Here is a 53,877-nt window from a genome sequence, read left to right as displayed (position 1 = left end):
TGTATGATTACATCTCGAAGCTGTGGTTCATGCCCGCGACCCCCGTTCTCTCGAACGGCGGCACCGGCCGCGGCCTGCCGATCAGCTGCTATCTGAACTCGGTCCCCGACAGCCTCGAAGGCATTGTCGAGACGTGGAACGAGAATGTCTGGCTCGCCAGCCGCGGCGGCGGCATCGGCACCTATTGGGGCAGCGTGCGCGGCATCGGCGAACCCGTCGGCCTCAACGGCAAGACCAGCGGCATCATTCCCTTCGTCCGCGTGATGGACAGCCTCACCCTCGCGATCTCGCAGGGCAGCCTGCGCCGCGGTTCGGCCGCCTGCTATCTCGACATCAGCCACCCGGAGATCGAGGAGTTCCTCGAAATCCGCAAACCGTCGGGCGACTTCAACCGCAAGGCGCTCAACCTCCACCACGGCGTGCTGATCACCGACGAGTTCATGGAAGCCGTCCGCGACGGCACCGAATTCAACCTGCGCAGCCCCAAGGACCAGAGCGTCCGCGGCAGCGTCGACGCGCGCTCGCTGTTCCAGAAGCTGGTCGAAACGCGCCTCGCGACGGGTGAGCCCTACATCATCTTCATCGACCAGGTGAACCGCATGATGCCCAAGCATCACCGCGATCTGGGGCTCAAGGTCACCACCTCGAACCTGTGCAGCGAAATCACCCTGCCCACCGGCCGCGACCATCTCGGCAACGATCGCACCGCGGTCTGCTGCCTCTCGTCGCTCAACCTCGAAACCTGGGACGAGTGGAACGGCGACAAAGGTTTCATCGAAGACGTGATGCGCATGCTCGACAACGTCCTGCAGGACTATATCGACCGCGCCCCGCCCGAAATGGCGCGCGCCAAATACTCGGCCAGCCGCGAACGCTCGGTCGGGCTCGGCGTGATGGGCTTTCACAGCTTTCTGCAGGCGCGCGGCCTGCCGTTCGAGGGCGCGATGGCGAAATCGTCGAACCTGCGCGTCTTCAAGCATATCCGCGCGCAGGTCGATCAGGCGTCGATGCTGCTCGCCAAGGAACGCGGCCCCTGCCCCGACGCTGCCGATCAGGGCGTGATGGAGCGTTTCAGCTGCAAGATGGCGATCGCGCCGACCGCGTCGATCTCGATCATCTGCGGCGGCACCAGCGCGTGCATCGAGCCGGTGCCCGCGAACATCTACACGCACAAGACGCTCTCGGGCAGCTTCTCGATCCGCAACCCGCACTTGGAAGCGCTGCTCGTCGACAAGGCGAAGAACAGCGACAATATCTGGAACTCGATCCTCGAAAAGGGCGGCAGCGTCCAGCACCTCGACTTCCTGACGCAGGACGAGAAGGACTGCTACAAGACCAGCTTCGAGATCGACCAGCGCTGGCTGCTCGAACTCTCGGCCGACCGCACGCCCTATATCGATCAGGCGCAGTCGCTGAACCTGTTCATCCCCGCCGACGTCGAAAAGTGGGACCTGCTCATGCTCCACTATCGTGCGTGGGAACTCGGCATCAAATCGCTCTATTACCTCCGCTCTAAATCGGTGCAGCGCGCCGGCTTCGCGGGCGGGGTCGAGGCCGACAACACCGCCGAAGCCCCGGTCTACGATCTGCAGACCACCGATTACGACGAGTGTCTGGCGTGCCAATAAATCCCTCTCCCGCGGGGAGAGGGAGGGAGGCGCAAAGCGCCGGAAGGGTGAGGGTGACGACCCCCATGCGGACCTATCGCAATCAACCCTCCGGCACCGTCTCCCGCGCCCGCACCTTGCGCAAGGACGCCACCGAAGCCGAAAAGCGGATGTGGCGCGCCCTGCGCGAAACCTTCCCCGCCGGTAAATGGCGGCGGCAGGTTCCGATCGGCCCCTATTTCGCGGATTTCTTCAGCTTCGCCGCGAAACTGGTGATCGAGATCGACGGCGGCCAGCATGCGGAGGCGGCATCCTACGACGCCCGCCGCACCGCATTTTTGGAAGCACAGGGCCTCACCGTCCTCCGCTTCTGGAACAACGACGTCCTGACGAACACCCAAGGCGTCATGGAACAAATCTCCCTCTCCCTCCGGGAGAGGGAAGGAGCGACGCAGTCGCGGAAGGGTGAGGGCGACCAGCTCCCAACCAACCGCCAACCACCCTCACCTTCCCAAGGCTGACGCCTTGGGCCCCTTCCTCTCCCGATGGGAGAGGAGTAAAGATACGCCAGTCCGGAGATCGTTCAGATGCCCCTTCTAGAATCCCGCAACACCTACAAGCCCTTCGAATATCCGTGGGCGTTCGATTTCTGGAAGCGCCAGCAGCAGATCCACTGGGTTCCCGAGGAAGTGCCGCTGGGCGAGGATTGCCGCGACTGGGCGCAGAAGATCAGCGATCACGAACGCAATTTGCTCACGCAGATTTTCCGCTTCTTCACGCAGGCCGATATCGAGGTGCAGGATTGCTACCACGACAAATATGGCCGCGTGTTCAAGCCGACCGAAATCAAGATGATGCTGACCGCGTTCAGCAACATGGAAACCGTGCATATCGCGGCCTATTCGCACCTGCTCGACACGATCGGCATGCCCGAAAGCGAATATGGCATGTTCCTCGAATATGACGAGATGCGCGCCAAGCACGACTATATGCAGCAGTTCGGCGTCGACAATGACGAGGATATCGCGCGCACCCTCGCGATGTTCGGCGGCTTTACCGAAGGCTTGCAGCTCTTCGCCAGCTTCGCGATGCTGATGAACTTCCCGCGCTTCAACAAGATGAAGGGCATGGGCCAGATCGTCAGCTGGTCGATCCGCGACGAAAGCCTCCATTGCGAAGGCATCATCAAGCTGTTCCACACCTTCACCAAGGAACGCGACTGCCTGACCAAGGCGGTGAAGGAAGACATCATCGACACCTGCCAGAAAACCGTGCGGCTCGAGGATGCGTTCATCGACCTCGCGTTCGAACAGGGCCCCGTCCCCGGCATGACGCCCAAGGAGATCAAGCGCTACATCCGCTACATCGCCGACTGGCGCCTCGGACAGCTCGGCTTTTCGCCGATCTACATGATCGAGGAGCACCCGCTCCCCTGGCTCGCCCCGCTGCTCAACGGCGTCGAGCACGCGAACTTCTTCGAAACGCGCGCGACCGAATATAGCAAGGGCGCGACCCGCGGCGAGTGGAACAATGTCTGGTCGAGCTTCGACAACCGCAAGAAAGCCAAGGCGAACGACGACGCGGCGCCGGTGATCACCGCCGAAACCGACGGCGACGACATGTTCAAACAAGCCGGCATCGCCGCCGAATAAGCTAAATCCCTTCCCGCGAGCGGGAGGGGCCTTATTAGTGATCCCCGGCGAAAGCCGGGGCCCACCGACCCGAAACTAAACGCCCGCGATCAAGCGCGGGCCAACAAGAAGCCAAAGGCAACCCAAATGACCGAAAAACAGAAACTCATCATCCTCAGCCAGCCGCAGCGCACGACGCTCGAAGGCCTGTCGAACCGCCGCCCCCAACTCCCCACCGACCCGATCCGCGACGAACTCGTCACGCTGGGGCTGGTCGTCAAGCAGGGCGCCAAATGGGCGCTGACCCCGCAGGGCAAGAAGGTGCTGGCGGCCAGCTCGAACCGGCGCAATGCGGGCGGGTTTTCGGTTTGAGGCGGCGCCACCGTCTCCAATCAACCATCTATATTGCTCTTTGACAATTTCACCACCAAGCTCCTAAATAAGAATGGGGTGAGGGATAATATGAACGGCAGAATAGCGGCAATTTTAGCTACATTTGTCGTATGCATTTGGCTTTCTTGGCTCCTATTCCTATTGCTTGGAGCCAACGCACCTGTGAGCACTAGCTCACTACCCTTTGAAAAGCTGGGTCAATTTGGAGACTCCTTTGGGGTATTGGCATCTTTGATGTCTACCTTGGCACTAGTGGGTGCACTATACTCGATACATCTTCAGAATAAGAACTATGACAGACAGCAATTTGAAAGCAATTTTTATACTATATTAAACAGCGTTAAAGAAAAACAAAAAGAAATTCATTTAACAATAATCGAACGCATACCCATAGCTGAAAATCTTTCTGAAAAAGCTGAATATAAAAAACTTATAAAGTCGCTAAGAAAAACAAAACATGAATTCAAAGGACCTCAAGCATTTCGGGTTATATTATACAGGATACGAAATGAAATCGGATTCGATGGATACGCCGACCCGAAAACTGTCGCTCTAAAATATAGAAAAATTATATCTGGCAATATCCTACTTAAGAACTATTTTAGAATATTATATCATTTATACGCCATGCTTGAAAACAGTTCGGTAGAAAATAAGGAAATATACTCTAGAATTATACGAGCCCACCTATCCGATCCAGAAGTCTGCCTAATAGCATATAATTGCTCAGTGGGAGATGGAAGATTCAAGTTTAAAAAGCTTGTTGAAATTTACTCAACCCTTCACAACATGAAAAATGATTATCTAGATCCTTACGAAAAAGCTGAATTGAGATTTTTTAGAAGAAAGATTTCCAACGATGCTTTTCGCTTCGACAATATAGTACCGGTTACGTATTAGATATAGACGAGAGAGCTTCGGTAACAGGCGCAACAACCGTCAATTGGGTTTAGCTACAATGACGGATCAATTCCGGCATGACCAGCGCGCGAAAGCATCCGGTTCGACCCCATCTTCGTCACCCGCGGACGAGACCCGTGGCTCGTCCGCCTTGATCCGGGGTCCATCGCCGCCCTAGCCTTCACCCCATGCACGCCGACTTTCAGCCCTGCGCCACTATCACGGCCAACGCGCGGCATGGCACGCTCTACACCGGCGTCACCTCGCACCTGATCCAGCGCATCTGCCAGTACCGCGACGGCAGTTTCGGCGGCTTCACCGACCGCTATGGCGTGAAGACGCTCTTCTGGTTCGAACGCGCCGGGACGATGCACGCCGCGATCACGCGCGAGACGCGACACAAGAACTGGCAGCGCAAGTGGAAGATCGAACTGATCGAAGCGGCGAACGCGGAGTGGCGTGATCTGGCGGAAGAATTGGGATTGCCGCCATTGGGTGGGTGACGGCCTACCTTCCGCACCTTCCCCTTCATCCGGCACCTCCCCCTCAATCGTCATGCCGGACTTGATCCGGCATCCATTCCAGCGCCGGCGTCTGGACCCCGGATCAAGTCGGACGAGTCACCTGCCTCGTCCGAGGGTGACGAAAGAGGGGTGGCGCTTCTTTTCTTCGCGCCTTCGCGGCTTCGCGTGAAACCGACTCTCCGCACCACCCCCCACACCCCCAAAAATCCTATTTCGCACACCCCGCCCAAAACCCCCTTTCCTACATTATTCGCCTATGCTCCAAACTGGCAGATGAGCCCCATCGCCCCCACCCCATCGCCCGATGCGCGCACCGCCGTGCCCCCGCCTCCGATGATCGGGCGCCGCTGCTCCGAAAGCATTCGCCGGACGACGGGTATCATTATACCGGGACGCAGCGTGACCTTCGTGAACTTTGGAATATCATTGCGCGGACGCGCCATGCGCCTTGCCGGGCCGGGCGCGCTTCCTCCGCGAGCCTTGGCGCGGCACCCTCTCGTCCTATGTCCGGCGTCAATGCACCGAAGCCATAACCCCCACGCCGCCCGCGCGCGCCACCGCGAACATCACCGCGTCGCGCACCACCTCGGGCCGGTCGCTCAGCAGATACAGCTTTACCAGCTCACGCGTCACTTCGCTGTCGTCGTCGACGACCAGCCGCAGCGCCTTCACGCCCAGTTCGCCGCGCACGATCGTCACGTCGCGGATCGCGATCAGCGGCCAGGCCGCGGCGCCGCCGCGATAGAGCGTCCTGCCGTCGTGGCGCACATAGGCTTTCCGCCGCCGCCACACGCCCAGCCAATAGGCCCAGACGGTCAGCACCGCGGCGATGCCCAGCACCACCAGCGGATGAACGAAGATCATGTTGCGCACGGCATCGACCGGATCGCCGCCCCACTCCAGCGCGCGCAGCAGCGCGACCAGCAGCACCAGGCATATCGCGTGCCACGCCATCAGCGGCGCGGCGCGCAGCCGTGCGATTACCACCATCGTCCGATCCCCGCTTTCCATCGCGGCCTAGATAGGCATCGGCGCGGCGTCATACCAGCCGCCCCCGCGACGCTTCTGCAAAAAACCGCCCGGTCGCCCGACGGCATTCGCCGCGCCGCGCGCTCATAACCACGCCCGGCCGCGCGGCCGCTGCGGCATTCCGATGCAACCTTCGCGCGCGGCGGCAGTAATAGAGCCGCCCCAATGAATTCAATCCCATAACACCTCAGGAGTCCGGACCATCGAAACGCGAACGCTTTTAGCCTATGGCATTATTCTGTTGATGGTGGCCGCCGCCATCGCCGGCATCGCCCTCGTCCGCTACAACAGCGCCGACCGCAAAATTGCGCGCCAGCGCGAGCGTGAGCATGCGCTGCGCGACGAGCAAAACGCCGGCGTCTGACGACGTGGCGCGGCGCCGACGCTGGCGCGCGCCTGCCGCCCGCCGCTTATCGCCCGGACGCGGCCATCCGCCGCATTCGGGCGGGCGGCGCGCAACAAGCGGACATCTCGTCCGTTTTCCGTTCAATGCATCGGCCGCGCCACCCCGTTCGGGCCCCGGCCCCGCCCGGTGCCATCAACGGAGACTGACATGCGCAAAACCCTCGCCCTTCTGACGCTCGCTCCCGCGCTTTTCGCCGCGCCCGCGCTTGCCCAGCCAGCCCAAGCCCCGGCCACCGCCGATGGCGGCGCCAGCATCAACCTCGTCGGCAAGGTGCGATCGGGCGGCGTCCTCGACGCCGGCGGCGCGGTCAACGGCCTCACCGATCCGGTCGGCGCGACCGTCGGGCATATCGACGGCACCGTCGGCAAGGCGGTCGATACCGCCAACCTCACCCTCGCTACCCGCGAACAGGTGCGCGCCGGCGCCGAAATCTATGACACCAATGGCAACAGCGTCGGCACGGTACAGAGCGTCGAGGCCGACACCGCGGTCGTGATCCGCGGCGGCAAGCTCTATAATGTGCCCATCGCCGACATCTATCACGGCGCGGTAGGCGCGACCCACGGCCTCGTCACCAGGTTGTCGCGCGCCGAAATCCAGGCACGCACCACCGCTGCGGTCGAATCGCGCTGACATAGGACAAGCCGCGGCGCCCCCTTTGCAAAAGGGACCTTGCCGCGCGGGGGGAGCCGGGTGCACCCGGCTCCCGTCTTTTTGGGCTCTCGCGATCCGCCGCCGCTTCCATATGAAACTGGCCCGCCCCAACGCGTGGGACGGGCCAGTTTCGGCGCCGAAGCGCTCGTATCGCGTAAAGCCTATTCGGACTCTTCGAACAGATCGACCGCGTTCGCGGCGTTCGCCGACAGGCGGACCGTGTCGCCCTCGACCGCGGCGACCAGCCCGGCAGGCAGATAATGATGCTTGCCATCGCCGCTGTCGGCCTTGGTCAGCTTGATGCGTTCGCCCTCGAGATGATCGACGGTTCCGATGTGGACGCCGTCGGCGCCGACCACATTCATGTCTTCCTTGATCGCGCTATGGTCATGCTCTGCCATGGTCATTCTCCTTGCCGCTCCGGGGAGGGGAGCTTGGCTATCATACGCACGGAAATCGAGTCGGCTCCATAGACATGGACGAGCCGGGCGAAAGCCGCGCCGCTTTCCATCGGGCCGCCGCGCCGCTACGTTCGGCGCATGCGCACGCCCCCCATGCTCGCTGCCGTCGCGCTTCTTGCCGCGCCGTTCCCCGCCCTCGCCTGTTCGGTGGTGCCGGGCTACCGCGTGCCGACCAATATGGAACTTGTCGAGCGCGCCGACCTCATCCTGCTCGGCACCGTCAACGACGGCGATTTCGAACCCGACAGCACGCCGGAGCAGATGATCACCGTGGAGCCGGTCGAAGCGCTGAAGGGTACCACCCCGTCCGGGCCGCTGGCCCTGTCCGCAATGATCGCGACGGGAGCCGAGATGCAGCTCAGCAATCCTTACGAACTGAAGGACGCGCATCCGCAGAGCCTCGCCGGCGCGTGCACCCGCTATGCCTTTCCGCGCGGGTCGCGCATACTCTTCTTCCTCGAACGGCAGGACGGCGTATGGCACCAGTCTGGCGGCGCCTTCAGCCGCTGGGCCGAGGATGTGCTGACCGACGACGCCCCGTGGCTACAGGCGGTGCGCTTTTATATCGCGGTGGCCAAGCTGCCCGCCCAGGATCGCATCGCCGCACTCACCGCGCGCCGCAACGAACTTGGCGCGCTCGGCGACGATCCGGTCGCGCAGTTGATCGCCGCCGACATCGACCGCCAGATCGCAGGCCCGAACGCGCCGCTGAAGAGCGGGCTTCCGCCCGTTCCCGACGAATCGGATGCGGAAAGCGCAGCCGAGGCGGTGGAGGCCGCGGCGGATGCAATCGCGGATGTTGACGCCGAGACCGAAGCCGACGCCGAGACCACCGAGCCTGACGGCGAAGCGGACGAACCGCGAGACTAGAATCAGGCTTGGCACCAGGGGCGACGCTGCCCCTCCCACGGTCGCGCCAATCCTTCGGCGATCAGAACCGAGCCGACGCTTGTTCCGCCGCGCGTGACAATGCGCAGCTTGCGCCCATAATGGTCGGTGTCGCGGTCGGCGCTTTCGAGGTTGAAGGATCCGGCATTCAGCCATTCGCGAAGCCGTCCCGTCGCTGCATCGCCGAGCGCGGCCTCCCGGGCGCAGCGCGCGGGGTGGGTTTCGGGCGTGTCGATATCGGCGATCCGATATTTATCGCCCGCGAACCAGAAGGTGTCGCCATCGACGACGCAATTCGCGCCGCCGCCGCTGTGACAAAGTGCGAAGCGGGCGGAGTGGGAATCGTGCGCGGCGCTTTCGGCGCCTGCGAACAAGGATGCCGCAGGCGCCGAAATGGTGTCGGATCCGCCCGGAAAGCGCTGAAACGACGCGAGCGCCGCCACGAAGGCAACAGCCATCATCGGCGCCAGCCAAAGGTTCGATCCAACCTGCCGCCGCGACCGCGCCGGCTTTTTGCGGCGGCGGCCGGTACGGCGTTGCGGATAGTGAAAATCGGGTCCGGACATGCCGTCCAGCCTAGCCGCGGATGTTTAGCAAAATCCGAACAGGCCGCTCCGCAATGGCAATCAAGCGCCGTCAATCAGGCCCGCGGCGGCACCATTTCCGAGCCAACGAAAATAGAAAGTCAGCCGGTCAGGGCGCTCCACGCGGCTCGTCGTCCTCGACCCCGCCCGGGCCGAGTTCGTCATCCTCGTCATCGTCACTGCGTTCGCCGCGATAAGCGTCCATGTCGATCACGCCCGATCGCTCCATCTGATTCATATGATCGACCAGATCCTGCACATCGTCGCTGTCGTCGCCGCTGTTCACCTTGTCGCTGTCTTCCAGCGGACGTTCATGGCGCGCCGCCTCGGCGACGCTCTGCGCCTGCGCTTCCTCATCATCCTGCTCGCGATTGCGTGCCTCGGGCGCTTCGTCGGCGAGCGCGTCTGCGTCGGGTTTGCGAGGATCGTCGGCCATGATCAGCTCCTTGAAAAGGGGATGATCGCAAACGCGCCGTCACCCGGCGCGGTTCCTCAGGCGGCCGCCGCCAGTATCTTCGTCTCGATCACACGGATGAACACCTCGGGGTCCTGCGCGCCCGGGATCAGCATCCGACCACCCAGAATGAACGCCGGGACGCCGGTGATATTCTGATCGGTCCAATAAGCTTCCTCGGTGCGCACCATCTCGCCAAACTCGCCCGACGCGAGGATTGCGGCGGCCCGGTCGCGGTCGAGCCCGACCGAAGCCGCCACATCGGCGAGCACGGCATGATCGCTCACGTCGCGATTGTCGGTAAAATGGGCGGCAAACAGTGCCAGCTTGAGCGCCGTCTGCACCCCGGTCGCACCGTCCTGCTCAGGCTCCTCGAGCGCGCCGGCCCAGGTCAGCAGGCGATGCGCGTCGAAACTGTTGCGCATCCGGAAATCCGGCCCGCGATTAAAGGCAAAACCCAGCTCGGATGCGACACCCGCCATCTTGCCGCTGTTCGCGCGGCTCTGTTCGGCGCTGATGCCATATTTGCGCATCACATGGCTTGCCGCATCTTCGCCTTCCGCGGGCATGTCGGGATTAAGCTCGAACGGATGCCACTGAACGCGAAAATCCAGCCGGCCTTCAAAATGGTCCATCACCTGCCGGAACTTCAGCCAGCCGATGATGCACCAGGGACACATCACGTCGGACACGATATCGACGCTCAGGCGCGGCACGCGCGGTTCGGTCAAAATTCTTCTCCTGTCGCCGCGCGCCGCCGCCCTTAGTCGGGCAACCGGCGATCCTTGCCAGTCCGCCGGTCGCCTTTGCGACGATCGGGTCCTTTAAAATCGGGATCTTCGGCGACGCGCCTGTCATTCGACCGTCTGTCCGAATTTGCCCTTTTGTCCTCATCGCTTGCCACACGCTTCCTCCCCACCACAAAGGAAAACAGAAGCGACCCGGCGCGCAATAGCTCACAAAATGGTTAAAAAGACAAGTTTGAGGACGGAAACGGCAGCTGTTGGCGTCGCCTACGCAGCGTCGGCAGGCGTTACCACGGTATCATTCGCCGGCACCGGCCGCGACAGCACCCACCAGCTTGCAACCATCAGCGCGACGGTCAGCGCCTCGATGATCATCGCCTGCACGATGCTGCCATTGACCAGATCGCCCATCGCCGCCCCGATCAGTCGGCCCGTCAGAGCGGTGCCATAAAGCGCCGCGGGCACGAGCAGCGCGCGTGTCCACCCCGGAACCAGCGCGCCAATTGCCGCGCCGCCGGCAGCGACCAGGAAAAAGGCCGACAGGTCCGCGCGCACCGTATTCGCGGCGGCACCGTCGATGCCGATGCCGAAGGTCTCGGTAAAGGTCGCGGGGTCCAGCACGCCCTGCACACCCAGAATCGTGAAAAACGCGGCCCACAGAAGCACCGCGCCGCGCCAGATCCAGTTAATCATCCTAATATCCCCTTTGTTGTCGTTCAGGCTGAACCAACAGGCGGGAATGTCAATGGTTGCGCTGGCTTATCCGGCGTCGGCCGCGAAAGTTTCTTCGATCCAGCCGCCGCCCAGCACACGCGAATTGTCCGACGCGTCGTAAAGCACCGCGGCCTGTCCCGGCGCGACGCCATATTCGGCCTCGGCAAAGATCAGGCGGTCGCCCGCGACGCGCGCCGGAACCGGCTTTGCCATGCTGCGCACCTTCGCCATCACATCGCGCCCGTCGACCGCGCCCAGCCAGTTCGCCTCGCCCAGCCGCGCGCCCGACACCGCGAGCGCGCGCCGCGGACCGACGACGACTTCTTTCTTCCCGGCATCGAGTCGCACGACATAGAGCGGCTCGGCCTGCCCGCCGATCTCGATCCCGCGGCGCTGGCCAACCGTATAATGGATGAGTCCCTTGTGCGCGCCGAGCACCGTCCCGTCGACATGGACGATCGCGCCCTGATCGTCGGCTTCGGGGCGCAGCTTGCGGACCAGCGTCGCATAGTCGCCATCGGGCACGAAACAGATATCCTGGCTGTCGGGCTTGCCCGCAACGCCGAGGCCAAGGTCGCGCGCGATTTCGCGCACGACGCTCTTTTCAAGTCCGCCCAGCGGGAAACGCAAAAAGTCGAGCTGGTCCTGCGTCGTCGCGAACAGGAAATAGCTCTGATCGCGCGCCGGATCGACCGCCCGGTGCAACTCGGCGCCGTTCGCCCCCATCACGCGGCGAACATAATGCCCCGTCGCGAGGCAGTCGGCGCCGAGTTCCTTGGCGAGCCGGAACAGGTCGGTGAACTTCACCCCCATATTACAGCGTACGCAGGGGATCGGCGTCCGGCCGTTCAGATACTCGTCGGCGAACTGGTCGATCACCGTGTCGCGAAAACGGCTTTCATGGTCATAGACATGATGCGCGAAGCCCAGCCGGTCGGCGACCGCGCGTGCGTCGCGGATATCCTGCCCGGCGCAGCAGGCGCCGACGCGCTTCGCCTTGGCGCCATGATCATAGAGCTGGAGCGTCACGCCGATCACTTCGGCTCCCGATCGGGCAGCGAGCGCGGCGACGACGCTCGAATCGACTCCGCCCGACATCGCGACGACGATTCGCCGGTCTTTCAGCGGCATGGGCAGCTGAAAGTCGGCCTGCGCAACGCCGGCGGGGGAAGAAATCGTCTCGATCATGGTTGGCGGCATCTAGGGATACATATCCAAAAAAGCCAGCTTTTCCGCGCAAACTGTCAAGATATTGACGCGGATTAAGCTTCGCTAACAAGCCGTGAAATAGGCATTTACTCGACCTTAGGCCGTCGTCGCTAGACGAGTCTCATGAACTTCGTCCCGTCAGAACTTCCGCGCATCGCCGGTGCGACTCGATTGTCGAAGCCCGGCTTCGACATCATCATGGCCGTGTCCAGCGCGCGTCAGGCGACGCTGCCGACCGTTCGGTTGGCGCGGACGCAGGTGAATCGCGAAGCGCACAGGGCAGCCCTTAACGCGCTTCGCCAGATTCTTTGCGGAACCGCTCGCACGGCGGAACAAAAAGCGCCCCGCGTCGTTCGTTTCTTCGATTTGTCGGAGGATGTGAACGGCTCGCCCGAAACTATGAACGGCCTGTTTACCAGAGGATTTCAGCCGATGTTGAGTCCCTCTGATTTAGAGCAAAACGCGTCGGAAAAATCCCCCCCCGACGTTGAAAATATGGAATGACTATGATCGAGAATCAGAAAATCCGGCCCGCACAGGTCATCGGCCCCCTCGGTGAACCGCTGACGTTGGACTCGCTGCCGCCGCCGTCGACGACCCGCTGGGTCGTCCGCCGCAAGGCAGAGGTCGTCGCGGCGGTCAACGGCGGGCTCTTGTCCGTCGATGAAGTGTGCGAACGTTATGGGCTGACCCTCGAGGAATTTGCCGGCTGGCAGCGGTCGATCGACCGCAGCGGCATGCCGGGGCTGCGCGTCACGCGTATCCAGCACTACCGCGACCTCTACGAGCGCCAACAGCGCTTCTGAGCCGCGGGACCGGACCAGGGATGAAAGAGGGCGCTTCGGGCGCCCTCTTTTTTGTCCGTGGCGGCTGGACAGAATCGGGGGGCGACCGCTACCGGCGCGCCATGGGTATCGCCGCAACGATCATGAACACCGCCACTGGCCAGCCGATCCAGAAAATGGCGTTCGGCCGCATGCCCAAACCCTGGGCCAGTTTCACGCTCGCAACCGGCGAACTCGTCACCGCCGAGCGGATCGACGTCACCCCGCCCGCCCCCGGCAAATTCGCCGCGACGGTACAAGTTTGGGTCAAGGTCAAGCCGCGCGACTGAACGCCGGTCGCCGGTTATAAAGAAAAAACGGCGTAATTTCTGCGCCGTGACGATTTTGTTGCAACCCTTGCGTTCACCCGGCGTTAAGCCCCCGAGTCAACTTTGGGAGTCACTCAATATGCGCAAGATGTTCATTACCCTCGCTGCTACCTCGGCCCTCGCGCTCGGCGCTTGCCAGAGCCCCGCCGCCGACAAGGTCGAAGATCAGGCTGAAGCGAAGGCCGACGTGATCGACGAACAGGCCGACGCGATGCCCGAAGGCGCGGCAAAGGAAGCGATGGAAAACAAAGCTGATGCCGTCGAAGCCGCTGGCGAAGAAAAAGCCAACGCGATGGACGACAATGGCGAAATCGCTCCGTCGGAAACCGGCGCGATGGCCCCGGCCGATCCCGCGAAGAAATAAGTATCGAGGGCTTGCCTCCCCTAAAGGGCAGGGTGAAGGGCGCCGGATCGAACTCCGGCGCCCTTTGTCGTGCGCCGGGTTTTCAGCCTGTGATGTCGATCACCGCGGCGCATCGCAATCGCGCTTATGACCCGAAACGGGACGCGAACTCGCTTTCAGCGAACCGCTTCACGGACCACCCTCCCGCCGCCACCAGCGACCCAGGGCGGCGGGAGGGACTAGTCCGCGCGCTTGCCCGCATCCCCGCCGGCAGATTCCAGCGTTTGCAGCACCGCGCGCACCCCCGGCGCATCGCCGTCGGCGCGCAGCGCTTCGATCCCCGCGGCGACATCGAGCCGATAGTCGGCGACCCCCGCCGACTCGCCCGCCCACGCCGCGCCCAGCGATTTCACCAGCCGCCGCGCCGCGGCATTTTCGGACAGCATATGCACGTCGAGCATGTCGAGCCCCTCGGCGCGGCATTGGACGAGCAGCGCCGCGGTCATCATCCGCGCCAGCCCCTGCCCCTGAAATTCGTCGAGCACCGCGATCGAAAACTCGCCCACCGGCCCGCCCTGCGGGTGCCGCACCGCATGCACCGCGCCGATCGGCGGCTGGCCCGGGCAGTCGCTGCAGATCGCCCCCCATGCGATATGGTCGTGCCCGTCGACATCGGCGAGCCGCTCGACCACTGCATCGGGCAACACCGGCGCCGGCGAGAAAAAGCGCAAGTAACGCGATTCCGCCGACAGTTTCGCGATCCCGTCGCGGATCAGCGGCGCATCGTCGGGGGTAATCGTGCGCAGGCACACCGCGGTGCCGTCGTTCAGCGCACAATGCACCGCGATGTCCTCGATCCGCCCGATCCGCCCTTTTGCCTGCTCATCCGTTCCGGTCATCGCGGTCTCCCAGCCGCGCCATGGTAGGACCGCCGCCTCGCGCTCGCAATCCACCCCCTGTTCGCCGGGCTGCGTATATTCACCGCCCGATATCGGTGAGATGTTGAAAGCCGCCCCCGCCTTAACTTGGTAAAAGTTGCAGATAGAAGTCTGAAAGATTGCAGGTCGATGATTCATGCCCCCCTTGATGCCGCACCCGATGGCGCCGACTTCGAAGGGCTCGGCGACCGGCTCGCACGCCTCCGCCGGGCCCGGGGGTTCAGCAAGACCGACCTCGCCGACCGGCTCGGCGTCACCGTGACCTCGATCTGCTATTGGGAGCAGGGCCGTTCGCGCCCGCGGCTCGCGCGGCTTCAGACGCTCGCGGAGCTCCTCGGCACGACCCCCGCCGAACTGCTCCGCCGCGACAGCGCGCCGGGCAGCGACCATCTCTCCGACCTCGTCACCCGCATGCGCGCCGAAATCGCCCACGCCGCAGGCACGACGCCGTCGAAAGTCCGCATCACGATCGAGATGTAGGCGCGCCCGCGCCGCCACTCCCTCCCCCTTCGTCGCCCCGACCCTGACACGGGGTGGCGTTGGGTGCGGCAAAGGTGCCGATTTTCCGCTTTCCTACATTATCCCCATATGGTTCGTTATGATAATCTGACGAACCAATGGAGCAATTCCGATGAAGCAGGAAATCCTTCCACCCCTCCCCGCACCGCTCGATTTCGTCGATGAAGGCGCCATCGACCCCGACGATCTGTCCGAAGACCTCGCCTTCACCCCGGTCGAGCAACGCACCAAACGCTGGACCGGCATCACCGCCCAGAAACAACGCATTTTCATCGCGCACCTCGCCGCGACCGGCGCGGTCAGCATGGCGGCAAAGGTCGCGGGCCACTCGACCTCGGCCTTCTACCAGCTCCGCAAGCGCGACGACGCGGGCAGCTTTGCCGCGGCATGGGACCGCGCGGTCGAGGCCGGGGCGCGCCGCGTTGCCGACCTGCTGATGGAATATGCGATCTATGGCGTGCCCGAAACGCTGTCGAAGGAAGGCCGCGTCATCCTCGAACGCCGCCGCCCGAACATTCGCGCGATGCAGCATATCGCCGCGAGCCGTTTTCCGGAGAATTTCGGCGCCGGCATCAACCCCGTCGACGGCCCCGCCACCGCGGTCCCGCACGCGATCCGCCGCCTGCGCGAGACATGGCAGGCCGAGTGGGAGGCCGAGCGGCAGGCCGCGATGCTCGAACATAACGCGCGCGCGAACCGGCAGGAAACCGACCTCGACGATCGCCTGCGCATCATCCGCACCGCCTTTCAGCGCAAGATTTCGCACGACCCGGTCAAGCGCGCCGCATGGGACCTGCTCACCGGCCCCGGCACCGACTGGGCCGCGGTGCGCCAGGCCGACGCCTACACCAACCCGCAAAAGCACGAATGGCACATGCACCACCCCGACATGATCGTCCCGCTGTCGGCCGGGTCGGGCAATGTCGATTGGGAGGCGGCCGAGGGCGGCGACCTGTCGAACCCCGCCCCGCCCCCCGCCGACCATGTCCCCTGGACCGAAGGCGGCGAAGAGGATGAGCTGTGGTTCGACCATTATGCCGAGCATATGATCGAGGGCGAGGTCGGCGAAAGCGACCTCGTCAGCAACCATATCACCCGCGGCGACATGCGCAGGGCGGCCCACACCCTGCGCGAGCGCGCCGAGGCTTGGCAACAGGCGCGCCAGCCCGTGATCCAGCATCCCCACGACTTCCTCGCCGACACCAGCCTCAGCGGCGGCGGCACCGGCCGCGAACGCGACACCGCGCGCCGCCGCATCGAACGCACGATCGCCGAACTCGAACGCGAATGGAACGCCGCCTATAGCGAGGAAAGCTGGGCGGCGTGGAAGGCAGGCGATCCTCCCTGCGGCGAAGCCGTGGGGAGGGGGACCGTCGCCGCAGGCGATGGTGGAGGGGCAGCGGCCTCGCACAATTCGCCCGTCCGCTCAGCGCACGAAGCGCAACAGGCCGGAGGCGAGCCATGAGCCTGCTCGACGACGCCCGAGCCAACCGCATCGCGGCCCGCTTCGGCCGCAGGGTCGAAATCGAATGGATCCAGCCGCGCGAACCCTATGGCGGCTGGGTCTCCTACGAAAGCTTCGAGCCCGAAAAGGTCCAGACCTGCCTCTCGATCGGCCGCCTGATCCACGACGATGATTGCATCAAAGTGCTCGCCGGATCGGCGGTGATCGTCGGCGACGAGGAGCGCGTGATGCTGAGCGGCGTGATCGAGATTCCGGCGCGGTGTGTGGTGCGGATTGTTCGGTTGGAGGAGATGAATTTTTGATTATTCTAACGGAAATCCAGTCGTCGCAACCGCATGCTACGGCAATCAGCTTCTGGACGAACTTGTCGCTGTTGCAACTTGGCCCCTTGCAAGGAGGGCTACATTGCATCACAGAATAGAACAAAATAAGAACTTCTTAACTTAGAGCCTTGCTTAAAGGGATGAAAAGCGACACTATGTCGCAAATTGTCCTAGGGAATGTATGCTCAACGAATTTGCAGCTCTTCGTATTCGCGCTGGTTTGTCCGTAGAGGACCTTGCGCTGATGACCGGCTACAGCACCCGTCAGGTGCAACGGTGGGAAGCGGACGACGGCGTTCCTAGAGAGGCAGCAGTCCGACTGCTCCAGTCAATGGCCGCAGCCGCTCCGGATCAGACAGGGAGTCGGTTCAACTTTATCGACCTGTTTGCAGGAATCGGCGGCATTCGCAAAGGCTTCGACGCAATTGGCGGCCATTGTGTGTTCACTTCGGAATGGAATAAATTTGCGCAGCAGACCTATGCAGCCAATTTTCGGGATAACCACCCGCCGCATGGCGACATCACGACCATCGGCAGCGACGAGATTCCGGATCATGACGTTCTGCTTGCCGGTTTCCCATGCCAGCCGTTTTCTATTGCAGGTGTATCCAAAAAGAATTCTCTTGGCCGCCAGCACGGCTTTCTGGACGAAACTCAGGGGACGCTGTTTTTCGATGTCGCCCGTATATTGAAAGCGAAACGCCCATCCGCTTTCCTGCTAGAGAACGTCAAGAATCTGACCAGCCATGACAAGGGACGCACCTTTCAGGTGATCCTAAAGACGCTGACCGAGGAACTGGGTTACAAGGTCTGGCACAAGGTGATCGATGCGCAGCATTTCGTGCCGCAGCACCGCGAGCGTATTGTCATTGTCGGTTTCCGGGACGACGTTCTGTTTAGCTGGGAGGACTTGAAGCTTCCTGCCAAAAGAAGTGCGCGCCTGAAAAGCATCCTGCATCCCGAAGACGGATCCGAGGAAGCCGAAGCGCCCTATACGCTTGGTCCAGACGCAATCGTAAATGACAAATACACTCTGACGGATAAACTCTGGCAGTACCTCCAGGGTTATGCCGCCAAACACAAGGCGGCGGGCAATGGGTTCGGCTTTGGTCTTGTGACGCCGGACGACGTCGCGCGCACGCTTTCGGCTCGCTATTTCAAGGACGGATCGGAGATCCTGGTCAGCCAAGGCGAAACGCGCAATCCTCGTCGCCTTACACCGCGCGAATGCGCGCGTCTCATGGGCTATGCCGAAGACTTCCGTATCCCCGTTTCAGACACGCAGGCTTACAAACAATTCGGCAATTCGGTTGCGGTACCTGTCTTCGAAGCAGTTGCCCGGATCATGCAGCCGCATATTCAGACGTTGGTCGAACCGGCGCGGCACCGCGAAGCCGCCTGAGGCGTGGTCGACGTTCACGACGCGGCGACCCGCAGCCGTAATATGGCTGCTATCAAAGGCGGCCATACAAAACCTGAGCTACTGATCCGCAGGGCAATGCATGCGGCCGGACTGCGCTTTCGGCTGCATGCGAAACACCTGCCCGGGACACCCGATCTTACCTTTCCTCGCCACAAAGCGGTCATTTTCGTGAATGGTTGCTTTTGGCATCGGCACGACTGCCATCTGTTCACTTGGCCAGCGACACGAGATGACTTCTGGCGCGAGAAAATCGCGCGCAACGTCAAAAATGATGAAAAGGCTGTCGCGGAGTTGCTGGCGACTGGCTGGAGGGTTGCAACTGCCTGGGAGTGTGCGCTGAAAGGGCGAACCAGACTCGATTTCCCCGAAGCTATGCAACAACTGATCGGCTGGATACAGTCGGATAAGCAAACGATCACGATAAGGGGCGGATAGTTGGTCGCATCACTGGAACAATTGCTGGGCCTGATGCGGCATCATGGGGCAACGCGTATATATGCCAAAAAGCTTGCACCCAATGACAATTCCAAAAATCAGATATACCTCGGCGGCGACTTCTCCGCGCTCAACATAATCCCGCACGGAAATATTTATATCGACGATGCGGATGTAGCCGGCGCCATCCGTGATCGTGCAAAAGCGACGGTCGACTTCTACTGGATCGATGACGCCCAGCGGCACCATGCACCCAACACCGGCCTGATCCTCTATCCGAAATATCCGGAAATCCGCATGTCCGGCTTTCTCTGGGGCTGCCAAGCAGCTCCCGCAAAGATCATGCGCGTCCGCGATGAAGGGCGCATGCTTATTCTCGGGATAACTCCGCTGGGTGAAGTAATGGGTTACGCTGCGGCTTCCGACGACCCCATTGCCACTGAATTGAACGCGTACGACTGGCCAACGGTTGGCGTCTTCCTCGAATTGCCGCTGACACTTGCCCATGCCCAGAGTCCTCGGATTCAACTGTTGAACAAGCTGCGCCGTATCTGGCAGTTGCAGTGGATCGCCTCGCAAAAGCTCGCCGCCGATGGCACGAAAACCTCATACTCCGCTCGCAATGGCGGTGGCTACACCTTGGAAGCTGAGCTGGGAATTACGCCCAATAGCTATGCTGAGCCCGACTTCATGGGCTGGGAGGTAAAACAATATGGCGTCCGTGACTTTGTGTCTTTCAGGCCTATGTCGCCGGTCACGCTGATGACGCCAGAACCGACCGGCGGCATTTATCGCACCGAAGGCGTCGTCGCATTCATGAAACGATTCGGGTACCCCGATCAGGCAGGCAAGCCCGACAGAGTTAATTTTGGCGGCCGCTATGACTGTCAGCGGGCACATCATGCGCTGACTGGTCTTCGCATGACACTGACCGGCTATGATGAGGCGACAGGCAAGATCACCGACTTTGATGGCGGCATGGCGCTCATCGATGCCGCTGAAGAGATCGCGGCCTCCTGGACGTTCAAAGGCATGATGGCGCACTGGAACCGCAAACATGCGCAAGCCGCATATGTACCTTCGTTGTTCCGTACGCCGCCTCCCGAATACAGCTATGGAGCTAATGTTCTCCTTTGCGAACAAACGGACTTCTTGCTGTTCCTAAAAGCTTTTGCTGCGGGCAGAATTTATTACGATCCCGCAGTAAAAGTTGAAAATGCCTCTTCCGGAGCACCGCAAATAAAACGGCGAAGTCAGTTCCGTGTGGCTCACGCTGACCTAAAACAGCTATATCAGCGCCATGAGGATGTTCAGCTCTGAAACCAAGGGCAAGCAGGGGCGAAGCCGTCCCGCAACTTCGTCTGAGTGGCCTACCTCTCATTCTGCTTTGACGAAAAGGGCGGATTAGGCGTCGTCCCCCATCCGCAATGCAGCAATAAACGCCTCCTGCGGAATGTTTACATTGCCGTACTCACGCATCCGCTTTTTGCCCTCTTTCTGCTTTTCCAGCAGCTTTTTCTTGCGGGTCGCGTCACCGCCGTAGCATTTGGCGGTCACGTCCTTGCGCAGCGCGGCGATGGTTTCGCGGGCGATCACCTTGCCGCCGATCGCGGCTTGGATCGGGATCTTGAACATGTGGCGCGGGATCAGGTCCTTCAGCCGCTCGCACATGCCGCGGCCGCGCGTTTCGGCGGTGCCGCGGTGGACGATCATGCTCAGCGCGTCGACCGGCTCGTTGTTGACGAGGATGCTCATCTTGACGAGGTCGCCGGGGCGGTGGCCGATCTGGTGATAGTCGAAGCTGGCGTAGCCGCGGCTGATGCTTTTCAGCCGGTCATAGAAATCGAACACGACTTCGTTGAGCGGCAGTTCATAGGTGATCTGCGCGCGGCCGCCGACATAGGTGAGATTTTTCTGCACCCCGCGGCGGTCCTGGCACAGCTTCAGGATCGGGCCGAGATATTCGTCGGGGACATAGATCACCGCCTCGATCCACGGCTCCTCGATCTCTTCGATGCGGTTCGGGTCGGGCATGTCGGCGGGGTTGTGGAGTTCGATCTCCTTCGCCGCCTCATTCTTGGTATGACCCAGCTTCAGCTTGTACACCACCGACGGCGCGGTGGTGATCAGGTCGAGGTCATATTCGCGGGTCAGCCGCTCCTGAATGATCTCGAGGTGGAGCAGGCCAAGGAAGCCGCAGCGGAAGCCGAAGCCGAGCGCCGCCGAGCTTTCCATTTCGAACGAGAAGCTCGCGTCGTTGAGGCGGAGCTTCTGGATGCTTTCGCGCAGCTTCTCGAAGTCGTTCGCGTCGGTCGGGAACATGCCGCAGAAGACGACGGGCTGGACTTCCTTGAACCCCGGCAGCGCCTTGGCCGCGGGCTTTTTCGCGTCGGTCACGGTGTCGCCGACGCGCGCCTGTGCGACGTCCTTGATCTGCGCGGTGATGAAACCGATCTCGCCGGGGCCCAGCTCGGCGAGCTGCTCGATCTTCGGCGTGAAACAGCCGACGCGGTCGATCAGATGGGTGGTCCCCGCCTGCATGAACTTGATCTGCTGACCCTTTTTCAGCACGCCGTCGATGACGCGGATCAGGATGACGACGCCGAGGTACGGGTCGTACCAGCTGTCGACCAGCATCGCCTTGAGCGGCTCATTCGCGTCGCCCTTCGGCGGCGGGATGCGCGTGACGATCGCTTCCAGCGCTTCCTCGATGCCGATACCGGCCTTTGCGGATGCGAGCACCGCATCGTCGGCGGGCAGCCCGATGATGTCCTCGATCTCGGCCTTCACCTTGTCGACGTCGGCCGCGGGCAGGTCGATCTTGTTGATAACGGGCACGATTTCATGATCATGCTCGATCGACTGATACACATTCGCCAGCGTCTGCGCCTCGACGCCCTGCGCCGCATCGACCACCAGCAAAGCGCCCTCGCACGCCGCGAGGCTGCGCGACACTTCATAGGCGAAGTCGACGTGGCCGGGCGTGTCCATCAGGTTGAGTTCGTACGTCTCACCATCATGCGCCTTATACTTCAGGCGCACCGTCTGCGCCTTGATCGTGATCCCGCGCTCCTTCTCGATGTCCATATTATCAAGGACTTGCGCCGACATCTCGCGCGCGGTCAGCCCGCCGGTGAACTGGATCAGCCGGTCGGCAAGCGTCGACTTGCCATGGTCGATGTGCGCAATGATGGAGAAGTTGCGGATATGCGAAAGCGGAGTGGTCATGCGCCGCGCCCTAGCAGCCGAAAGCGGCGCTGTCAGCAGGCGAAGCTACAGGCTCAGCCAGCGTGCACAATCGTCGCGAACACGAGGGTCACGGTCGGCCAGTCCGCGTTCCAATATGGTGACCGGTTCCGCCGCCACCGCCGCAAGCGCCGCAATTGCATTCGCACGCACCCGCGGCACCGGATGCGCCTTCGCGAACTGTTCGGCAACATCGCGCCCATTGTCGGTCAGATGCACCGCGCAGCGGAGCAGCATCTCCCCGCTCGTCAGCGTCGGGCGTTTGGCGATCGTGCCGTGCTCGAGGTCGACGATATATTGATCGCGCCAGGGAACATGTTCGCCTTCGTCCATGATGTTGAGACTGACCGACAGGCTGGCCGGAGGAAGCTGACTATGGATGTCACGGTGAGCGCGGTAGAGCATCATCCCGCCTTGGCTCAACTGGCTGCGCTCTACAAATGTCAGGTTCAACGGCTCACCAAGGCGACCGTCGACGGTTTCGGGGTCGTAATCAAAATAATCGCTGACATAGCCCGGACCGAAATAGCCCGCGGTGAGGAAAGAGAAATTATGGTCGTGCGGAATGCGGTAGGAGAAAGCGGCGGAGCCGCTCGCGATATAGGCGGCGTCGCGTTCGGAGGGCCACATATTGGCACGAAGGTAAAACCCGCGCGGGCTGCGGTGGAGCAAGAAAACTTGCGCGGAATAGCGGTTGATTTCGAGCTGGTCGGCGTAGCTGGCCTTGAGCGCGGCGATGACGCGGTCGGCGAGGAAGTCGGGATTACGCGCAAGGCCGGCAAGCAGATCGGCGCAGGAAGCGATGCTGTCCTCATCGGTGAGATCGACGCCGATCTCATCGATGTGCGCAGCGACGTCGTCGAGGTCCAAAGCGACGCCCGCGGGCGGGTCGATCAGGCGGGGCATGGCGCGGCCCCCGAAGCGCGGGGAGCGGATATAAGGGTGGAAGGCTCCGGGCTCGTGCAAGGCCCCGGCCTTCCACCCCCCTCCCGCCCCGTCTCACCGGAAGGCAGGGAGAAGAGCGCGAGCGTCGCCGCGGCGGCGCGGCGAACCTCTGAATGCGGATCGGTCGCCGCCATGCGCTCGAGAGGTGCGCGCGCCGTCGCGGGGTCGAGAGCAACCAGCTCGCGCATCGCGTTCCAGCGTGCTGCAAAATCCTCGCTTCGGGTCTCCGCGACGAAGAAGGGCGCGGCGTCAGCGCGCCCGAGATGGCGGAGCAGCGTAAGCGCGATCTGGCGAAAACTGCTGTCGCGACGCGACGCGCTGACATGGATCAACTTCCCGCTCGCAATATCATAGGCCCGCATCGGGAGCGGTGACGGTGGCCGGACGGTGAGTTCGAGAAACAACAGGTCGCGGGCGCCTCCCGCAAAGGTGAAGCCTTGGCGCGCAGTGTCGAGATGCAGCGTCTCGCCGGTCTGTAGCCGGCGCGGCGGCAGGCTGCGACAGGAGGCCGCAGCGCTCGCAGTGAAAGCGCCCGCTTCCTCTGCTGCGCTGACCGTAACCTCGTGCATGCAAAGCTCGGCACCACCGCAATCGATGATATAAAGCGCCGCGCGGCCGGGAACAAAGACCATCGCGGCGGGGGCGGGCGCATTCGCCGCAAAAGGCCGCAGATGGAGCGTCAGACGGATCGCCCCGCGATCGGCGAGGATCAGCCCGCCGGCACCGCCCTCGCCCCCACCCAGAGGACGCAAAGGCGGGCGCGCAAAATAATCGGCCGTCAGCAATGCCAGCGCCGCGTCGAGCCGCGTCCGGAGCCAATCTATATTGGTGAGCCACGGCAGAAGCCCCACGATCGCGAGATCGGCGGGCGCATCAGCGAGCGTGTCGATCGCGAAGATCAAACCGTCGGGGGCGACGTCGGCGATACTCCACGCGGCATCGAGGTCTGTTACGGCGCGGCGGATCGCCAGCCGGCGCGCTGCATCTGTGCCGGGAAAATGATTGTGGCGGGAGGACATGGCGCGTTTTACCTAAAACGGGGGAACCGATGGCGCCGCATTTGGCATGCTCATCGGTCCCCGCCGCAGATTATTCGTAGACGATGAGCGCGATGGTAACCGCGAGTTCGAACAGCGATGGACCAGAAGACGCGGTTTCGCCGACGAGCGAGCCGAACAAGCCAACCGCGGTGTCGAGCAACGGCAACGCCTCGATATCGATGGATGACAGACCCATATTCCCCCTCCTGTCTTGACCGGCGGCGCGAAAGGCCGCCGGGAACATCGGCTAGGAACGTGCGGGCATGCTTTACAGTTAACTTATCGTAATGCGGGCCATGTCGCTGGTCGAAGCCGGGTTGTCGTTGCCGCGCCCGCGGATAGGGTGGCACCCTCAAAAACCGGGAGACCTGCCATGCGCCGCACGATCACCGCCGCCTTTTGCGCCCTCTTTCTCACCGCGCCGACCAGGGCCGAAACCCTGCTCGTCGGGAACAAGGGGGAGGATACGCTGAGCGTTATCGCGCTTGCATCGGGCGAGGAACTGGCGCGGCTGCCGACGGGCAAGATGCCGCACGAGATTGCGATCTCGCCCGACGGCAAGCAGGCGGCGGTCGTCGCCTATGGCAGCACGACGATCGACGTGTTCGATGTGGCGAGCCGGACCAAGGTCCGGACGATCGACCTCAGCCCCAACCAGCGGCCGCACGGGCTGCTGTGGCTGTCCGACGGGCGGCTGGTCGCGACGACCGAGGGCAGCGATTCCGTTGCGGTGGTTGCGCCCGATGGCAAGCTGACGTCGATTTCGACCGGGCAGAAGGGGACGCATATGATCGTCGTCGCGCCCGGCAACCGCACCGCCTACACCGCCAATATCGCGTCGGGGACGGTGAGCGTGCTCGACCTCAAGACGGCAAAGAAGCTGCGTGACTTCGCTGTCGGCGGCAAACCCGAGGGGCTGTCGCTGACCAAGCAGGGGGACGAACTCTGGATCGGCGATCTCGATGCGCCGCGCGTGCAGGTCTGGGACACGAACAAGGGCAAGAAGATCGCGGAACAGCCCGTCGATCCGGTCGCGATCCGCGTGTTGACGAGTCCCGATGGAAAATTCGTCGCGACGAGCAACATCGCCGCGGGGACGATAAACCTGTTCGATGCCGAAACGCGTGCGCCGGTGCGAACGATCATCGTGTCGGGTGAGCAGGCAAAGGGCCAGGTAACATTGCTGTTCAGCGCTGATTCGAAGCGACTTTATGCGGCCGAAACGGGGCACGATAAGGTAGCCGAAATCGACCTCGCGAGCGGCAAGGTGCTACGCCGGATCGCGGCGGGCAAAAACGGCGACGGATTGGCGATCGCCCCCTGATCCTCGATCTGCCGCAAGTCCACTTTTGGGGGAAGAGCCGCCGCATTTTCTGACGCGGAGTGTCTTCTACGGGGTGAAGCCGGATATGGCCGGGATCTTCCGCACACAAAAATGAAGTCCGCCGGCAAGCCGACGGACTTCAAGAGAGCAAGATGGCCTTGGTTCCACCTTCCTCGGGTCGCACCACCTGAATGACCGATTCGGGCGATTGTTTCACTACCCACCTGGGTAGGAGACAGAATATTTTCATTTTATCGCATTGCACTTGCTATCCGCACCGCGCTCCTATCAAATGGCGGTGCTGCGGGTCTTCTGGGGGGAAGTGCATGCAGGTGGGCAATATTTCGACCTTTCCTACCGACCATAATGCGCCGGACGAATGGGAAGTGCTCAACGCACTGATCGGGCAAGTCTACGACTCGGTACTCCATCCCGAAAGCTGGAACGAAACCCTCGCCCGCATAACGGCCACGCTTTGCCCACTCAGCTGGGAGGCCGCCTTCATCCTGTGGGAGGGGAATAATCCGCCGACGGCGCGCTTCGTCGCGGCGAGCGGACTTGCTGCGGGCGTGCAGGAAATCTATTCGGCGGTCTACGCCGGCAACCACCCCTGGTCGCGAAAACTCATGCGCTACGGCAACGGCAGCGTCGTCGACAGCAATGACATCATGACGCGCGAGGAGTTTCTGGAAACCGAATTTTTCCGTAATTTCCTTGCGCCCTGGGGGATCGACCGGATGATCGCGGTGCTGCTCGATCGGCGCGGCGGCGAACGGCTTGGGCTGATGATCCCCGGCCCCGGCGACCGCGACGTCGCGCAATTGAAGCGCGGCCTTCGCGTCCTTGCGCCGCATATCCAGCGCGCGATGCGGATCAGCGATCGGATCGCGACGCTCGACCTTGCCGCGGGCGCCGCCCGCGCCGCTGCCGACGCCGCACCCTTCGCAATCTTCAGTCTCGACGACCAACTCAATATTCTCGCGGTCAACAGCCGCGCTGCACGCTATGAGAAGGCTGGCTTCATCCGCACCGCGCAGGACCGCTTCGCCTTCACCCATCCTGCCAGCCAGAAACACCTCATCAACCTGGTCAAAAGCGCCGCACCCGCCGGGCTGGCCTTTCAAGCAGTCAGCCCCTCGGGCAAAGAATGCCCAGTGCTGGTCGCGCGTATCACGCGCCAGTCGGCGCAGCAGATGAACGGCATAAGCCTTGGCGCCTCGCTGATCGTCACCTTGGGCAGCTCGCCGGGAGAAACCCCGGTGGTCGAAATTGACCGCGTTGCGCAATGGTTCGGTCTGACGCCAGCCGAAGCCCGTCTCGCTGTCGCACTCGCCGCGGGTGATACGCTGCAAGATTATGCCGCGCTGCGCGCCGTCAGCGTCAACGCCGTGCGTTTCCTGCTGAAAGGCATTTTCCGCAAGACCGGCGCCACGACGCAGGCCCAGCTCGTCGCGCTGCTCGCGCGCCTGCCAGCACCGGGGGCGGCCTAGCGCCTCGGGCTGCAGTCTCCCGGCAAGTGATTTCGGGGTGAGCACGCCTGCAAAATAGGCGCCCGCCGACAGATAGGCGATGCCCAGCACAGCGCTAAAGAGAATATGATCGGGCAGGTGACAAGGCAAAGCGCCCGCGCAGCAGGATCATCGCCGCAAAGACACCGATGGCCCCAATTTGGGCCAAACCGACCGAAAACATCTCGCCGCCCTCGCCCTTGTGAAGAAACAGCAGCACGGCAAGGCCGATCCAGAGGATCGCATCGTCCAGCGCGACGATGCGCAGCGAGAGGTTGCCGAGCGGACGGTCCGCCATCGCCCCGCGAACCAATCCGCAGCAAAGAACCAGCATCAGCAGGAAACAGACGAGGTCGACGAGGAATGCTATGGGAACAAGCTATCCCCCGCATCTAAGGCGGGCAAGCTCTATTGTGAACGTTATCGTTTGGCCGCTCGCTGACCATAAGGCCGACGATCAGGTTGGGTACGAGGCAAAAAGTTCCTCCCATCGCTGCGCGACAGGGGGGACCATCCTGTTCAATTAGGTCAGCTGCAAACCGACATCAGCCGCCGTGCGCGCGGATCCATTTCTCCACGACCGGCGCAATCTCGTCGCGCCATTTACGGCCGTTGAAGATGCCATAATGGCCAACGCCCTTCACCATCAGATATTTCTTCTGGTCGGCGGGCAGCGACTTGGCGATCGTCAGTGCCGCCTTGGTCTGGCCGATCCCCGAAATATCGTCGCGCTCGCCCTCGATCGCGAGGATCGCGATATCCTCGATCGCACCGACATCGACAGGTTGGCCTCGGTGCAACATCTCGCCCTTTGGCAGCAGGTGGCGCTGGAACACGACATCGACCGTCTGAAGGTAGAATTCGGACGTCATGTCGCACACCGCGCGATATTCGTCATAAAATTCCTTGGTCTTGTCCGCATTCTCACCGTCGCCGTCGACCAGATGTTTGAACATGCTCCAATGGCTCATCATATGATTGCCAAGGTTCATCGACATGAAGCCGGCAAGCTGGAGAAAGCCCGGATAGACGCGTCGGCCCGCGCCCGGATAATAGGCCGGCACGGTTGCGATGACATTTTCCTGGAACCATGCGTGCGGCCGCGTCATCGCATGCTCGTTGACCGCGGTCGGCGCCTTGCGCGTGTCGATCGGGCCGCCCATCATCGTCAGCGTCTTCGGTCGGCACCTGTGCTTGTTCGCCGCCATGATCGCTGCAGCGGCGAGACTCGGCACCGACGGCTGGCACACCGCCAGCACGTGCGCATCGGGGCCGATATGTTCGAGCCACGAAATCAGATAATCGATATAATCGTCGAGATCGAACCTGCCCGCCTCCAGCGGCACGTTGCGCGCGTCGCGCCAGTCGGTAATCCAGACGTCATGCCCGGGCAGCATCCGTTCGACCGTGCCGCGCAGCAGCGTGGCATAGTGGCCCGACATCGGCGCGACGATCAGCAGCTTGGGCGCGTCTTTCGATCCCTTGTGCTTGAAATGCTTGAGCTGGCCGAACGGCTTGCGCGCCTCCACAACCTCGGTCACCCGGACCATCTCACCCTCGACTTCGGCTTCGTAGAGCCCAAACCCCGGCTTGCCGCGCGGCGCCGACGCATGCGCGAAGACCTCGAGCGCCGAGGCAAACATCGGGCTGCCGCTGAAATAGCCGAGCGGATTCGCAGGGTGCTGCATCACCTGTGCGCCCGCGGTAGCCAGCGCACTCGCCCCTGCGAGCCAATTCTTCTGCATGTCAAAGGCGTGATAGAGCATATGTAATCGTTCCTTGCGTGGCCCCGGCGGCGCTCTTCGGCGCCTGTGCGTTGGTTAGCAGTCTAGGGGCTCCGCCCTATTGTGCAATGCATCAAAATCATTGCGGGACGTCCCGGTTGCGAATATTCTGCGCACACGGCGCGTGATGCGCCGAAGGAGTGAATATGTCTGAGATTGCGGGCAACCGCTAACATCCCGGCGTAATCGGGATGTGCGCAGCGTGCGGGCCAACGGGCCAGCGCGCCTTTGTTGCTTGAAAATCCCGGACATATCCCATGAATATTTCGAAAGCGGAGCAGCGCATGCTCCACGTGCTGGCGCAGGGCGGCATGATCCACCATCGGCGCAGCGAAAACGGCCAGATCATCGAAGCGCTGTGCTTCACCCGCGACGGACATGTGCTGGCAAACACGGGTCTGTCGCTGTTCAACCGGCTACGGCGGCGCGGTTTTATCGGTTCGCAGAACGGCGCGCCGTACCGCATCACGCAAGCAGGCCTCCGCGCGGTGCGCGCACAGCTGGACAACCGGTGACAATCGGGCGCGCCCTTTTCGTGGCAATCCTGTCCCCCTGCTTCAAAGCGCTTGAAGCCATGCGTCATTCTGCGGCGTTGAGCGGCATCGGCGGGACTGCTAGGGCCGTCGTCCATGGCGACCACATCCGAAAAATCCGAACAGCCCCGCCGCAAGCTCGGCAGCCTGCGCATGATCTGGCACTATGCCAGCCGCTATCCGCTGCAACTGCTGATCGCCGCCGTCGCGCTCGGTATCGCCGCGCTCGCGACGCTCGCGATTCCTTACCAATTCAAGGAAATGATCGACAGCGGCTTCGTCGCCGGCGGCGGCGACGTCGCCCCGCATTTCCGCTTCTTCTATGTCATCGTGCTGCTGCTCGCGATCGCGACCGCGCTGCGCTTCTATTTCGTCAGCTGGCTGGGCGAACGCACCGTTGCCGACATCCGCCAGGCGGTGCAGCGCAACCTGCTCCGCCTCGCCCCCGGCTTCTTCGAGGAGAACCGCCCGTCGGAAATCGCCTCGCGCATGACGTCGGACACCTCGATCATCGAGCAAACCGTCGGCACCACCGTCTCGGTCGCGCTGCGCAACACGGTGATGGGCATCGGCGGCATCGCCTATCTCTTCACGCTATCGCCCAAGCTGACCGGCGGCATCCTGCTCGGCATCCCGGTGATCATCATGCCGATCGTTCTGCTCGGCCGAAAGCTGCAGAATGTCTCGCGGACGAGCCAGGATCGCGTCGCCGACATCGGCGCGACGACGGCCGAACAACTCGGCGCAATGAAGATCGTCCAGGCATTCGGGCAGGAGGACCGTGAGGCAGAGCGCTTCACGACGGCTGTCGAGGCTAATTTCGCGACGGCCAAGCGCCGCATCCGCCTGCGCGCGGCGATGACCGCGATCGTCATCGGGCTGCTGTTCGGCGCGATCACGACTTTGCTCTGGTATGGCGCCGCGGGCGTCGCGGCTGGAACGATCACCGGCGGCACGATCGCCGCCTTCGTCCTTACCGGCGGACTGGTCGCGGGCGCGTTCGGTGCCCTCACCGAAGTCTATGGCGACCTGCTCCGCGCTGCCGGTGCCGCCGAGCGCCTGAGCGAACTGCTGAATGCCGAAGCCAGCATCGCGCCGCCTTCAAAACCGCGCTCCTTCCCCGAACCACCCGTCGGAACACTCGAGTTCGCGAACGTCGAATTCCACTACCCGACGCGCCCCGACGCCCCGGCGCTTCATAATTTCTCGCTCGCGATCAACCCGCGCGAGACCGTCGCAATCGTCGGCCCCTCGGGCGCCGGCAAATCGACGCTCTTCCAGCTCGCCGAGCGTTTCTACGACCCGAAGGGCGGACAGATCCTGCTTGACGGCATCCCGCTCACCGAAGCCGACCCTGCGGACATCCGGGCACGCATTGCGATGGTGCCGCAGGAAACGGTGATCTTCGCCGCCTCGGCGCGCGACAACCTCCGCTATGGAAATTGGGACGCAACCGACGAGGATCTCTGGGACGCCGCGCGCGCGGCCAACGCGGAAGAGTTCCTGCGCAAGCTGCCGCAAGGCCTCGACACCTTCATGGGCGAAGGCGGCGCGCGCCTTTCCGGCGGCCAGCGCCAGCGCGTCGCGATCGCGCGTGCGCTGCTGCGCCGAGCGCCGCTGCTACTGCTCGACGAAGCGACGTCGGCGCTCGACGCCGAATCCGAAAAGCTCGTCCAGGACGCGCTCGAAACGCTGATGCACGACCGCACGACGATCGTCATCGCGCACCGTCTCGCAACCGTGCGCGCAGCCGACCGCATCATCGTGATGGACGACGGCCGCATCGTCGAAGAAGGCAAGCATGACGTGCTTGTCGCTGCCGACGGGCTCTATGCCCGCCTCGCGCGGCTGCAATTCCAGGACAATCTCGCCGCCTCCTGATCCACTCCGTCCACGAAGGATAAGATGATGCTCTATGACCTCACCGTCCCGGCCTATCAAAACGGCCTGAAAGCCTTGTCGGCAGAGCTCGCCCGCGCGCTCACCTGGGGTTCGGAGAATGGCATCGGCGAATTGCAGTTCGCAGTGGCCCGGCTGGCGCCCGATATGTTCCCGCTCGCCGCGCAGGTCCGCTCGACATGTACGCAGGCGATCCAGCCGCTCACGCGCCTTGGCGTAGAGGGCGGTCCGGAATTTGCCGACGATGCGAGCGATTTCGCCACGATGCAGAACCAGATCGCCGCGGCACTGGCCTTTCTCGACACCGTCGCGGTCGATGCGCTCGGCAATGATGGCGGTCGGGTGGTAAGCTTCGAATTACCGAACGGCATGATCTTCGACATGACGGCGTTCGAATATGTTCGTGATTGGGCGCTGCCTCAATTTTATTTCCACCGCGTCGCCGCTTATGCGGTTCTCCGCCATATGGGCGTCCCGCTCGGCAAGGCCGACTATGTTGGCTACGTGCTGCGCCATCTCCGGCCCGGAACTGCCCCCGCCGGCTGACCGGCGGAGGCCGCCGACCGTCAGATCGCGCTGGCGTAATTCTGGATTCCGGGGAAGGCGAGTTTCGACCCACCATTGCGCCGGATCGCCCCGATCGCCTGATCGACGCGCAGGTAGCGCGCCCGCGCATCGGGCTCGAGCATCAGCGCAGCGGGCGCTGTTCGATCCGACGCCGTCTTCACCAACAGCCCGAGTTGCGCCAGATCGATCGCCTCACCATTCCAACGGATCACATCCGATGTATCGATGGTGATGCGGTTCTCGTCACGAACGTCTGCGGAGCCCGGCTTGATCCCTGGCAACATCACGTCGACGCTATGCGTCGGCGGCGGGATGGTAATGATGAACATCACCAGCATCACGAGCATGACGTCGATCAGCGGCGTGGTGTTGATGTCAGGATCGCCATTGGGATCGGTACGGAAAATACTGCGGTGAAACATGCTGCGACGTCTGCGCATCGTCTCTCTCCCGTTGAGGGAATGCACCTCGATCGACGGGCGCCCACCCCTCTTTGAGGGCCAAAGACCATCTCAAGCCCGTTTGTGATGGTATATCATAAAATAAGCCAGGCAAGGCATAATATCGGGCACCAACAGGAAGCCGCCATCGGCGACGCACGCATAAAGAAAGGGCGGCACCTTGCGGTACCGCCCTCCTTTTTCTTCCAGTCCCAGTCGGGAGCGGAAACCGGTCTTACATGCCCGAGTTCGGACCGTAAGTGATTTCCACGCGACGGTTCTGGTCGTTGCGGACGCCATCGGCGGTTGCAACGGCCGGGCGGCTTTCGCCGAAGCCCTGCGCGCTGATCGAGCCATCCGAGATACCGCGAGCGGTAAGATAGCTGCGAACCGCGGTGTTACGACGTTCCGACAGGCCGACGTTGTACTTGGCCGAACCCGAACGGTCAGCGTGACCGGCGAGCATGACCTGCGTACCCGTGCAACCACGGTTGTAGGCGCTGATCGCGTTGTCGAGAGTCGAAGCGGCTTCCGGCGTGATGTTCGACTGATCCCAATCGAAGTACACGATGTACGGTCCGGGTGCGCATTCCACGACCGGCGGCGGCGGAGGCGGCGGGGGCGGCGGCGGCGGGGGCGGCGGGGGCGGCGGGGGAGCCGGTTCCACCGGCGCCGGAGCACCACCGAAGTTGAACGTCAACGTGCCCAGGATCGAGTGCGAACGGAAGCGCGTCGAAACGTCACGACCGAGCTGGTCGACCAGGTCGAGGTTGTCGGCGTTGAAGAAGCGATACTTCAGGCCAACGTCGATGTTGTCGCTGAGCGGAGCGCGAACGCCGGCAATTGCCTGCCATGCAAAGCCCGTGTCCGAATCGTCGAGGAAGTTACCGGCATAGACCGGCTCAACCGAAACGCGAGCGACACCGGCACCAGCGCCGACAAAGCCCTGAAGACCATCGTCGTCACCGAAATCGAGCATGCCGTTGACCATGAAGCTCAGAGCATTCGAATCACCAGCGAGCGGACGCGAACCAGTGACGAGAGCGCCCGAACCATTAGGGTTCTGCGGGATACCCGGCGTCGTGAAGCGGCCCGACTTGATGTCGGCTTCACGATAGCCGACTTCGACTTCAGCGCGGAAGCCGCCGAAATCATAACCAACGGTACCTTCGAAATCATAACCAGCGCGATGATCGAGCGTACCGGCATTGTTAAAAGTACCGATATCGAGATCAAGGTCTTCGACCAGCATGGCACCAGCACCAACACCGACATACCAAGAGTCGTCGCGCGCCAGGGCAGGCGACGCCAGGGCGGTGGAGGCCAATGCCATAGCGACGGCAAGCTTCCTCATAGTAATTCCCCTTTCAAATTGAGATATACGTCTCGGCAGACGTCCTACTCGCCGCTTTGGTTCCGTGCAAGCTAACAAATCGTGAAACTGTTGCTAAAAAGACGCACTTCGAAGGCCAAAGAACGGAAATTCAGCCTGATATCAGAAGACCCTGCGCGGCGAGGTGAAGGATCAACGTTGAGATGGCACTACGCGCTTCAGAATCGATTGTCGACCCGCCATCGGGCATGTTGATCGTCGCCGGCGCGACCCATATACCGCCAGAATGTCGAAGCCGCACATTATCGGTCAGTCGCATCACCTGCATCCCTTCGCGTGGCGCGACGAATCGCCAGCCACCCGAGGTCCAGAGTATAATCGAGTGCGCCTGTCCGGCCCAGGCACCCGTCGGCGCGGCGTCGGCGATCCAGCATTGCCCCTCAACTGGCGTCGCGGGCGGCACCGCGATCGGGCCCGCTTCAACCACCGCATGAACCAGCGCATCGAGCAGGGTCAGCGCCTCGTTGTGCGTTACCTCCTTTTGCGCCTGCGCAACGGCAAGTAACGGTAACGCAAAGCGCGGTGTGCTCGGCAAGTCGGTCATGAGTTTATCCTTCTATGTCAGGGGCAAGAAAAGAGGGGGCGAGCGCGCGAAATCCCCCACCTGGCGAATTTCCAGCGCACAGCCGGGCGGCAGTGCCGCACGTTCATCCGCACCGATGCTCAGAAGGGGCGACGCGCTCTCCCACGGTCCCACACCCGGAACCGGCGGTGACACCGCGATGCGCCATGCTTCGCGACTTTCGCCGGGTGGCTGATCGACATGGTCGCGCCAGCCGGCGTCTATACGGCTGCGCCCTACCCAACCGATGATCGCACCCCCCTCCCCGTCGGCACGGATATGACCGTGCACCGGAGCCAGCGGCCGTAAGGCGCGGCCGGCAGCCGCTATGTCGATCTCGCTCGACATAGTCCCGCCGCGTGAGGCCCACTGAAACGCCGCGCCGCCGCCCTCCGCCCATCCTCCGAGCGCCTCTGGCAACATCAAAAGCGCCGGATCATCGAGTAGAACGAAGGGTTCACCTGCCAGATGGGTCATTCCACGCTCGGTGCCCGCACGCCCGCGCAGCAGTCGCGAAAGGCGCCAGATCCCGGGCGCCACCACCTCGGCAATGCCGAATTGCAGCAACTCGCCGCCCACCATCGCCCGGTTCGCACCGCCGAGCATCGCCGAATCATTGACCGATTCCAGTGTCATCGCCGGATTGACCAGTTCGACGACCGCAGTGCTCGCCAGGTCGAACAAGCAACCACTCCCCGCGGCCAGCGGTTCGGCAAGCTGTCCCAGCGCGGCGGCAGGACGCACCGTTCCGACCGGGATCGGTTCGGCACCGGCGAACGGGACGAACCAGCAATCGGCGCCGCGCCAGCCATCGTTGCTGCCAGCGCCCGCGATTGCCAACCGCGGCCCCGATGCCGCCGGGCTGCCCATATTAGGAAGGTCGAACAGACGGACCGTGCCAACGGCGTCGGGCCAATCGGGGGCGCCGACCGGAACGCCCGGTTCGGCCGGAAGATCGGCCGCAGGCAGCGGCTGATGACGCCGCAATTCCAGCAAGATTTCGCTCCCGCGAACCGTCCGTCCCGCCAGCCGCCAGCCACTTCCGTCCGCCAGTGCAACGACATGCCCCACGGTCAGGGCCAACGCCGCGAGGTCGGCCTGCCAGATCAAAGTCTCGCGTCCATCCGCCGCCGCGCTGGCGAGCCGCTGTGCCAGCGCCCGCGCCGACGTCGCTGGCAAAACCGCGGGCAAGTCGATCCGCTCTTCGCGTATGCCGCCGCCTGCCACCAGGCTCGTCTGCTGGCCAAGCTGATAGTCGCGCTCAGGCTCGTAGTGACGCAGCCGGATCGTGCCCGGCAGCGAAGACAGCGGCGCACGACGATGCTCGACCTGGTCGCTCGGCGCGTCGACACGCCGTGCCTCGCCGAAGTTGGCCAGCGCCAGTGGCTCCCCGGCCAAAGTCGCCGGCGCCAGCCGCCAGCCGCCGGGGCCGCTCGCCAGTCGCACGCCGTCCGCCTCGAACAGCGGCGCGAGCGCGTCGCGCAAGCGGTCGCCCGAGGCGGCATAGCCGGCAAAGGGCCATTCGCCGTGACAGCGCCCAGCTTCGCCGAACAGGCTGTCTCCGACCAGCCCGGCGTCGGTGCTTCCCGCGTCGGCCTCGACCTCGAACGTCAGCGACGGGATGCGGTTGCCGAACGCGCCAAGCTCGAGGTCTTCGAACACCGCATAGGCAATACCCCGAAACGCGCTCGCCGACCCGATGCCGAGCGCCGAGGCGATCAAGGGATCGACCGCCTGGTCCTCGCTCCCGTCATGCCAGCGAAAGGTGCAACGCTCCTGAAATGTCCCGCTGGTCCCACGCAGCAGATTGCCGTCGGCCCAGATGCGTCCGATTCCCCGAATCCGCCGCGATGACAGCGCGATCGCTAGCGAAACGGCATAGCTATATTCGGTCGTCGACGGCCTCCCCTTGCCGCCGCCGCGCTTGTTCCGCCGCTCGATCAGGTCGGTGGCCCAAATCACGCTCCCCGCAACGCGCATCCCCCCGAATAGCTGCGGGATCTGCTGCCCATAGGTCGACGCCTGGATCTTCAGGTCCGCGAGTCGCGGCCCTTCGCGGCCCTTTGGCTTAAAAATCTCGGCATCGATCTGCTGGCCCACCGCCGCACCAATCGCGGCGCCCACCGGACCCCCGACAATCCCGCCGACCACCGTCAGCACCAAAGTCGCCATGACGCACTCCCGAATGAATGAATTCCATCCCCTTCCACAAGCGTGAGGGGCAGCGACATTTGACGGACTGCTGCCTAGCCGCAGTGGGGTAGGGATTGCTCCAGCCGCCAGCGCGCAGCGCCGCACTCCATGGCATCGAAGGGCGTCTCGACCACCCGGCGCAACCCCGCATGCGCGTGCACCAGACTTTCCGGTCCGATCAGACCGAGGTGGAACTGTCCTGCATCGAATAGGATCAGCGCGACATCGCCCGCACGCCCCTCGCCAGCTACAGGCACAAATCCCGCCGCCGCCAGCCCCGCCTCGATGCGGTCACGCGACCAGCCGCGTATCGGATAGCCGATCGGCCGCACCAGCGGCTTTCCAGCCGCCGCATAGGCCGCCAACACCAGCCCGACGCAATCGAAGCCTGTTACGGGATCGTAGCCCTGCGGCCGGAACCGCACCCCCACCATCGCCCGCGCCGCCGCAAAGACGCGCGCTCCCAGCTCATCCACCAGGATACCGCGTCAACAGATCGTTGCCCGGCAAATGCGCCTCGCCGCGAAAATTGGCCGCATTGCCAAATCGGTCTCGGCAGGTCGCAAGCTGCTTGTCGCAGCCTTCGATCAGCCGCACCCGCGCTGGAAACACAGGGACAAAGGCAGGCGCCTCGGCCAGATGCAATATCGTGCCTTCGGCTGCAATCACCGGGCTCGCCAGCCCGCAATTGGCGCCGTCGATCCACAACATCTCGCCAAACGCCATGTTCGCGGCAGCGCTGTCGAGCGTCACCGCGCGCCCGTCGAGCGCGACCACCCGCCTGACATGCGTCAATGGCGCCAAGTCGATGCGGCACGCCCGATCACCCAGCATCGCGCGGCAGCCCGGCGATGTTGCGGGGCACACCGGCCGATCCAGCAGCCGCGTAACACCCTGAAGCTCTGCGGCAAAAGCTGCCCCGCGCCGTTCGATGGCCCCCAGCGATCCGCGCGCGACCGTTACGGGCGCCGTCTCGGGCGCCTTCCAGTCGGTGACGAACAGCACCAGCTCCGCCCCGTCCCAGCGCCCGGCATCGAGATCGCGCGCCGCGATCGCATCGCTCGCAACTGCGCCCTCCAGGTCCATCGTCCCGGCATCGAGGCTATCGCTCGTCTCCAGCGCCGAAGGCTTCATGCCAGGCGCGGCGCGATACAGCAGGCCGCCGACCATCAGGTCGTTGTCGTGTGACGTCAGCCCGATCACAACCCCGTCGCGCCGCGTCAGCCGCCAGCACCATGCCAGCGTTACCAGTTCCTCGCGCAGCCAGCCCGGCGCCGCGGTCATCATCACTCCCGAAATCACCATGGCGCCCGCACCTCGACCAGCGGCACGCTCGCCATCTCGCCAGCCAGGTACGTCGCGCGGCTCGCCTCCAGCCGATCATCGGCAAAGCGCACCGGCACGTCGAACAGATACCCCGCGCGCACGGCGGAGCCCGAATCCGGCGCGACGTCGAGCAGTATCTCACCGGCCCCGGTCACAAGAAACTCCGCCGTTTCCAACCCATCGACCGACACGCGCACGCTGTCTTCGACCGGCAGCCGTACGCGGCGAACCTGCTCGGCATCGCCGACGCCATAGCGTTTCACCAGCGCAAATTGTCGCCGCACCCCGTCGCCAACGCCGAGCATCTGGTCACCCGCCGTCGGTAACCCGCCATCGACCGCCGAGCTGCAATCGAACGGATCGCGAAAGCGAAACGCGCGCGCCGCACCGCGTCGTGCACGAAAGAAGTCGGCCAACGTTCGCACATCGGCTTCGGACCGGATCCCCGGCCCGGCGTCATAGCGCATCCGCGCGTCGGCCCATTCGCTCGCGCGCTGCTCATGCCCCGACGGCGAGCTTATGATCTGCGTCGAAAATTCGGTCGCGACCATCGCCTCGCGCCCGATCGCCAGCGGAAAATCCACCGCATCGAAAGCCTGCACCGCACCCTCCCCGTCAAAAATCACGAACCCGTCGCGCGCGACCTGCGGCAGCGCCCACACGAAAGTGCGAGCTACTCCCGCGCGCTGTGCATGATCCGCCGCCTCGGCGATCGACGCCCACCCCGCGCGATCCTCGGCCGCGAGCACAAACCCCGAAAAATAATGCTGCTCTTGCGTCGGATAACCGAGTCGCAATGTCATCGCCCTGCGCGCGCCGTCGGTCTCCGCACCGCGCCCGCCGGTCACCCAGTCATAATCCTCCAACTGCAGGACATCGAAAGCCGGCGCCGCCCACGCCAGCGGCACATTCGCGCGCCGCACCGCGGGGGCTGCCGGGTCGAGCACCGTCGGCAGATAGACGAGCAGATGGCTCACCAATCCCCCTGCACCGGCCTCATCGCGCGCTGCGGCGACCAGCGCCGCAGTCGATCCCGCCAACGATGCCCCCAGCGCATCGAGCATGCCTAATTGCGGTGCGGTCAACGTCCCGCGTACATCGGCAATCGGCACGCTCGCCGGCCCCAAAGCTGTCGTCGTCGATGCATCATAAGCGCAAATCCGGCCGCCGCTCGCGATCCACCACCACGGCTCTCCGACCTGAAACTTCAGCGGCAGTCCCGCAGCCGCTCCGATCGCGACAAATGCTCGCGCGACCAACTGCAAATACCCCATCGCGGCGGCATTCGTGGGCGACAACAAGGTCGACGGCGGCTCCCATCCCGTCAGCGCCGGAGAGCCGTCGCTCGCCCGCTGCTTCCAGTCGCCCCAGCAATAGGCGTCGAACAATTCGTAAGAGAGCGACCAGATCACCCCCAACCCCGCGTCGCGGCACGCCGCTGAAAACCCCGCATGCCACGCCGCGCATGGCAGGTTGAGCACGCCCCCTGCCAGGCTTGCACAAAAGCCGCCTCCAGACGCCTCGAGCCGCATATAATGGCTCATCCCGACATAATGGACGACATCGCCGCGATAGCCGAGCTGCACGATCTGCCGCACCAGCCGCGCCGGGGTCAGGTGATAACTGTCGTCATATCCGCTCGCGATCCCCAACCGATGTACGGGCATCACCACATCGCCGACCGCCAGCACCGACCCCGATCCGGAACAGGCGATCGCGCTCATCTCGGCCCAACCCGCGGCGGGCGCGCCCAGCACTCCGTCGCCGCCATCATAGTTCGGCGGCACCAGCGAAATGAACATCCGGTCGATGTCGCCCGCCCACACCGGGTCGGCCTCAGTCGGCAACAGAAAGCCGCCGTTCAGCGCATCGAAATCGAGGCTGATGATCGCATCCTCGCCCGTCCCCACCGCATAATTCCACAGCCGCACATACCACGCCCTCGGCGCGCCCGCCGCGTCGCGCCCCTCGATCGTCAGCGTCGGCCCATGCAGCGCATCGAGCGGCTTCACCCCACCCGACCGCCACCGAAATTTCAGTTGTGTGTTCCGAAAATCGCGCTTCGTTTCATAGGCGAGCAGCGGATGGTCCCAGCGATCTTCGGTATCCCAGATCAGCCCGGCCAGATCCTGTTTCCGATAGAACACCGCCTCGACGCGCAGAGTGCCCGGCGCATCGCTCGTCACGCTCGCCATCATCGGCCGCGCAAAATCGACCGTCCAATAGCGCGGATCGAACCGCTTGAGCCAGCCTCTGCGATGAGGCGGCTCGGCCGCCGCAATCAAAGCCCAACCCATCAATCCTCTCCGCTCGCCACGGCGCGCCGCACCGCGCGCGCCAGCTGCCGCCCCGTCTGCGCCAGCCGCTGCGGCTCGCTTCCCGCTTCGCCGCGCACATTCACGGTGATCGCGATATTGCGCACGCCACCATTGGCTGCCGCCTCGATCCGTCCGCTGGACGTCGGCACGAACAACTCCGGCCCGCGCTCGCCGACGCGATAGGCGCGCCCGGCGCTGACCGGCCCGCCCGTCGCGCGTCCCGGCGCAGCGAACAAAGCCTGCGCGATCGAGGTACCAAGCGAAAGCAGTCCGCCGCCCCCGCCGCTTGCCGTTCCGCCGCCCATCGCCGCGCCGATCCCGTTCGAGATCGCGGCGCGTGCAATGTCGGCCATCACCGACAGCGCAAGCCGCTTCAGATCCTCGAACCCCAGTTTTCCGGAAACGATCGCACGCGACAGCGCCCGTTCGATCGCGCGCCCGGCGGTATCGGCGCCCGAACCCAGCGAACCTTCCAGCTCGCCGCGTAGCGCCGCGATGTCGCGCCGGAACGCGCCCGTGTCGGCACGCACCGCCACGACCATTTCATCGACCTCGTCACCCATCGGGAAACCTCTCCATCATCGCCGCCAGCGTCGCGCCGTCAAAGTCAGCATCTGCTTCGGCCTCAGCCCAACCCGCCAGCACGGCCTGGACATCGGCGGGCGTCGCCGCCCAAAACTCATCGGGCCGCCATCCCGCAACGCGCGCCAGCACGCCCGCAAGCACGATCGCCGCAGGCCCCAGCCGGTCGTCTGTCACCTCACCGCCCCGACAATATCTGGCCCAGCAACGCGCGCAGTGCCGGGGTTACCGCCGCCAACCCCTGACCAACGACGGCCTCGCCAACCGCCTCGCGCGTCAGCGCCTCGGGCCGATCCTTCACGCAATGCCAGAACAGTCCCGCAAGTTCGCCCAGCCCCAGCCGTCCGTCCGCCGCACGCTCGACCAGCGCAAACAGCGGCCCCAGTTCGGCCTCCGCCGTGACCAGCGCAGCAAAGCTCGGGCGCAACACAAACAATGTCTCGCCAACCCGAAGCTCCGCCTCGCCGCGCAGCGCATTGGCCCCCATCTTCGCTAAAGCGCTCACAGGCTGACCACCACGCCACTCGATTCCAGATTCAGCGTGTAATTACGCTCGCCGTTATAATCGCCGGCGTAGTCGAGCCGCGTGACCAGAAAGCGCCCGCGCATCCGTTCGCCACTTTCAAAACTCAGCTCGAAATCGTCAATCGCTCCCGCCAGCGCAGCGCCGCGCACCCGCACCTCGGCGTCCGACCCCGTAAAAATGCCCGCGGCGCTGACGGAAACCGATCGTACCCCGGCGCCCGACAGCAGTTCGCGCCATCCGCCCGAATCCTTCGTCGTGACGTTCACCGCCTCGCCGTTTACCGACAATTGGGTCGTACGCAGGCCCGCAACGGTCTGGTATCCGGGCGGCGCTTCGCCGTCGCCGATCTTGAGCAGAAAAGCGCTCCCATTTTCTATTGCCATCGTCTAATCTCCTCGACAGAAAAACCATCCGAAACTGGGGAGTCACAGGATGCTGATTACGACATTGCTTTTGGTCGCCATGGCGCCCGCACCGACCGGCGCGGTCGACACCACGCGCGCCGCGTTCACCAAATGCCTGCGCGACGACATGAAGAAGTCGCTGGAAGCAAAGGTGGAAGAGGCCGAGTATGAACTGGCGCTCAAGTCGAACTGTTCGAAAGAACGCGACGCCTTCCGCGCTGCGGTGATTGCGCTCGGCCGCTCGGGCGGTGATTCCGAAAAGACCGCGTCCGAAGACGCCGACATGCAGATCGAGGATTACCACGCCAACTTCACCGACAAGTTCAAGGATTATAAATCGAACAACTCGCTGCCGGGGGAGTGAGCGTCACGCGGCAAGGCAGCGGCACCGCACGACGATTTCGTGCCGCCAGCTACCATCGCGCGCAAAGGTGAAGCGTGTCCGTATCGTCCGCGCTCCCACCACGGACCAGGCGCCTGCCGGTCCGCGCAGCGCACCGGCGGCGGCCTCGACATGTGCAGCAGCGCCGTCGTCGATAGAATTTCCGACGCCGACCAAGGTCAGCGTCAGGCGAATCTCGCGGCCCTCCCGGTCCTTGGTCCCCCAGTCGATGCCTTCGGCCGCGCCGACCGCAACATAAGGCGCGGTGGCCCGCGGCGGCGTCCCGTCGAATATGCCGTGGACCATCCCCGCCAGCGCCTTGTCGCCCTCCAGCAGTTCCAGCGCCCTGGCGCGCAGAGCGGTCTCGGCACAGGTCATCGCCCACCCCCCAACGTCAGCCGCCGCCACGGTTGCCACAATGCTGCTATCGCCGCGGGCGGCGCCGCGCCGGTGCCGTCGCGTGCGTCGTGCAGATGCTGTGTCATGCGAACGATCCCCTGGCGGATCGCCTCCGGGATCCCGTTCGCATCCTCCGCCATGCCGGCGCGATAGGTGACACGCACGCGCGGCATGTCGCCGGGAAGGGCGATCGCCACCCGCGCTGTGCCATCACGCGCAATCGCCACGCGATAATCGGTCGGCGCCAGCACTATTTCCTCGCCTCCTTCGGCCAGCAGCGTCACCGCGTCCACCCCCACGACCGGACGGACACCCAGTTGAACTGCGCCGTTGCCGACCGGCAATGTCTCGTCCGTCACGCGCACCAGCAACCACTGCCCCACAAAGGCTTCGCAGATACTGGTCGCGGCGCGGACCAGCCCTGCCACCACGGCGTCGTCGATCGTCGTCCCCAATCGCAGCCAACCCCGCGCCTCGTTCAGGCTCACCGGGGCGTCGCCCGGTATCAGGCTTGTCGTCATCACCGTTCCTCCACCCGCACCGTCATCGATCGTTCGTCGATCTGCCCGTCGCTCATCGTCACCCGGTTGGTGACGCGGTAAACCTGCCCGGCGACCCCGCCCGCCAGTTGCGCCGTCGCCCGCATCAGGTCATGCGCCGATGCGGCGATCGTGACCCCGCCGGCCAGCTCCGGCGAGACGGTCCAGCTGCTTGCCAAAACCGCCTGGCCGCCGGGATAGGCTTCGCCCCAGTCGAATTCGAAATCGATCCGCGCTCCCGGATCCTTCACCGCCAATGCCATGGCATTTTTCTCCTCAGGGTTTACGAACCGTCGTCCGGTGCGCGGTCTCGCGCGTCTGCGCCTGCCGCTCGCCGTGCCGCCGCGCGGCCGGTTCAGGACCGCCCCATTCGCTCGGCAACTCGCGCCCGCCGGTATCGCCGATTGCGCGCGACCCCAACGCCATCCGCCCGATCATATCGCCGCCTCCAGCGCAGCGATCCGCGCCTCCTGCGCCGCGATCAGAAACAGGCACAGCTGACCTTCGCGGAGGCCGAAACGGTCTTCGACACCCCCGTCGGCCTGCTCGATCCTGTCGTGGCACAAAAAAGCGTATCGACTGTCCGGAGGGGCATCCTCGCCGATCGGATCGATCAACCCTTCCTCGGCCATGATCGACCAGACCGATTGCGCACGCGCCCCGAAATGTTCGCGCGCGCCGGGGCCCTTGTCGGCAATGGCCTGGTTCCACTGGAAAAAGCCCAGTTCGGCCGCGATCCGTCTCGCGGCTCGCATTTCCGCCTCGTTCGCGGCGCCGCGCCACGTCTTTTCGCGCGCGTCCGACGTGTTGATCGTTCCGGTCGCGGCAAAGACCGTCGACCATCGTTTTCCGGCCGCACCCAACGCCTGAACATTGTCGGCGCCGGGCGTCAGTGTCCCGTTGCTGCTCAACCGCAGCCGTTCGACCGTGTCAGTGTGAAACGCCAGAAAGCCGCCCCATCCGACGCTGCGCCCGGCGCAGATCCGCACCTCGCCCGACGTCAGCGACGATTTGAACGATCCGTCGACAAAGCCTCCGGCAAACAGTTCGACGCCATAGAAAGTGTCGACCGCCGCGGTTTGGCCGATGCGCAGATTGGGTGACGTTCCGCTGACATGCACCGCCGCGCTGGGGTCTGACGTCCCGATGCCTATGCGGCCCGCGTCAGTCACCCGCATGCGCTCGCCGCCGCCGGTCGCCAGCCCGATGCTGTCGGCACCCGCGCGGAACAGGCCCGTGTCGCTGTCGGCGGCAAAGCTGATCGAGGGTGCTGCCGCATTGCCGTTGGGTGCGCCGATCTCGCCATCCAGCACGTACCGACCTTCGGCAGTTCGAAAAGCCAGCGTCGCCAGCGGTATGTTCACCCAGCTATCGCCGCGCCGCACGGTGACCGCGTCACCGACGGCGCCCGCCGCGGCGGCGGCGTGCAGCGTCGACAGCGGCTGTTTGCCGCCCAGCGCATCGACCACCGCCGACACCGCGCCATCCTGCGCCGCGATCGCCGCGTCGATCCCCGCGAACCAGTCGGCCGCGACCGTCAGCGCGACTGTTTTCAGACCCGCCGCAAAATCGACGCGCTCAACCCCTTGCGAAGACGCCATGACGGTGTCGCGCACCAGACGCCCGCTGTCGTCGATCCGGCCCCATCCGACTTCCCACTGCTCGGGCCGCGCAATCCCCGCGACGGCATAATGAAATGGCGTGTCGGCGGGAACAGCATCGGCAAGACGGCGGTGGCCGGGCACCGCGCCAGTTGGCGTCAACGGGCCGGTCCCGCCGTCCTGGCACAGCTCGCGCGCCAAATCGGCGAAATAGGGGGTCGGCATGGCAGGGCCGTCCTTTCCAGGGTTCGATTGTCATATGAGGAGAAAAAGCGCCCGGTCCGCTTGAAAGGGGGGGGAAAGCGGGCCGGGCGCCCATCGCGCGCCAGATCAGCTGGCGGCGAACTTCATCAACTTGATGGCCTGCGAATCGATGATCGCGCCGCCGACCCTTTTGGTTGCATAAAAATGCACGAACGGCTTGTTGCTGAACGGGTCGCGCAGGATGCGCGTCTCGCCGCGGTCGGCGACCAGATAGCCGGCGCGGAAGTTCCCGAACGCGATCGACAGGCTGTTCGCGCCCACATCGGGCATGTCTTCCGCCTCGACCACCGGATATCCCAGCAACGTCGCCGCCTGCCCCTCGACCAGCCCCGGCTGCCAGATGAAGGCACCGTCGGTGGTCTTGAACTTGCGGATGCGCGCCAGTGTGTCCGAGTTCATCACCCAGGCGGCACCCTGACGATAAGGCGCGCGCAGCGAGTGGACGAGCTCGACCAGCTTGTCCTGCGGGTTCGAAGCCGGGAAAGCGCCCGCCGTCCCCGTCGCCAGATGCTGCAGGGTGCCGAACGCGCGAACGCTGTCGATCTCGTTCGTGGTAGCATAGGTCAGTATACCCTTCGGCCGGTTCGTGCCGTTTCCGTTCACAAACGCGCTGCCCTCGGCGACCGCAAATTCGCGCGCGATCTGGTCCGCCAGCCAGTCCTCGACGTCGAACATCGCATCGTCGAGCATCGCCTGGCTTGCCGCCGGATTGGCATAAAGCTCGCCCGACGGCGGCACGATTTCGGCAAAGCTGCGCGTCGCGGTCTCGGGCCGCGCTGCGGTCTCGCCGACCCAGCCCGCACCCATCGATCCCGTCGCGACCAGTTTGCGATAGCCGCTCGTCCCCGTCTGCACGACTGTCGCGATCGACCGGATCGGCGACAGGCTTTTCAGCGTTGCCGCAATTGCCCCGTCGATCTCGCGCGGCACCGCAAAACCGCCCTCGCCGCCCGACGTTCCCGACAGGCTCTTCATCTCGACCCCGGCGTCGATGCCGCGGCGCAGATAGCGTTCGACAAAGGCGTCGCGCGCCGGATCGGCCGCCTTCGCTCCATCGAGCGGCAAGCGCGACGCCGCTACCGCCTGCCCGTCAACCTGCGCCTTCAGCGCCGCCACCGACGCCTTCAGTTCACCGACCGCCTCGGCCGCCAGCACCGCGTCGAACGCTCCATCGAGCGCATCCGCTTTCACTTCGATATCGATATCCATGCCCGTCACTCCTTCTGAAAATCTATCGCAATCACCCGCGCCGCCGGTTGCATCGGCATCGCCACCAGACTGACCTCCGCCAGATCGAGCGCCAGCAGCTCGCGCGGGCCATTCCCGCGCGAAGCCGTCACCCGATATCCAAAGCTCAGTCCCGTCAGCGCCCCGCGCGCGACGAGCGCCGCCGCGGTCGGATGCGTCACCCGCGCCACGACGCGCAGCCCGCGCGCATCCTCCGCCAATGTCTCGATCGTCCCGACGACCGCCCCCGGCCGGTGCTGCCACAGCAAAGGCACCGCCCGCCTCTCGCGCAAACTCGCCGCAAACGCTCCTGCCCGCACCACGTCGCCGCCGCGATCGACCCGGTCGAACACCGACGCATAGCCTGCGAACCGCAATAAATAGGGACTGTCCCTATTTATTGCCGCCCTCACCGCAGCAACCCCGGCAACCCCAGCTTCATCGCCAGCCCGACGACCAGCAACGCCAGCCCGCACCGCACCGCCCAGTCGACCGCCGCCTTCCACGCGCTGGTCTTCGCATCGCGCCAAGCGCCAAGCAGTTGCCGCAGATCGACCATATCGTCGCGCGCCGCCGCATCGGCCAGGCCCAGTCGTGCCAGCGCCCGCCGCGCCCCCAGCTCGCTCGCCTCCTCGACCACCGCGCGCAGCAAGGCTGCGTCGGGCGCGTTTGTCCCTGCCAGCGCGATCAACCGCGCCAGCGCCTCTTCCTCGTCCATGCCGCAATCTCCGGGTTAAGCGACGCCCAACAGCGCCTTCTTCTCGTCCGCCGTCAGCCAGTCGGCCGCCGAAACCTCGCGCCACAGCGCCATCCGGTCCTCCGCCAGCGCCGGCACCCTATCCAGATCGACGCGCAAATCCGCCCCGTCGAACCAGCCGGCCAGCCCCTGCGCCACCGCTCCCAAAATCTTCGCGCACAAAGGCAGCACCGTCAGCCGCCACAGCGCGCGGTTCGCCTCGCGGTAATTGGCATAGGTCGCGTCCCCGGGCAGCCCGAGCAGCATCGGCGGCACCCCGAACGCCATCGCGATCTCGCGCGCACTGCTGTCTTTCAGCGCCAGAAAATCCATCTCGGCCGGCGTCAACGAAAGCGCCTGCCATTTCAGCCCGCCTTCCAGCAGCAACGGCCGCCCCGCGTTCGCCCCACCTGCAAAGCTCTCCGACAGCTCTTCGCGCAACCGATCCACCTGCTCCGCCGACAACGGCATCCCCTTGTCCCCCGGATCGTGCACCAGCGCGCCCGACGGCCGCGCCGCGTTGTCGAGCAAGGCGCGGTTCCACAGCGACGCGGCATTATGCGCCGCAATCGCCGCCGACGCGGCGCCCAGACAGCCCGCGCCATAATGATCGTCGAGCGGATGCAGCGCCTTTACATGCACCACCGCGGTCCGTCCGGCCCCGTCCTCGGCGGGCAGCAGCACGCCCGCCCCGCCCGCCTTGTACCGATAGGCAACCGGCCACCCGCGCGCGTCGGCCTCGACCGTCACCCGCTCGGGCCGCAGCGCGAACAGCTCGGCCGGCGCCCCCGCGCCGTCGGCCAGAATCTGCACATAGCCATTGCCATGAAGCAGCAACTGCGACGCCAGCGTCTCGACCAGCCCCTGCCCGCCCGACGTCGCCGACACCAGCGCCGTCAACACCGGATCGCTCGCTACCAAAGGCGCGCTACCGGCGGCTTCCGCCACCAGCCGCACCGCCCGCTGGACGATCGCATTACCCAGATATCCCTCGCGCAGCTGCGCCTCATAAGACAAGGGCGCGGGCGCCGACCAGCTCCCATACACCCGCGACAAAGCAGGCCGCGCAGATCCCTGCGCAGCCTTCCGGCCAAACCAGTTCATGATGATCTCCTGCAAACTCCCCTCTCCCCTTGCGGGAGAGGGTTGCGAAGCCTTGCGAGCTTGCTCGCTAGGCGAAGCTGGGCGAGGGGTTTTTCCACCCTATCAAGGATACTTATCCCCATCGGTGTCCACATGGCCGAGACCAATGGATGGAAATGGCCGCTGTTCATGGTTGGCTATTTGTTCGCGCTCGCTTATCCACGTCCTGGGTAGTCGTCCTACCAACCTTTTTGACCGGAACCGCGGCCTCTGAACGGCGCGGAGGCCCGAGGCCTTCCGGAGCGTGGGCTCAATCCCATCTTCAAAAAGGAGACAGCTTATGAAGCGCGTATTCGTACGGGCATATAAGCGCTGGCGCCTTGGCCGGGTCGAGCACGTGACTGCTCACACCCGGCGTTGGCCTAACCAGTATTCGTTCGACTTCTAGGCGGAGCAGAACGGGGTAGGACGGCTATCACTCTTGCGAGTTTAGCCTTGCGAAACTTTCGCACACGGCCCTTAGGCTCGCAAGGAGATTATCTCCCCCTACTATATTTCAAACCCGCGTCACCCCCGGCTCGCGCTCCTTCCGCAGCCCTTCCAGCAACGCCGCCAGCGCCCACACACAGGCGTCCGCCCGATCGGGCGACCGCCCCGGTCCGGCATAACCGCCGCCCAGTTGAAACCCGCAAAGCTGGTCCTCCAGCGCCGCGAAACTCCCTGCATGGACGACCTGCCCGCGCTCGTAAGCCAGCGCCACCGGCTCCGCCCGCCGCGCCTTGCCAACGCTTGCATGCACCGGCACCACGGGCAGCGTGCAATCTGCCTGACGCAGGGTCGCGGCAACCATCTCCCCGCCCATATTGCTTTCGGCCACCACCCGGTCGGCGTCCCACCGCGCCGCCGTCGCCGCGACCGCCCGTGCCCAAACCCCCGGCTGCGCCCGCTCGACGCTCGCATCCTCGACCACCGCCAGCCGCCCGTCGCGCAGCAGCGCCGCGACGACGATCCCGCACGCATCGCCATGCGACGTCGCCGGCGGATCGACCCCGATCACCACCCGCGCGGGCTTGCCGATAGTGTCGGCATCGATCCGGCATCGCTCGATCAGCGCGCGTGCCCACAGCGCGCCCTCGACATCCTCCAGCATCTCGCCGTCCAGTTCCTGCCGCCCCAGCCGCGTCCCGCCATATTGCGCGATCATGTGAGCCACGAAACTTGGCGGCAGGTGAAGATTATCCGCCGTCCGCCCGATGCTCGTCACACAGCCTGGCACCGTCCCGACCTTCGCCATCAATGGCACCGGACGCGGCGTCGTGGTCACCAGCACACGGGGCTTGTCGCCCAGCCGCATCCCCAGCATCAGATTGTCCCACGCCGCCTCGCCGCCTTTGCGCCATTTCGCCAGTTCGTCGCACCAGGCGACATGATGTTCGGGCCCGCGCAGATTTTCGGCGGCGCCAGCCGAAAACAGTGTCGCCACCGCACCGCTGTCGAAATGCAGCTCGCGCAGCCGGTTTTGCCATTTTGGCCCCTCGCCGTCGCGCGCAACGGCGAGGAGGCCGCTTTTCCCCTCGATCATCACGCGTATTCCATCATTCTCGTTCGCCGCGACAAGGGCGATTCGGGCGCCCGGTATGCGCCGCGCCATTTCGCTGATCCATTCCGCCCCCGCGCGCGTCTTGCCGAACCCGCGCCCCGCCCGGATCAGCCACACGGGCCAATCGCCGGGCGGCTCCCGTTGTCCGCCGTGCGCCCACTGGTACCAACGCTCGTCCAGCTCCTGAACATATTTGCGCGGCATCTCGCGGAGCAGACGCTGCCGTTCCTCGGGCGACAGGGTCAAAAGCCTGTCGAGGATGGTCTCGTCAGGGCCAAGCGCCAGACGGTCGATCCAGCGCGCCATTATTCGTCGTCTTTCCCGGCCTCATGCTCGCGTTGCTGCTCGATAATGGCGATGCGCCGCAATATTTCGGCGTCGGTCTCCTCCGCGCTTGGCCGCGTGTGCCGGTTCAGGCGGACGCGTTTGGCACGGCCGCCTTCGATACTGGCGCGATGTTTGTTCATCAGGTCGATCGCCTGCGCGACAGTCATGGCGCCGACCACCGGCATCGCGTCCGGATTGTCGTCGTGCGCCGCTTCGATGGTCTGGATAGCTCGCTCGACCAGCGCCATTTCCAGCCGGGCATATCCGCTTTCCAGCGCGACCTGCCATGCCTCGGCGAACGCCGGGTCGCGCCCACGCCGCTTATACGCCGCCGACGCCGCTAGGCCTGCTACCGCCGCCGACGTACGCACGTTGCAGCTTTCGGCCAACGCCTCCAGAAAGACTTGCCATTGACCATCGCTGATATGTCGCGGCTGCGGCAACGGGTGATCATCGCCCGCACCGACTGTGCCATTCGCCACCATGTCCATCCCACCTCCAAAAGCAATCGGGCCGGACAGCCTCCCGCAAAACGGAAGGCCCCGGCCCGACTCGCAATTCTTCATGATGTGATACTTGTGCCATATCAGCGTGACGATGTCAACAAAAATAACCTATATGGTTTTCTTTGATGTGAAATTTAATATTGCAATATGCAAAACAGGTTGACCTGTCTGTAATGTCGATCCAAACACCGTGCATGTTCAAACTAATCATCAGCGGAGTTGTTATGGCACTGGCTACCGCAGGCGCGCAGGCTTCGGAAACGGGCGATGCCCGGATCGTCGAACTGCGTCAGTATCAGATAGAGCCCGGCGCCCGCGATGCGTTCGTCGCGCTGTTCGAGGACAAGCTGGTCGACAGCCAGGAGGCCGTCGGCATGCGGCTGGTCGGCCAGTTCCGCGACCGCGACGATAGGGATCGTTTCACCTGGATCCGCGCCTTCGCCGATATGCCGGCCCGCGAACGCGCGCTGAACAGCTTCTACTTCGGGCCGGTGTGGAAAGCGAACCGTGCCGCCGCCAACCCGATGCTGATCGATAACGACAATGTCCTGTTGCTGCGCCCCGCCGCACCTGACCTTGGCTTTGGGCCCGCGATCGCGCGCGACCCCGCCGCGCCCGCAGGGGCCGTCTGGGTCATCATCGAATATCTCTGGAAGCTTCCCGACGAGGGTTTCGCACCCTTGTTTCGCGATTCGATGAAGCCCGCGTTGGAAGCCGCCGGCGTCACTGTCCTCGGCGCCTATGTGCCGGTCGACGAGCCGAATGGTTTTCCTCAGCTCCCCGTTCGGGAGGACCGAAAACTGTTTGTCTGGTTCGTGCGCGGCGAGAGCCACGAAAGCCTCGCCGAAAAAATCGACCACACAAAAAAGAGCGCGCGTTGGCAGAGCGATGTCGCGGCGCCGCTGCGTGCCGCGGAAGAGCGTGCGCCGCAAATCCTCCACCTCGATCCCACGCCGCGATCGGCGCAGCGCTGATCGCGGCGAAAATGGAAAATTTGCCCGATGAGACCATCCCCGAATTCGATCGCCGCTCCTTGCTTCTCGCGATCGGCGCGGCATCGCTTCCCCTTCTTTCGCAAGGCAAGCTGATGGCTGCCGCCCCTGCACCTTCGCCATCGACCGGGTTCGACTTCCTCATGGGTCAATGGCGGGTTCTGCATCGCAAGCGACGCGAACGCCTGAAAGGCAACGACGACTGGTTCGAATTTCCCGGGACGCTCGATGTCAGCCCGATCCTCGCGGGCGCCGGCAACATCGATCTCAACGATCTCGACGATCCCGAGGGGCGGTATCAGGCGACGTCGCTCAGGCTGTTCGATGCGACGCGCGGCTTATGGTCGATCTATTGGATCGACGGTCGTTATGCGGGGATCGACACGCCGGTCGTCGGTGTTTTCGACGGACCGGTCGGCCAATTCTACAGCGACGACAGCTTCGAAGGGCGGCCGATCCGGGTGCGCTTCACGTACGAAGATCTGGGTCCGCACGACGCACGCTGGAGCCAGGCCTTCTCCGCCGACGACGGATCGAGTTGGGAAACCAACTGGATCATGGAATTCACGCGGGTGAAACAGGCATGACGACGGGATTGCACGACTTCGCGTTTCAGACCGGCGACTGGATCGTGGCGCATCGCAAATTGCGCCGGCGCCTTTCGGGCAGCAACGACTGGTTCGAATTCGGCGGCACCTGCCGGGCATGGGAATTGCTCGGCGGCACCGGTAATGTTGACGATCATCGGCTCGACGATCCGAACGGCGCCTATGCCGCGGCGACGGTGCGGCGCACCGATCCGGCGACGGGCCTCTGGTCGATCTGGTGGATCGACCCGCGCTTTCCCGGGCTCACGGCCCCGATGACCGGACGGTTCGACAAGGGCGTCGGCACCTTCCTCGGCAAGGACGAGCTGGCTGGCACCCCGATCGATGTGCGCTTCATCTGGTCCAGGATCACGCCCGACTTTGCGCAGTGGGAACAGGCCTTCTCCGCCGACGGCGGCGCGAACTGGGAGACCAATTGGGTAATGGCGTTCACGCGCAAGGCTTAACGCGAATATCAGGACGCCGGACGCAACAGCCGCATCAATATCGCAACCGTTGCGTCGAGCCGGTCGGGCGACTGCTCGGCCTTCGACATCGTCATCGCGCCCGAATAGGCCGCCACGATAAAGCCCGCGAGATCTTCGGCGGCAATCCCGTCGAAGATGGCCGGCGTCGGTTCGACCGCGAGCCGCGCCGCGATCGTCTCCTGCCAGTCGGCAAAGATCAGCTGCAGCGCCTCGCGGAAATCGGAATCGGAAAAAGCCAGCTCGACGGCCAGATTGTTGACCGGACACCCGCGGACAAACCCCTGATCGCGCAGCTCGCCGCTGGTGGCGCCGATCGCCGCCAGCACCCCATCGGCCACGGTCGGCGCCGCCAGCACCGGATCGAGCCACGCCTCGCGCAAGGCATCAGCGACCCGTTCGCGCACCACCGCCAGTCCCAGCGCCTTCTTCGATTCGAAATGGTGATGAAAGGCGCCGCTCGAGACCTCGGCGAGCCGCTTCACATCCTGCACCGACGTATCATGGTAACCGCGCGCCTGAAACGACCCCGCGGCGGCATCCAATATGCGCCCGCGCGTTCCCTCGGGATCGTTGGTCCGGTATTTGCCGCGTCGCTTCGGTTCCATTGCGATCCGGGATAGGCGATTTTTTTTGCCGCGAACAGGGCGCTGCGCCCGATAATGAATGCCGCTGTGGCCATGCGGACCGCATCGGGATAGGGGGGCGGGGCCAGTTCAGGTGATTCAGGTGACATATGGCCCGCAGACATTCGAAACATGATCCTTATGGAGACCTGCATCGCGAGGAGGAGGCTCCTGCCGCGATCGTGTCTTGCTGGCTCTGCGGCCGGCCCTCGGGCAAAACCATCGTCTGGCACCACCCCGTGCCCAAAAGCCGCGGTGGCCGCGATGTCGTTCCCATGCACTCGATTTGCCAGCAGACGCTGATCGCCAATTTCACAAATTCCGAGCTGCAGCGTCACGGGATGGATGTCGAGGCCCTGCTCGCTCACCCCAATGTGCGCAAATTTGTCGATTGGGTCGCGAAAAAAGACCCCGATTTCACCGCGACCATAGCCAAAAAGCAGCGCTGATCAGCCGGCGCCTTCCGATGGGCGCCCGAGCTTGCCGCCGAGACGGGATAAATGGGCCCCACCAGATCGATAAAAGAATTGGCGCGCCCGGCAGGATTCGAACCTGCGACCACCCGCTTAGAAGGCGGGTGCTCTATCCAGCTGAGCTACGGGCGCGCAGAGCTGCTTGCATTGCGCCGCGAATAGCGTGGTTTGCGTAGGCTGCAAAGCAGGTTAAGCAGCAAGTGATGATCGATACCGAAGCGCCCCTCGCCAAGCCCGCATCCGTCAGCGCCGCGAGCATCCGGCACTTTCGCTATTATGATCTGGTCATGGCGGCTTTCGTCGCGGTCCTGCTGCTCAGCAACATCATCGGCGCGTCAAAGCTGTCGATGGCCGGCGGACTGACCTTTGGCGCGGGCATCCTGTTCTTTCCCATCAGCTACGTGATCGGCGACGTCCTGACCGAAGTCTATGGCTTCGCCCGCGCGCGCCGCGTGATCTGGACCGGTTTCGGCGCGCTGCTGTTCATGGCGGTGATGAGTTGGATCGTGCTCGCCATGCCGCCTGCGCAGGATTGGTGGTGCAGCGGCGCCGACGCCTTGACGCTGAAGTCAGGCGAGACGGGCAGCACCGGCGCGGTGTGCCAGGCGACCTATGAAAGTGTGTTTGGCAGCGCGTGGCGGATCATCCTGGCGTCGATTAT

Annotated in this window: 67 protein-coding genes and 1 tRNA gene (2 of these 68 only partly in view); 30 read left to right on the top strand and 38 right to left on the bottom strand. The window is 64.0% G+C overall.

The genetic code is table 11. The features are described 5' to 3' along the window. The 6 genes from AC3A43_RS11860 to AC3A43_RS11835 form a co-directional block, all read left to right on the top strand. Positions 1–1,628 carry the 3' portion of a ribonucleoside-diphosphate reductase subunit alpha gene (locus AC3A43_RS11860; protein ID WP_487792737.1) on the top strand. Its footprint begins 325 nt before the window's first position, so 1,628 of the gene's 1,953 nt are visible here — the last part of the coding sequence; its start codon lies off the left edge, out of view; the stop codon is at positions 1,626–1,628. 65 nt (positions 1,629–1,693) lie between these two features. Next, entirely contained in the window at positions 1,694–2,128 is a 435-nt protein-coding gene (locus AC3A43_RS11855) for an endonuclease domain-containing protein (protein WP_487792736.1), read from the top strand. Between the two features lie 66 nt (positions 2,129–2,194). Continuing rightward, positions 2,195–3,259 (top strand): ribonucleotide-diphosphate reductase subunit beta, encoded by a 1,065-nt coding sequence (locus tag AC3A43_RS11850; protein ID WP_487792735.1) that lies wholly within the window; start codon positions 2,195–2,197, stop codon positions 3,257–3,259. A 126-nt stretch (positions 3,260–3,385) separates the two neighbouring features. Beyond that, a complete protein-coding gene (locus AC3A43_RS11845; RefSeq protein ID WP_039576499.1) occupies positions 3,386–3,610 on the top strand; it encodes a hypothetical protein in 225 nt (74 codons plus the stop codon). 90 nt (positions 3,611–3,700) lie between these two features. Then, positions 3,701–4,531: a putative phage abortive infection protein gene (locus tag AC3A43_RS11840; RefSeq protein ID WP_487792734.1), complete on the top strand. Its 831-nt coding sequence runs from the start codon at positions 3,701–3,703 to the stop codon at positions 4,529–4,531. A gap of 188 nt (positions 4,532–4,719) precedes the next feature. After that, on the top strand, positions 4,720–5,034 hold the full coding sequence (locus AC3A43_RS11835) for a GIY-YIG nuclease family protein (RefSeq protein ID WP_487792733.1): 315 nt from the start codon (positions 4,720–4,722) through the stop codon (positions 5,032–5,034). Between the two features lie 534 nt (positions 5,035–5,568). Here the strand turns inward: AC3A43_RS11835 and AC3A43_RS11830 are convergent. Beyond that, positions 5,569–6,045 carry a hypothetical protein gene (locus AC3A43_RS11830; protein ID WP_487792732.1) on the bottom strand — a complete coding sequence of 159 codons (477 nt, stop codon included), beginning with the start codon at positions 6,043–6,045 and terminating at the stop codon, positions 5,569–5,571. Between the two features lie 280 nt (positions 6,046–6,325). On the opposite strand from AC3A43_RS11830, the gene AC3A43_RS11825 reads away from it, so the two are divergent. Both AC3A43_RS11825 and AC3A43_RS11820 read left to right on the top strand, forming a co-directional pair. Then, positions 6,326–6,448, top strand: coding sequence for a hypothetical protein (locus AC3A43_RS11825; RefSeq protein WP_487792731.1), 123 nt, complete (start codon positions 6,326–6,328; stop codon positions 6,446–6,448). 189 nt (positions 6,449–6,637) lie between these two features. Continuing rightward, on the top strand, positions 6,638–7,123 hold the full coding sequence (locus AC3A43_RS11820; RefSeq protein ID WP_487792730.1) for a hypothetical protein: 486 nt from the start codon (positions 6,638–6,640) through the stop codon (positions 7,121–7,123). 182 nt (positions 7,124–7,305) lie between these two features. Here the strand turns inward: AC3A43_RS11820 and AC3A43_RS11815 are convergent, their stop codons facing one another. After that, positions 7,306–7,545: a DUF2171 domain-containing protein gene (locus tag AC3A43_RS11815; RefSeq protein WP_487792729.1), complete on the bottom strand. Its 240-nt coding sequence runs from the start codon at positions 7,543–7,545 to the stop codon at positions 7,306–7,308. A 138-nt stretch (positions 7,546–7,683) separates the two neighbouring features. Here AC3A43_RS11815 and AC3A43_RS11810 point away from each other — a divergent pair, with 138 nt between their 5' ends. Next, positions 7,684–8,475 carry a hypothetical protein gene (locus AC3A43_RS11810; protein WP_487792728.1) on the top strand — a complete coding sequence of 264 codons (792 nt, stop codon included), beginning with the start codon at positions 7,684–7,686 and terminating at the stop codon, positions 8,473–8,475. 2 nt (positions 8,476–8,477) lie between these two features. Here the strand turns inward: AC3A43_RS11810 and AC3A43_RS11805 are convergent, their stop codons facing one another. From AC3A43_RS11805 to mnmA, 5 genes are all read right to left on the bottom strand, one after another. Continuing rightward, positions 8,478–9,059 carry a thermonuclease family protein gene (locus AC3A43_RS11805; protein WP_487792727.1) on the bottom strand — a complete coding sequence of 194 codons (582 nt, stop codon included), beginning with the start codon at positions 9,057–9,059 and terminating at the stop codon, positions 8,478–8,480. 127 nt (positions 9,060–9,186) lie between these two features. Then, positions 9,187–9,513, bottom strand: coding sequence for a hypothetical protein (locus AC3A43_RS11800; RefSeq protein ID WP_487792726.1), 327 nt, complete (start codon positions 9,511–9,513; stop codon positions 9,187–9,189). Positions 9,514–9,569: 56 nt separating this feature from the next. Beyond that, on the bottom strand, positions 9,570–10,262 hold the full coding sequence (locus AC3A43_RS11795) for a DsbA family oxidoreductase (RefSeq protein ID WP_487792725.1): 693 nt from the start codon (positions 10,260–10,262) through the stop codon (positions 9,570–9,572). A gap of 282 nt (positions 10,263–10,544) precedes the next feature. After that, entirely contained in the window at positions 10,545–10,970 is a 426-nt protein-coding gene (locus AC3A43_RS11790) for a hypothetical protein (RefSeq protein WP_487792724.1), read from the bottom strand. A 66-nt stretch (positions 10,971–11,036) separates the two neighbouring features. Next, entirely contained in the window at positions 11,037–12,179 is a 1,143-nt protein-coding gene (mnmA, locus tag AC3A43_RS11785; RefSeq protein ID WP_487792723.1) for a tRNA 2-thiouridine(34) synthase MnmA, read from the bottom strand. Positions 12,180–12,323: 144 nt separating this feature from the next. On the opposite strand from mnmA, the gene AC3A43_RS11780 reads away from it, so the two are divergent. The 4 genes from AC3A43_RS11780 to AC3A43_RS11765 all read left to right on the top strand — a co-directional run bounded on the left by AC3A43_RS11780 (position 12,324) and on the right by AC3A43_RS11765 (position 13,717). Continuing rightward, the gene (locus tag AC3A43_RS11780) at positions 12,324–12,704 is read left to right on the top strand and encodes a hypothetical protein (protein WP_487792722.1); all 381 of its coding nucleotides are present in this window, start codon (positions 12,324–12,326) and stop codon (positions 12,702–12,704) included. Positions 12,705–12,706: 2 nt separating this feature from the next. Further along, positions 12,707–13,006 carry a CtrA inhibitor SciP gene (gene sciP / locus AC3A43_RS11775; RefSeq protein ID WP_487792721.1) on the top strand — a complete coding sequence of 100 codons (300 nt, stop codon included), beginning with the start codon at positions 12,707–12,709 and terminating at the stop codon, positions 13,004–13,006. Positions 13,007–13,107: 101 nt separating this feature from the next. Next, the gene (locus AC3A43_RS11770) at positions 13,108–13,314 is read left to right on the top strand and encodes a hypothetical protein (protein WP_487792720.1); all 207 of its coding nucleotides are present in this window, start codon (positions 13,108–13,110) and stop codon (positions 13,312–13,314) included. Between the two features lie 118 nt (positions 13,315–13,432). Next, positions 13,433–13,717: a hypothetical protein gene (locus tag AC3A43_RS11765; protein ID WP_487792719.1), complete on the top strand. Its 285-nt coding sequence runs from the start codon at positions 13,433–13,435 to the stop codon at positions 13,715–13,717. Positions 13,718–13,935: 218 nt separating this feature from the next. On the opposite strand, the gene AC3A43_RS11760 is transcribed toward AC3A43_RS11765, so the two are convergent. Next, entirely contained in the window at positions 13,936–14,595 is a 660-nt protein-coding gene (locus AC3A43_RS11760; RefSeq protein WP_487792718.1) for an N-acetyltransferase family protein, read from the bottom strand. A gap of 168 nt (positions 14,596–14,763) precedes the next feature. Between AC3A43_RS11760 and AC3A43_RS11755 the strand changes: the two genes are divergently transcribed. From AC3A43_RS11755 to AC3A43_RS11730, 6 genes are all read left to right on the top strand, one after another. Further along, the gene (locus AC3A43_RS11755; protein WP_487792717.1) at positions 14,764–15,114 is read left to right on the top strand and encodes a helix-turn-helix domain-containing protein; all 351 of its coding nucleotides are present in this window, start codon (positions 14,764–14,766) and stop codon (positions 15,112–15,114) included. A gap of 151 nt (positions 15,115–15,265) precedes the next feature. Then, positions 15,266–16,618 (top strand): hypothetical protein, encoded by a 1,353-nt coding sequence (locus AC3A43_RS11750; RefSeq protein ID WP_487792716.1) that lies wholly within the window; start codon positions 15,266–15,268, stop codon positions 16,616–16,618. Beyond that, a complete protein-coding gene (locus tag AC3A43_RS11745; protein WP_487792715.1) occupies positions 16,615–16,920 on the top strand; it encodes a hypothetical protein in 306 nt (101 codons plus the stop codon). Before AC3A43_RS11750 ends, AC3A43_RS11745 begins: the two co-directional genes overlap by 4 nt. Before the next feature lie 202 nt (positions 16,921–17,122). Then, on the top strand, positions 17,123–18,343 hold the full coding sequence (gene dcm, locus AC3A43_RS11740; RefSeq protein ID WP_487792714.1) for a DNA (cytosine-5-)-methyltransferase: 1,221 nt from the start codon (positions 17,123–17,125) through the stop codon (positions 18,341–18,343). A 3-nt stretch (positions 18,344–18,346) separates the two neighbouring features. After that, complete coding sequence (locus AC3A43_RS11735; RefSeq protein ID WP_487792713.1) at positions 18,347–18,799, top strand: very short patch repair endonuclease; 453 nt, start codon at positions 18,347–18,349, stop codon at positions 18,797–18,799. Beyond that, on the top strand, positions 18,800–20,119 hold the full coding sequence (locus AC3A43_RS11730; protein ID WP_487792712.1) for an MvaI/BcnI family restriction endonuclease: 1,320 nt from the start codon (positions 18,800–18,802) through the stop codon (positions 20,117–20,119). A gap of 84 nt (positions 20,120–20,203) precedes the next feature. Here the strand turns inward: AC3A43_RS11730 and lepA are convergent, their stop codons facing one another. The 4 genes from lepA to AC3A43_RS11710 form a co-directional block, all read right to left on the bottom strand. Beyond that, the gene (gene lepA / locus AC3A43_RS11725; RefSeq protein ID WP_487792711.1) at positions 20,204–22,027 is read right to left on the bottom strand and encodes a translation elongation factor 4; all 1,824 of its coding nucleotides are present in this window, start codon (positions 22,025–22,027) and stop codon (positions 20,204–20,206) included. A 45-nt stretch (positions 22,028–22,072) separates the two neighbouring features. Next, the gene (locus tag AC3A43_RS11720; protein ID WP_487792710.1) at positions 22,073–22,951 is read right to left on the bottom strand and encodes a transposase; all 879 of its coding nucleotides are present in this window, start codon (positions 22,949–22,951) and stop codon (positions 22,073–22,075) included. After that, positions 22,939–24,009, bottom strand: a complete 1,071-nt coding sequence (locus AC3A43_RS11715) for a HEAT repeat domain-containing protein (protein ID WP_487792709.1) — start codon at positions 24,007–24,009, stop codon at positions 22,939–22,941. The genes AC3A43_RS11720 and AC3A43_RS11715 overlap by 13 nt, the downstream gene beginning before the upstream one ends. 70 nt (positions 24,010–24,079) lie before the next feature. Beyond that, positions 24,080–24,226 carry a hypothetical protein gene (locus AC3A43_RS11710; RefSeq protein WP_487792708.1) on the bottom strand — a complete coding sequence of 49 codons (147 nt, stop codon included), beginning with the start codon at positions 24,224–24,226 and terminating at the stop codon, positions 24,080–24,082. 177 nt (positions 24,227–24,403) lie between these two features. Here AC3A43_RS11710 and AC3A43_RS11705 point away from each other — a divergent pair, with 177 nt between their 5' ends. Then, positions 24,404–25,354 carry a beta-propeller fold lactonase family protein gene (locus AC3A43_RS11705; protein ID WP_487792707.1) on the top strand — a complete coding sequence of 317 codons (951 nt, stop codon included), beginning with the start codon at positions 24,404–24,406 and terminating at the stop codon, positions 25,352–25,354. 326 nt (positions 25,355–25,680) lie between these two features. Then, positions 25,681–26,844, top strand: a complete 1,164-nt coding sequence (locus AC3A43_RS11700) for a helix-turn-helix transcriptional regulator (protein ID WP_487792706.1) — start codon at positions 25,681–25,683, stop codon at positions 26,842–26,844. A gap of 94 nt (positions 26,845–26,938) precedes the next feature. Here AC3A43_RS11700 and AC3A43_RS11695 read toward each other — a convergent pair whose 3' ends face one another. Beyond that, positions 26,939–27,160 (bottom strand): hypothetical protein, encoded by a 222-nt coding sequence (locus AC3A43_RS11695; RefSeq protein WP_487792705.1) that lies wholly within the window; start codon positions 27,158–27,160, stop codon positions 26,939–26,941. A 247-nt stretch (positions 27,161–27,407) separates the two neighbouring features. Further along, the gene (locus AC3A43_RS11690; protein WP_487792704.1) at positions 27,408–28,628 is read right to left on the bottom strand and encodes a polyhydroxyalkanoate depolymerase; all 1,221 of its coding nucleotides are present in this window, start codon (positions 28,626–28,628) and stop codon (positions 27,408–27,410) included. A gap of 275 nt (positions 28,629–28,903) precedes the next feature. Here AC3A43_RS11690 and AC3A43_RS11685 point away from each other — a divergent pair, with 275 nt between their 5' ends. From AC3A43_RS11685 to AC3A43_RS11675, 3 genes are all read left to right on the top strand, one after another. Continuing rightward, a complete protein-coding gene (locus tag AC3A43_RS11685; protein WP_487792703.1) occupies positions 28,904–29,161 on the top strand; it encodes a YjhX family toxin in 258 nt (85 codons plus the stop codon). A gap of 114 nt (positions 29,162–29,275) precedes the next feature. After that, positions 29,276–31,060 carry an ABC transporter transmembrane domain-containing protein gene (locus AC3A43_RS11680; protein WP_487792702.1) on the top strand — a complete coding sequence of 595 codons (1,785 nt, stop codon included), beginning with the start codon at positions 29,276–29,278 and terminating at the stop codon, positions 31,058–31,060. Between the two features lie 24 nt (positions 31,061–31,084). Continuing rightward, positions 31,085–31,624, top strand: coding sequence for a DUF1993 domain-containing protein (locus AC3A43_RS11675; protein ID WP_487792701.1), 540 nt, complete (start codon positions 31,085–31,087; stop codon positions 31,622–31,624). Between the two features lie 20 nt (positions 31,625–31,644). Here the strand turns inward: AC3A43_RS11675 and AC3A43_RS11670 are convergent, their stop codons facing one another. The 11 genes from AC3A43_RS11670 to AC3A43_RS11620 all read right to left on the bottom strand — a co-directional run bounded on the left by AC3A43_RS11670 (position 31,645) and on the right by AC3A43_RS11620 (position 41,368). After that, positions 31,645–32,085, bottom strand: coding sequence for an ExbD/TolR family protein (locus tag AC3A43_RS11670; protein ID WP_487792700.1), 441 nt, complete (start codon positions 32,083–32,085; stop codon positions 31,645–31,647). 235 nt (positions 32,086–32,320) lie between these two features. Next, positions 32,321–33,439 (bottom strand): OmpA family protein, encoded by a 1,119-nt coding sequence (locus AC3A43_RS11665; RefSeq protein WP_487792699.1) that lies wholly within the window; start codon positions 33,437–33,439, stop codon positions 32,321–32,323. A gap of 130 nt (positions 33,440–33,569) precedes the next feature. Beyond that, positions 33,570–34,022, bottom strand: a complete 453-nt coding sequence (locus AC3A43_RS11660) for a DUF2793 domain-containing protein (protein WP_487792698.1) — start codon at positions 34,020–34,022, stop codon at positions 33,570–33,572. Positions 34,023–34,034: 12 nt separating this feature from the next. Further along, positions 34,035–36,212, bottom strand: a complete 2,178-nt coding sequence (locus AC3A43_RS11655) for a phage tail protein (protein ID WP_487792697.1) — start codon at positions 36,210–36,212, stop codon at positions 34,035–34,037. A 74-nt stretch (positions 36,213–36,286) separates the two neighbouring features. Further along, positions 36,287–36,709, bottom strand: a complete 423-nt coding sequence (locus AC3A43_RS11650) for an NlpC/P60 family protein (RefSeq protein WP_487792696.1) — start codon at positions 36,707–36,709, stop codon at positions 36,287–36,289. After that, positions 36,702–37,538, bottom strand: coding sequence for a DUF2163 domain-containing protein (locus AC3A43_RS11645; protein WP_487792695.1), 837 nt, complete (start codon positions 37,536–37,538; stop codon positions 36,702–36,704). The genes AC3A43_RS11650 and AC3A43_RS11645 overlap by 8 nt, the downstream gene beginning before the upstream one ends. After that, a complete protein-coding gene (locus tag AC3A43_RS11640; RefSeq protein WP_487792694.1) occupies positions 37,532–39,856 on the bottom strand; it encodes a DUF2460 domain-containing protein in 2,325 nt (774 codons plus the stop codon). Before AC3A43_RS11640 ends, AC3A43_RS11645 begins: the two co-directional genes overlap by 7 nt. Continuing rightward, the gene (locus tag AC3A43_RS11635; protein ID WP_487792693.1) at positions 39,856–40,440 is read right to left on the bottom strand and encodes a tail tape measure protein; all 585 of its coding nucleotides are present in this window, start codon (positions 40,438–40,440) and stop codon (positions 39,856–39,858) included. The genes AC3A43_RS11640 and AC3A43_RS11635 overlap by 1 nt, the downstream gene beginning before the upstream one ends. Continuing rightward, positions 40,433–40,636, bottom strand: a complete 204-nt coding sequence (locus AC3A43_RS11630) for a phage tail assembly chaperone (RefSeq protein ID WP_487792692.1) — start codon at positions 40,634–40,636, stop codon at positions 40,433–40,435. Before AC3A43_RS11630 ends, AC3A43_RS11635 begins: the two co-directional genes overlap by 8 nt. 1 nt (position 40,637) lies before the next feature. Then, positions 40,638–40,946, bottom strand: a complete 309-nt coding sequence (locus tag AC3A43_RS11625; protein ID WP_487793043.1) for a gene transfer agent family protein — start codon at positions 40,944–40,946, stop codon at positions 40,638–40,640. A gap of 14 nt (positions 40,947–40,960) precedes the next feature. Continuing rightward, positions 40,961–41,368 carry a phage major tail protein, TP901-1 family gene (locus AC3A43_RS11620; RefSeq protein WP_487792691.1) on the bottom strand — a complete coding sequence of 136 codons (408 nt, stop codon included), beginning with the start codon at positions 41,366–41,368 and terminating at the stop codon, positions 40,961–40,963. 49 nt (positions 41,369–41,417) lie between these two features. Between AC3A43_RS11620 and AC3A43_RS11615 the strand changes: the two genes are divergently transcribed. After that, the gene (locus AC3A43_RS11615) at positions 41,418–41,753 is read left to right on the top strand and encodes a hypothetical protein (RefSeq protein WP_487792690.1); all 336 of its coding nucleotides are present in this window, start codon (positions 41,418–41,420) and stop codon (positions 41,751–41,753) included. 3 nt (positions 41,754–41,756) lie between these two features. On the opposite strand, the gene gp17 is transcribed toward AC3A43_RS11615, so the two are convergent. The 11 genes from gp17 to AC3A43_RS11560 form a co-directional block, all read right to left on the bottom strand. Beyond that, positions 41,757–42,149 (bottom strand): tail completion protein gp17, encoded by a 393-nt coding sequence (gene gp17 / locus AC3A43_RS11610; protein WP_487792689.1) that lies wholly within the window; start codon positions 42,147–42,149, stop codon positions 41,757–41,759. Continuing rightward, positions 42,146–42,691 carry a head-tail connector protein gene (locus AC3A43_RS11605; protein WP_487792688.1) on the bottom strand — a complete coding sequence of 182 codons (546 nt, stop codon included), beginning with the start codon at positions 42,689–42,691 and terminating at the stop codon, positions 42,146–42,148. Before AC3A43_RS11605 ends, gp17 begins: the two co-directional genes overlap by 4 nt. Next, entirely contained in the window at positions 42,691–42,972 is a 282-nt protein-coding gene (locus tag AC3A43_RS11600; RefSeq protein WP_487792687.1) for a phage fiber-tail adaptor protein, read from the bottom strand. The genes AC3A43_RS11605 and AC3A43_RS11600 overlap by 1 nt, the downstream gene beginning before the upstream one ends. A 13-nt stretch (positions 42,973–42,985) precedes the next feature. Beyond that, positions 42,986–43,147, bottom strand: coding sequence for a hypothetical protein (locus tag AC3A43_RS11595; protein WP_487792686.1), 162 nt, complete (start codon positions 43,145–43,147; stop codon positions 42,986–42,988). Beyond that, positions 43,144–44,535, bottom strand: a complete 1,392-nt coding sequence (locus AC3A43_RS11590; RefSeq protein WP_487792685.1) for a tail fiber domain-containing protein — start codon at positions 44,533–44,535, stop codon at positions 43,144–43,146. Before AC3A43_RS11590 ends, AC3A43_RS11595 begins: the two co-directional genes overlap by 4 nt. A 105-nt stretch (positions 44,536–44,640) precedes the next feature. Continuing rightward, the gene (locus AC3A43_RS11585) at positions 44,641–45,783 is read right to left on the bottom strand and encodes a phage major capsid protein (protein ID WP_487792684.1); all 1,143 of its coding nucleotides are present in this window, start codon (positions 45,781–45,783) and stop codon (positions 44,641–44,643) included. Positions 45,784–45,788: 5 nt separating this feature from the next. Beyond that, a complete protein-coding gene (locus AC3A43_RS11580) occupies positions 45,789–46,178 on the bottom strand; it encodes an HK97 family phage prohead protease (protein ID WP_487792683.1) in 390 nt (129 codons plus the stop codon). A 32-nt stretch (positions 46,179–46,210) separates the two neighbouring features. Next, a complete protein-coding gene (locus AC3A43_RS11575; RefSeq protein WP_487792682.1) occupies positions 46,211–46,519 on the bottom strand; it encodes a DUF6127 family protein in 309 nt (102 codons plus the stop codon). A 15-nt stretch (positions 46,520–46,534) separates the two neighbouring features. Next, on the bottom strand, positions 46,535–47,641 hold the full coding sequence (locus tag AC3A43_RS11570) for a phage portal protein (RefSeq protein WP_487792681.1): 1,107 nt from the start codon (positions 47,639–47,641) through the stop codon (positions 46,535–46,537). 535 nt (positions 47,642–48,176) lie between these two features. Next, a complete protein-coding gene (locus tag AC3A43_RS11565) occupies positions 48,177–49,526 on the bottom strand; it encodes a DNA-packaging protein (RefSeq protein WP_487792680.1) in 1,350 nt (449 codons plus the stop codon). Beyond that, positions 49,526–50,038, bottom strand: coding sequence for a hypothetical protein (locus AC3A43_RS11560; RefSeq protein WP_487792679.1), 513 nt, complete (start codon positions 50,036–50,038; stop codon positions 49,526–49,528). Before AC3A43_RS11560 ends, AC3A43_RS11565 begins: the two co-directional genes overlap by 1 nt. A gap of 239 nt (positions 50,039–50,277) precedes the next feature. On the opposite strand from AC3A43_RS11560, the gene AC3A43_RS11555 reads away from it, so the two are divergent. From AC3A43_RS11555 to AC3A43_RS11545, 3 genes are read left to right on the top strand one after another with little or no spacing between them, the layout of a single operon-like run. Further along, a complete protein-coding gene (locus AC3A43_RS11555) occupies positions 50,278–51,027 on the top strand; it encodes an NIPSNAP family protein (RefSeq protein ID WP_487792678.1) in 750 nt (249 codons plus the stop codon). 20 nt (positions 51,028–51,047) lie between these two features. Continuing rightward, positions 51,048–51,632 carry a DUF1579 domain-containing protein gene (locus AC3A43_RS11550; protein ID WP_487792677.1) on the top strand — a complete coding sequence of 195 codons (585 nt, stop codon included), beginning with the start codon at positions 51,048–51,050 and terminating at the stop codon, positions 51,630–51,632. Continuing rightward, positions 51,629–52,099, top strand: coding sequence for a DUF1579 domain-containing protein (locus AC3A43_RS11545; RefSeq protein WP_487792676.1), 471 nt, complete (start codon positions 51,629–51,631; stop codon positions 52,097–52,099). The genes AC3A43_RS11550 and AC3A43_RS11545 overlap by 4 nt, the downstream gene beginning before the upstream one ends. A gap of 8 nt (positions 52,100–52,107) precedes the next feature. Here AC3A43_RS11545 and AC3A43_RS11540 read toward each other — a convergent pair whose 3' ends face one another. Then, positions 52,108–52,725, bottom strand: a complete 618-nt coding sequence (locus AC3A43_RS11540) for an LmrA/YxaF family transcription factor (RefSeq protein ID WP_487792675.1) — start codon at positions 52,723–52,725, stop codon at positions 52,108–52,110. Positions 52,726–52,853: 128 nt separating this feature from the next. Between AC3A43_RS11540 and AC3A43_RS11535 the strand changes: the two genes are divergently transcribed. After that, positions 52,854–53,192 (top strand): hypothetical protein, encoded by a 339-nt coding sequence (locus tag AC3A43_RS11535; RefSeq protein WP_487792674.1) that lies wholly within the window; start codon positions 52,854–52,856, stop codon positions 53,190–53,192. Positions 53,193–53,271: 79 nt separating this feature from the next. Here AC3A43_RS11535 and AC3A43_RS11530 read toward each other — a convergent pair. Continuing rightward, positions 53,272–53,348: transfer RNA gene (locus AC3A43_RS11530), tRNA-Arg, on the bottom strand. Between the two features lie 71 nt (positions 53,349–53,419). Here AC3A43_RS11530 and AC3A43_RS11525 point away from each other — a divergent pair. Continuing rightward, positions 53,420–53,877 carry the 5' portion of a queuosine precursor transporter gene (locus AC3A43_RS11525; protein WP_487792673.1) on the top strand. 331 nt of this gene lie beyond the right edge of the window, so 458 of the gene's 789 nt are visible here — the first part of the coding sequence; it begins with the start codon at positions 53,420–53,422; its stop codon lies beyond the right edge, outside the window.

This window comes from Sphingopyxis sp. Soil_C_28, from assembly GCF_057657055.1.
The sequence above is the reverse complement of the archived record's forward strand: the minus strand, read 5'-3'. Positions and strand labels throughout refer to the sequence as shown.

Coding starts and splice junctions, on each gene's coding strand:
- AC3A43_RS11855 (WP_487792736.1), top strand. CDS start 1,694: ATGCGGACCTATCGCAATCAACCCTCCGGCACCGTCTCCCGCGCCCGC.
- AC3A43_RS11850 (WP_487792735.1), top strand. CDS start 2,195: ATGCCCCTTCTAGAATCCCGCAACACCTACAAGCCCTTCGAATATCCG.
- AC3A43_RS11845 (WP_039576499.1), top strand. CDS start 3,386: ATGACCGAAAAACAGAAACTCATCATCCTCAGCCAGCCGCAGCGCACG.
- AC3A43_RS11840 (WP_487792734.1), top strand. CDS start 3,701: ATGAACGGCAGAATAGCGGCAATTTTAGCTACATTTGTCGTATGCATT.
- AC3A43_RS11835 (WP_487792733.1), top strand. CDS start 4,720: ATGCACGCCGACTTTCAGCCCTGCGCCACTATCACGGCCAACGCGCGG.
- AC3A43_RS11830 (WP_487792732.1), bottom strand. CDS start 6,045: ATGGTGGTAATCGCACGGCTGCGCGCCGCGCCGCTGATGGCGTGGCAC.
- AC3A43_RS11820 (WP_487792730.1), top strand. CDS start 6,638: ATGCGCAAAACCCTCGCCCTTCTGACGCTCGCTCCCGCGCTTTTCGCC.
- AC3A43_RS11815 (WP_487792729.1), bottom strand. CDS start 7,545: ATGGCAGAGCATGACCATAGCGCGATCAAGGAAGACATGAATGTGGTC.
- AC3A43_RS11810 (WP_487792728.1), top strand. CDS start 7,684: ATGCGCACGCCCCCCATGCTCGCTGCCGTCGCGCTTCTTGCCGCGCCG.
- AC3A43_RS11805 (WP_487792727.1), bottom strand. CDS start 9,059: ATGTCCGGACCCGATTTTCACTATCCGCAACGCCGTACCGGCCGCCGC.
- AC3A43_RS11800 (WP_487792726.1), bottom strand. CDS start 9,513: ATGGCCGACGATCCTCGCAAACCCGACGCAGACGCGCTCGCCGACGAA.
- AC3A43_RS11790 (WP_487792724.1), bottom strand. CDS start 10,970: ATGATTAACTGGATCTGGCGCGGCGCGGTGCTTCTGTGGGCCGCGTTT.
- mnmA (WP_487792723.1), bottom strand. CDS start 12,179: ATGATCGAGACGATTTCTTCCCCCGCCGGCGTTGCGCAGGCCGACTTT.
- AC3A43_RS11780 (WP_487792722.1), top strand. CDS start 12,324: ATGAACTTCGTCCCGTCAGAACTTCCGCGCATCGCCGGTGCGACTCGA.
- sciP (WP_487792721.1), top strand. CDS start 12,707: ATGATCGAGAATCAGAAAATCCGGCCCGCACAGGTCATCGGCCCCCTC.
- AC3A43_RS11770 (WP_487792720.1), top strand. CDS start 13,108: ATGGGTATCGCCGCAACGATCATGAACACCGCCACTGGCCAGCCGATC.
- AC3A43_RS11765 (WP_487792719.1), top strand. CDS start 13,433: ATGCGCAAGATGTTCATTACCCTCGCTGCTACCTCGGCCCTCGCGCTC.
- AC3A43_RS11760 (WP_487792718.1), bottom strand. CDS start 14,595: ATGACCGGAACGGATGAGCAGGCAAAAGGGCGGATCGGGCGGATCGAG.
- AC3A43_RS11755 (WP_487792717.1), top strand. CDS start 14,764: ATGATTCATGCCCCCCTTGATGCCGCACCCGATGGCGCCGACTTCGAA.
- AC3A43_RS11750 (WP_487792716.1), top strand. CDS start 15,266: ATGAAGCAGGAAATCCTTCCACCCCTCCCCGCACCGCTCGATTTCGTC.
- AC3A43_RS11745 (WP_487792715.1), top strand. CDS start 16,615: ATGAGCCTGCTCGACGACGCCCGAGCCAACCGCATCGCGGCCCGCTTC.
- dcm (WP_487792714.1), top strand. CDS start 17,123: ATGCTCAACGAATTTGCAGCTCTTCGTATTCGCGCTGGTTTGTCCGTA.
- lepA (WP_487792711.1), bottom strand. CDS start 22,027: ATGACCACTCCGCTTTCGCATATCCGCAACTTCTCCATCATTGCGCAC.
- AC3A43_RS11720 (WP_487792710.1), bottom strand. CDS start 22,951: ATGCCCCGCCTGATCGACCCGCCCGCGGGCGTCGCTTTGGACCTCGAC.
- AC3A43_RS11715 (WP_487792709.1), bottom strand. CDS start 24,009: ATGTCCTCCCGCCACAATCATTTTCCCGGCACAGATGCAGCGCGCCGG.
- AC3A43_RS11710 (WP_487792708.1), bottom strand. CDS start 24,226: ATGGGTCTGTCATCCATCGATATCGAGGCGTTGCCGTTGCTCGACACC.
- AC3A43_RS11705 (WP_487792707.1), top strand. CDS start 24,404: ATGCGCCGCACGATCACCGCCGCCTTTTGCGCCCTCTTTCTCACCGCG.
- AC3A43_RS11700 (WP_487792706.1), top strand. CDS start 25,681: ATGCAGGTGGGCAATATTTCGACCTTTCCTACCGACCATAATGCGCCG.
- AC3A43_RS11695 (WP_487792705.1), bottom strand. CDS start 27,160: ATGGCGGACCGTCCGCTCGGCAACCTCTCGCTGCGCATCGTCGCGCTG.
- AC3A43_RS11690 (WP_487792704.1), bottom strand. CDS start 28,628: ATGCTCTATCACGCCTTTGACATGCAGAAGAATTGGCTCGCAGGGGCG.
- AC3A43_RS11685 (WP_487792703.1), top strand. CDS start 28,904: ATGAATATTTCGAAAGCGGAGCAGCGCATGCTCCACGTGCTGGCGCAG.
- AC3A43_RS11680 (WP_487792702.1), top strand. CDS start 29,276: ATGGCGACCACATCCGAAAAATCCGAACAGCCCCGCCGCAAGCTCGGC.
- AC3A43_RS11675 (WP_487792701.1), top strand. CDS start 31,085: ATGATGCTCTATGACCTCACCGTCCCGGCCTATCAAAACGGCCTGAAA.
- AC3A43_RS11670 (WP_487792700.1), bottom strand. CDS start 32,085: ATGCGCAGACGTCGCAGCATGTTTCACCGCAGTATTTTCCGTACCGAT.
- AC3A43_RS11665 (WP_487792699.1), bottom strand. CDS start 33,439: ATGAGGAAGCTTGCCGTCGCTATGGCATTGGCCTCCACCGCCCTGGCG.
- AC3A43_RS11660 (WP_487792698.1), bottom strand. CDS start 34,022: ATGACCGACTTGCCGAGCACACCGCGCTTTGCGTTACCGTTACTTGCC.
- AC3A43_RS11655 (WP_487792697.1), bottom strand. CDS start 36,212: ATGGCGACTTTGGTGCTGACGGTGGTCGGCGGGATTGTCGGGGGTCCG.
- AC3A43_RS11645 (WP_487792695.1), bottom strand. CDS start 37,538: ATGGTGATTTCGGGAGTGATGATGACCGCGGCGCCGGGCTGGCTGCGC.
- AC3A43_RS11640 (WP_487792694.1), bottom strand. CDS start 39,856: ATGGGTTGGGCTTTGATTGCGGCGGCCGAGCCGCCTCATCGCAGAGGC.
- AC3A43_RS11635 (WP_487792693.1), bottom strand. CDS start 40,440: ATGGGTGACGAGGTCGATGAAATGGTCGTGGCGGTGCGTGCCGACACG.
- AC3A43_RS11625 (WP_487793043.1), bottom strand. CDS start 40,946: ATGGGGGCCAATGCGCTGCGCGGCGAGGCGGAGCTTCGGGTTGGCGAG.
- AC3A43_RS11620 (WP_487792691.1), bottom strand. CDS start 41,368: ATGGCAATAGAAAATGGGAGCGCTTTTCTGCTCAAGATCGGCGACGGC.
- AC3A43_RS11615 (WP_487792690.1), top strand. CDS start 41,418: ATGCTGATTACGACATTGCTTTTGGTCGCCATGGCGCCCGCACCGACC.
- gp17 (WP_487792689.1), bottom strand. CDS start 42,149: ATGACCTGTGCCGAGACCGCTCTGCGCGCCAGGGCGCTGGAACTGCTG.
- AC3A43_RS11605 (WP_487792688.1), bottom strand. CDS start 42,691: ATGACGACAAGCCTGATACCGGGCGACGCCCCGGTGAGCCTGAACGAG.
- AC3A43_RS11600 (WP_487792687.1), bottom strand. CDS start 42,972: ATGGCATTGGCGGTGAAGGATCCGGGAGCGCGGATCGATTTCGAATTC.
- AC3A43_RS11595 (WP_487792686.1), bottom strand. CDS start 43,147: ATGATCGGGCGGATGGCGTTGGGGTCGCGCGCAATCGGCGATACCGGC.
- AC3A43_RS11590 (WP_487792685.1), bottom strand. CDS start 44,535: ATGCCGACCCCCTATTTCGCCGATTTGGCGCGCGAGCTGTGCCAGGAC.
- AC3A43_RS11585 (WP_487792684.1), bottom strand. CDS start 45,783: ATGGATATCGATATCGAAGTGAAAGCGGATGCGCTCGATGGAGCGTTC.
- AC3A43_RS11575 (WP_487792682.1), bottom strand. CDS start 46,519: ATGGACGAGGAAGAGGCGCTGGCGCGGTTGATCGCGCTGGCAGGGACA.
- AC3A43_RS11570 (WP_487792681.1), bottom strand. CDS start 47,641: ATGAACTGGTTTGGCCGGAAGGCTGCGCAGGGATCTGCGCGGCCTGCT.
- AC3A43_RS11565 (WP_487792680.1), bottom strand. CDS start 49,526: ATGGCGCGCTGGATCGACCGTCTGGCGCTTGGCCCTGACGAGACCATC.
- AC3A43_RS11560 (WP_487792679.1), bottom strand. CDS start 50,038: ATGGACATGGTGGCGAATGGCACAGTCGGTGCGGGCGATGATCACCCG.
- AC3A43_RS11555 (WP_487792678.1), top strand. CDS start 50,278: ATGGCACTGGCTACCGCAGGCGCGCAGGCTTCGGAAACGGGCGATGCC.
- AC3A43_RS11545 (WP_487792676.1), top strand. CDS start 51,629: ATGACGACGGGATTGCACGACTTCGCGTTTCAGACCGGCGACTGGATC.
- AC3A43_RS11540 (WP_487792675.1), bottom strand. CDS start 52,725: ATGGAACCGAAGCGACGCGGCAAATACCGGACCAACGATCCCGAGGGA.
- AC3A43_RS11535 (WP_487792674.1), top strand. CDS start 52,854: ATGGCCCGCAGACATTCGAAACATGATCCTTATGGAGACCTGCATCGC.